Origin of the sequence: Alkalibaculum bacchi (genome assembly GCF_003317055.1) — a bacterium.
Lineage (GTDB): Bacteria > Bacillota > Clostridia > Eubacteriales > Alkalibacteraceae > Alkalibaculum > Alkalibaculum bacchi.
Window position 1 is genome coordinate 115344 of record NZ_QNRX01000007.1, and the last position, 44910, is coordinate 160253.

Below are 44910 nucleotides of genomic sequence, written 5' to 3' on the forward strand. Positions count from 1 at the left end.
AATGGTTACAATGCCTTCAGGAATCAATCTTTGAATTAATCTACTGATCTTTTGCCTCGATAAGGACATCCTCTTAGCGATTTCCTCTTGAGTTAGCCCGTCATTGTAATAGTATTTTGCTATTTTAATTAATTGTCTTTTTACATCGTCTTTCAATACAACACCTCTGTCGAGCATATGCCCATTAATTGAGATTTTGTGCACATTTATAATATCATTATTATTTTTCCATTTCAATAAATTTATGAGAATAATTTCATGTTATATAAGAAAAGCTCCTAGAGCGTTCTAGAAGCCTCGACATTTAAATTAACCGATGATTGTCTCTTGTAATTCTCTTAATTTGTAGATTAAGGTAGATTTATCTAATTCGATGTCGTCATAAGTAATTACTTCGCCTGGTTTTTTTGGTGTCAATAATTTTGTCTTCTTTGTGATTAACCCTAGTGGTACAGCTTTTTCTGCTTTTGCTATATCATATTTTTCAAAGGAACCATATACTGTGTATCCACCAATGCCGTCTAGCATATCTCCAGCTTGTAAGTCTTTTTTAGCTAATGTGATTGTTTCAGCACTTGGCGCTCCTGGTAATGGAACAATACTTGGTTCATTGTAAATTACTGCTCTTGCGGCAGTTAAAGGAGTTTCTAAACTGCATAAGTGATATGGTCTAAACAATACGTAATTTGGTCCTGAACCCATGCTTAAGTATTGCATTTCGTGGTGAATTTGTGGAAGATCAGTAGTGATGATTACGAATACGCCTGGTGCAACCCCGTTTACGTAATCGACGATCTTAGTGTTATTTAGGATTCCACCATTTTCTTTTAATTGGAAAAGACCAGGTAATTCATTTACAGAAGCACAAACCGCATGTCCTCCCCTTACATCAGGTAAAAAACCAGTTGCATTTGCCATTGCAGTCATTTCTACCATTGTCTTTGTTCCGTCTTTAAATGCTGTTAACATTTTTGGGCTAACGCCTGATTTTATAGCTTGTTCATAAACTGTATCTGGATTGCATCCTAATACTACTGGATTATTTTTTCCTTTACCAATAGCTACAATATCCATTCCCATTGCATCTGCAAAATCGTAAATTTCTTTTACAGCGCCTGGTTCATCACCTGCAGAACCTGAGTAAATAACGCCTGCATTGTCTGCTAATTTCTTAAGGATTGGTCCAATAACTACGTCCGTTTCTACGTTTAACATGACGATGTGCTTTTTATTCATAATAGAATCGATTGCTACTTTTGCTCCAACATCAGGTACACCTGTTGCATCAACCACTACATCTACTAAGTTACATTGTGCAGGAATATCAGAATCAGGGCATGCTACGAATTTTCCTTGCTCTATAGCTACATTGATTTCAGATAGTGTAGAGGATACGACAATATCTTCTTTTCTTATTCCAGCTAATGTATAAGCTTCTACTGCGTTGTCTACGTTAACGTCAACTACTATGGCTGGTGTCATACCTTTCATGCTCATTACTTGGCTTACCATACCTTTTCCCATTTGACCTGCACCAACAAGACCTAATTTAATGATTTTTCCGTTTTCTTGTAATTGTTTTAATTTTGTGTTTAAGTTTAACATTGTGCGCCTCCGTTTATATTAAAATTTTAAAATTGGGCATTTGCTCATGTGTTGTTATTTTGCTCATACTTATATTAACACGACCGTTTCTTTTTTGCAATGGTTTACTTCTATTATTTAAAATTTAACAGGATCAGGTGGTCAGGTGGTCAGGTGGTCAGGTGGTCAGGAAAACCAAACTCGCCTTAAGGCGAGGGGGTTTTCCTTTCAGCTTTCAGCTTTTAAGATTTCCCCGTCCTACCGTCCAACCTTTCCGTAGATAGAAAAACCCCCCTAAAATCTCTATTTCGATTTCAGAGGGTTTTTCTAGCTTAGAAACTTATGCATTTCTGTATTTATTTTCGATTTCGATCATTTTCTCTACTTTTGGAGTGGAGCTACCATCTACGAATTGAGATTCTAACCAAGCGTTGATTACTGTTTTTGCGCTTTCTGGTCCAATTACTCTTTGACCCATAGTGATGATTTGGCAATTATTGCTCTTTATCGATCTTTCTGCTGAAAACACATCATGAGCTACTGTAGCACGGATGCCTGGGATTTTGTTTGCTGTAATAGCCATACCAATTCCAGTACCACAAACGATGATTCCTCTTTCGTTTTTACCTTCTGCTATAGAATTCGCTACTTTTTCTGCAATCAAAGGATACAGTACGCTTTCTCCTTTTTCTAGACCAAAGTCTTCTACTTCGTGTCCTTTGGATTGTACAAATTCCTTTAATATATTTTTTAATTCAACTCCTGCTTCATCGCAACCAATTGCTATTTTCATAATATATCCTCCTAATTTTATTCTTACTTTTATCTCTTAATAAACAATTACATATTAAAATGATTTAAGACATAATCTGCTGCTTCGTCTAATAGGTTTAGACGATCTAAAAGCATAAATACCGTGTAGCGTTGTCTAATATAACCAGCCTTAAGGACAATCTCTCTAAGTAAATCTCCATCTAAATCATAATCTCTAGGATCCGTTGATAATTTAATTGTCTTAAGCAGTCCTTCTACTTCTTCAATGGTTGGCAAATACCTTCTAACATCTTTTTCTACTTCTTTGTAATTTTCAACTTGTTTAAAAGCATCATGTTTAAATAAAAATTCATATAATACTGTAGCAATTAATGTACCGATTGCAACGGTCCTTCCATGAGATGGAGGTAATTCACCTTTCTCAATTGCTCTCATAACCATGTAGTGAGATACTAAATGTTCTGAACCAGATGCTGGTCTTGTATCATCTACAAGAGACATACACACACCTGAGAGCACTAGTGCATCTACAAGATTTTTAATAGCTTCTGTATCTCTTTCTGCGATTTTTTCTGCGTTTTCAATACAAATATTAGTAGATTCTTCTACTAACGCTACTGTTTTGTCACACCAGTATTCATCGTTAATGTGTTTTGATAAAATCCAATCTGCTAAAGCTGTTTTTTTTCCGATGCTATCTCCAAAACCTGCTTGGATTAAATCGTATGGAGCTTCTTTGATGACGTCAACTTTTCCGTATATTGCTGTTACTGTTCCATTTTTTATTGTCTTTTTAACGCCATTATATACCATGGATGAACCAGACGCTGCGTATCCATCCATCGAAGGTGCTGTGGCAATTGTAATCACAGGAATTTTCACTCTATTGGCTACAAGGCGGTTAATATCGTTGATGGTACCTGAACCTACAGAGATAATACCTGCAATATCTCGATCTGTAGTCATTAGAACTTTACCTACTGCTTTTTCATCTGGAATTAACTTTTTATCTTCAAATTCTAAAAGAGAAACATCGTAGTCTGTTGCCTGCATAATTTCGTAAATTCTTTGGTTTAAATCATGAGTATGTTTATCTGCAACGATTAAGATATTTTTTCCTTGAATATGTTTTTTACTAATTTCTAAAATATCTTCTTCCTTAAAATCAAAACTTATATCTTTGATTGGAACCCTATGTGTTCTTCCACAAGCGCACTCTATATCCTTATTTAATAATTCACTGTAATCCGTCATCTTTTCGTCTCCTTTATAATTGATTTATAATGTACTTTACAGAATCAAATATATGATTTGCATTGATCGGTGATTTTTCATAGTCTTCCATAGAGGTTTCTCCTGATAATACTAAAATCGATTGAATTCCTAAGTCTTCACCCATTTTTATATCCGTATATAGACGATCACCAACCATAGCTAATTCACTTTTATCAAAATTGTATATATCTACAATGGAATCTAGCATAGGTTGATTTGGTTTTCCAATAACGATAGGCTCTTTTCCAGTAGACGCTTTAATAAACGCAATCATTGCTCCTACATCAGGCATTACTTTCTCATCTGCAAGAGGACAATTAAAATCAGGATGAGTTGCAAAATAAGGTACTTCTCTTACATAATCACATGCTGCCCATAATTTATCATAGGTTAATGTCGTATCAAAGCCTAATACAACACAGTCTACCTCTGCATTTTTCTCGGATACTACTTCAAATCCTGCCTTTACAAAAGAGCGAATAAGGGCTTCTGTACCAAGTAAAAAGATTTTCTTAAAATTTGTATTCTTCTTCAAGTAATAAATCGTAGCATCTCCGGAAGAGAAAACATCGTCTTCTTCAGCGGATATCCCTAGCCCATTTAATTTATCTACATAAGCTTGCTTATCCTTAGAAGAGTTATTTGTCAAAAATAAATACTTCTTTCCATTATCCCTTAATGCTTGTAAAAACTCTTTTGCTCCATCAATCAATTGATCTCCTAAATAAATAGTACCATCCATGTCGAGCAAATAACAATTAATGTCCTTAATAGAATTCATATATCCTCCTAAAATGTGTGTATTTAATATGTGGTTTTATTCTGGGATAAAATAAAACAAAGCACAAATAGCAATTCATTGTGATGAATTTACTACTGTGCTTTCTCCCATTCTCTGCAACTATTAACTTAAGCTTATTTTAGCATGTATAAATAATAGAGTCAATAGATTTGAAAGAAAATTCATCATATGAAATAAATTTAACTTTTAATTAATATTGTTTATAAGATTGTGTTTGTGTAATGAAAAAGGCACCTTATTCAATAGCAATAGAAAATAGTTATATCAATGAATTTTTGAAAAAACTATTTTAATTATATGTAATGAACGAAAGTACCCCATCTATTCTGTAATTAGTATTTACATTTTATTGAATTGTTATATATTTACCTACTTCAAATGTAGGATTTTTTTCGCCTTTTAAGTGTATGGTTCCTGGTAATGATGGAGTATCTGCGCCATCAAATTTTAAACTGCAATGTCCCATTTTTTTTAGTGTATGGAGAGCTTCGTCTCCTACTGCTGTTACTACGTATTCTTCATCACATATTGTCACTTGATCTCCTACTGCCACGTCCCCTGTCAATTCACTAATTTCGTGTAATACTGAAATTTCTGCTAATTCTGCTGGTGCATTGTCATTAAATAATATGATCATGTTCTCACTTAAAAAATCTAAAGCGATATCACCTATGCCCGTAATTTTTACATTGTATTTCATTTTTTCCTCCTAGATATTTGCTATATTAATTAATAATAAGGCTATAGAGCTCCCTTTAAAAGAAACTCTATAGCTAATTTAAAATGAACTATGCTTAGAATAATCCAAAACTTGCAAAGTAAGCAATTACTACTGCCAATGGTCCTGTGATTACTCTAGAGAATAATATTGCAGGAACACCAATTTCAACTGTTTCTGGCTCAGCATCCCCAAGACTTAAACCTACTGGTATAAAGTCACAACCTACTTGTGGGTTGATAGCAAACAATGCTGGTAATGCGTAGCTTGGTGGGATATTTCCTTTACCGATTTCAACACCAACAAATACTCCTACTACTTGAGCAATTACCGCACCAGGTCCTAGTATTGGTGACAAGAAAGGCAATGCACAGACAATACATATTATTAGTAATCCTGGTAATGAACTAGCAATTGGTGCTAAGAAATTTGCGATTACATTTCCTAAGCCTGAAGCATTGATAATACCTACAAGCATGGATACAAAAGCCATAAATGGCAAGATATTATTCATAACCATTTGAATTGTTTGACGACCTGCAGCAAAGAACTTACCTGTTACACCACCAATAGCTTTACCCATTCTTGCAATAGCATTTCCTTTTTTCTCTGATTGATCATTTTTTGGTGCTGCTTTTGGCTCTTCTTTTGAAGCAGGAGTCTTTTGTGCCACTACAGCATCTCCATCAGCTAAAGCTACATTTTCTACTTTTACCCCTGATACATAAATTTCTGGTTGAATATATTGAGCAAGAGGACCAGATTGACCTACTGGAGTAAGGTTCACAGTGAAAACACCTTTTTTAGGATATACTCCACATCGAGCTGTACCGCCACAATCTACTACGGCTACAAAAATCTCTTCGTCTGGCACGCTAGTAGCGAAGCCATCGACGGTTGTACAACCTGATAACTCAGCAATTTTTTTAGATACTGGATCAATTCCACCACCTGTTACAGATACTACCTTGTTTTTCTTTTCATCTGGTTTAATAATTAAGGGACCTCCCCAGCCACCTTTACCTTTTTCTATTTTAATAGCGTTATAAGTCATATTATTCAACCCCTTTTTTAGACATCATATTGAAGATTCTCTCAGTAACCATTCCACGGATAAAGATGACCACTACACCTACTAAAAAGTACCGAACTGCTAGTTCAGTAGTAGACAGACCTAATTGTTCAACACCTTGAGATATTCCTAACCAAACGAATAATTCTGCACCATTAGCATGTGGGAATAATCCTGTTATCGGATGACAAAATGAAATACATGCATCAAAGAAAGGTACTTTTAATTTTTCAGGTAAGAATTTTCCGAATGAATATGCCATTGGGTTTGTTAAGAAAAACATAGCAAGTATTGGGAATATGGTGTATCTTGTGATTGAATATTTTGTAAACTTCAATGCAAAATTTTGCACCTTGTCTTCACCAATAAGCATAATAAGTGAATTTACGAATGTTATAAGTACAATAAGTGTAGGAAGGATGCCTGTTACCATTCCCATGAAACTTTCCCCACCAGCGTTAAATAACCCGATGAAGCCTTCTGCTGCTCTAGATAAAAACTCCATAAAACTCTCCCCTTTGTTTTTTAATATATATACAAAGAATAAAATAAATCTATTCTTTATTATATCTATATGAAGATTTTTTTTATTCAGAATCCTTGTCTTCATAATCTTGTGAAATGCTCTTATTCATAGCTTCTATTCCCTTACTTATAGCCTTGACCATTTGCTTATCTTTCACTGCATGAAGCCATTGATCGCTTTCAAAGATATTTTTGCCTATTAAATCATCAACTCTTCTAAATCGATGAAATACAGTAATACCTGTCATAGATTTCGCTTCATTGATGAATCCATCGTCATCAACTGCCATTAAGACAATACTGCCAGCCTTAATTTTTCCTCTTGTCTGACCTATAAAGAGTCTTCCCTTCTTTCGAATTTCAGACACATTATTTCGATAGTCTTTTACTTGAAAGTAAGTTAAAAGTCCTTGAATAACAATTGCTCCTACAATAATCAATCCATATTTAAAATACATATCGTCACCCTTCTATGAGAAGTTTTGCTGTCTCAATATCAGTAACCAACACATCAGCTAAACGGGCCTTGAGTACACTTTTAATAGCCTTTACCTTGCCTTCATATCCAGCTACGACAACTTTTAGCGGTGTGTTACGCAAATCTTCAAGCTCAATGCCTATAACTCTCTTATTTGATTCAAAAACATCTCCAGAACCAGACTCATCGATGAAGATATTGCAAATGTCAGCTACAGCTCCTAAACTTTCCATATCTACCATCTCGTTTTCAGAGAGATACTCTGCTGTGATGGAAACCGTTGATTTTGAATTAGATGAGCCTACGCCAAAGATAGCTACATCTAATTTTTTGGTCAAAGATAAAACGGATTTAATACCTGGATCTTCTATAAATGTGTTCCTACTTTCTGCTTTTTCAACCATTGCTGGTGCATATAATATCTTATAATTCCCTTTAAAGGCTTTTGCCATATGTAGTGCTACATTGTTTGAATGAATTTCGGCATTGATCTGACCATTGCCGCCTGCCATGGGAACAAAGGTTAAATTATTGTTGCGATTGATTTCAACATAATTTGGTATTGCCGCTAGTGTAGTCCCATTACTTACTCCAATTATGGAGTTCGGTGTCAAAACCCTTTGTAGATACTTTGCTGCTTCTCGAGCGATGCTTTTCTTGATTTCCATCTCAGATTCGCTATTAGAATCGCAAATAATTACTTCTAGTAAATCGTATTCATCTTCAAGATCTTTTTCAATATTGATCAATTTCTTTGAATATTGATCTCTTACAGTAATTTGGACAATACCCATTTCAACAGCTATCTTTAATAGTCTTGAAACCGTCGCTTTTGATATACCAAGTTTTTGACCAATTTCGTCTTGTTTCATATTTTCTTCATGATACATTTTTGCGCATCTGACAATTAGTCTTACATCTTTATTAGAGGACATATAAACCATCCTTGAAATTTATTTCTTGCTTCGATTTTTATTTCGTGAACTCATTATATTTACAATGTAATCGTTTGTCAATGAATTTTTCGACAAATTTCACAGAATTTTTTTTAATCTATACGAAGCTCAAAAATGAATTTTTTATAATTCTATGCACTCTGAAATTTATTTCATAGTTTAATATTCATTTCATGAACTCATTATATTCTGAGTGTAATCGTTTGTCAATGATTATTTTTCTAAAAAGTTTAAACTTTGACATTTTTATAACTTTTCATTTCTAGATGTCGTTTGACAATAGTTGAACATTAATCAAGAAAGTGCCTGTGGTGCTTTAATCGCTAGTCATTAGTCTTTAGTCACTAGCATTTGGGTATTCCTTTTGGGTCAAGATCTTTCGCTTGCGCTCAAGATAATCAGGTGAAAAGAATTGTTACCACCAGCCATTAGAGCTCTAGCACCTTCGGTGGCTTTTAGGTTTTGCTTACCACCTTTATGCTGATCATCTTAATAAAAAAACCTATAGCCAGATACAATATCTAAGCTACAGGTTTCATTGTTATTATATTCTCATATCACCGAGGAAAATCTTCGTTTAAAACGAGTTTCTTTTTTCTGGATTCATCAGTTGCTTCATTTGTTACATTCTCTTCTTTTAGTGCATTTTTCTTATCTAGATTTCTAAAGGCAACAGATAACATTAATTTAATTCTATTTAATTGATTCACTTCACTTGCACCTGGGTCATAGTCGATAGCTGCAATATTGGCTATAGGGTACTTTTCTCTAATAGGCTTAATCATGCCTTTACCCATTACGTGATTTGGTAAACAGGCAAATGGCTGTACGCATACGATGTTTTCTACGCCATCTTCGATTAATTCCATCATTTCTGCAGTTAAGAACCAACCTTCTCCGCCTTGGTTTCCAAGAGAAATCAGTTCTTCAGCTTTCCGAGCTTTTTTATCGATAGTTGATGGTGGATTAAATCTACTACTGTCTTTTAGAGCTTCCTTCATGGATTTTCGGTACCATTCTATGAGTTTAATGCCCTTCAAACTATTACCCATTGATTTTTTTGTACCTGCTAGTTTCTCATATTTAAACACATTATTATAAGCACAGTATAATATAAAGTCTATAATATCAGGAACGACTACTTGAGCGCCTTCATCTTCTAAAACTTGAACGAGATTATTGTTCGCTGTTGGATGATATTTTACGAGGATCTCCCCTACTACAGCAACTTTTGGCTTTTCTATATTTAATAAAGGTAACGCATCAAAATCCTCAACAATCTTCTTTATATTGCGCTTAAATGCAAATAGATTTCCTGATCGGGTATTCTCTTTTGCTTTAGTTCTCCAAGAGTCGTACAATCTTTCTGCAGAGCCCTTTTCTTTTTCATAAGGCCTTGTAGCATATAAAACTCTTTGGAACAAATCTCCATACACTGCTGCCATCATTCCACGATTGATTAAGGGAAGGGTAATCTTAAATCCAGGATTGCTCTCTAAGCCAACTAGATTAGCAGATATAACAGGAATGTGTTCCATATCCATATCCTTTAAGGCCTTTCGGATAAAGGCTACATAGTTTGAAGCTCTACAAGGACCTCCCGTTTGACTCATGACAAAACTAATATTATTTACATCATATTTGCCTGATTTTACAGCAGCAATTAATTGACCCACTGCTATAATGGAAGGATAACAAGCATCGTTGTTGACATATTTTAAGCCTTCATCAATAGCATTATAATCTACACTTGGCAACACTTCTACACGATATCCTGAAGGTTCCATAGCATCGTTAATAAAGTCAAAATGAATAGGTGACATTTGAGGAACCAATAAAGTATGGGTTTTTTTCATTTCCTTTGTAAAGGAAACTCTCTTATATTCCACATCTGTACTAGATTTTGGATATTGTAACTCCTCTTTATCCTCTAAGGCAGCTTTTAAAGATCTCAAGCGAATCTTAACAGCACCTAAATTGCTTACCTCGTCAATCTTAATAAGAGTGTAAATTTTTCCTGCTTCATTTAAAATCTCGTGAACTTGATCTGTCGTTACAGCGTCTAATCCACAGCCAAAAGAGGTAAGCTGCACTAACTCAATATTTGATTGTTTTGCCACAAAGTTTGCCGCAGTATACAATCTAGAGTGATATTTCCATTGATCAAGAACCCGAAGAGGTCGTTTTACTTCTCCTAAATGAGATACGCCTTCTTCACATAAGACTGCCATGCCTAATTCTGTAATGACATTTGGCAAACCATGGTTAATTTCAGGATCAATATGATAAGGTCTACCACTTAAGACAATACCCGTCATGTCATTCTCTTCAATATAAGTTAGTATTTCCTCAGATTTTTTACGGACATCTTCTTTATAGACATCTTTTTCTTTCCACCCTAAATCACAGGCCTTTCGGATTTCTTCCTCGCCTATACCCAAAGGCGCAAACTCTTCTATAAGCCTTTCTACTAATCGATTGTAATCATTTAGCGGCAAAAATGGATTCATGTAATTGATATTCTTTTCCTTAAGAGCATCTACATTGTACTTAATGGTCTCAGGATAAGACATGACGATTGGACAATTGTAACAATTATCTGCTCCATTAATATCGTCTTCTTCGTAGGAGATGCAAGGGTAAAAGATAAAATCAATATCCTTTTCAAGTAAACTCATAATATGCCCGTGTACGATTTTAGCAGGGTAACAAACGGATTCTGATGGTATGGACTCCATCCCCTTGTCATAGAGCTTTTTACTTGAACGAGGAGATAAAACCACCCTATATTTTAACTCTGTAAAAAAGCGATACCAGAAAGGATAGTTTTCATATACATTTAAAACCCTAGGAATTCCTACTTCTCCTCGAATGGCTTCACTCTTATCTAAAGGATTGTAATTAAACAGTCTCTTGTATTTATAGTCGTACATATTGGGAACCTTTTTTGTAGTTTGCTCTTGCTCGATGCCTACACCTCTTTCACAGCGATTTCCAGAGACAAAGCGCCTTCCATCAGAGAAATTATTAATGGTAAGAAGGCAATTATTACCACACTTTCCACATCTCTCTAATGTTGCATCCGTTTCAAAAGCTTGTAACTGGGCTTCATCTAAAATAGTACTTTCTATACCTTCTACGTATTTTTCCTTAGCGATTAAGGCGGCTCCAAAAGCTCCCATTATACCTGAAATATCTGGGCGAATTACGTCTCTTCCTAAAATCTTTTCAAAAGCTCGAAGTACAGCATTGGAATAAAAAGTACCGCCTTGCACTACAATACTTTTTCCTAGTTCTTCTGGATTACGAACTTTTATTACTTTTTGTATGGCATTTTTAATGACCGAGTAAGATAATCCTGCTGAAATATCTCCTACATCTGCGCCCTCTTTTTGTGCTTGCTTTACCCTAGAATTCATAAAAACAGTACAGCGAGTACCTAAATCCACAGGAGCCTTTGCCATTAATGCCTCCTGGGCAAATTCTTCTACAGATAATTTTAAGGAATGAGCAAAAGTCTCTAAGAAAGACCCACATCCCGAAGAACAGGCTTCATTTAATATAATATCGTCTATGACCCCATCTTTAATTTTCATGGCTTTCATATCCTGACCGCCAATGTCTAAGATAAAATCTACTTGTGGTAAGAAGTGCTGAGCTCCTTTAAAATGAGCCATAGTCTCAATTTCGCCTAAATCGATTCTAAGGGCTGATTTAATAAGTCCCTCACCGTAACCTGTAACAGTACTCTTGCTGATTTTAAGGTCTTTTGGCAATACCTCATACACATCTTTTAATATTACAATAGCTTGGTTTAAAGGGCTTCCTAAATTACTACTATAATAGGTGTACAAAAGCTCCCCATTATCGCCAATTAATGCCGCCTTTGATGTAGTTGAACCTGCATCAATCCCCAAAAACACATTGCCTTTATAACTACTTAAATCTGCTCTTTGCACTTTGTACTTATTGTGTTTCTCATAAAATTCTTCTAATTCTTTAGAATCCTTAAATAAAGGCTCTAGTCTTTGAACTTCTTCATGTTGAAATTCATCAATATGCTCTAATTTGCTATTTATAGTGGAGAAGGAAATCTCCTTACCTTCATCTTTAGATGATAAAGCTGCACCCATCGCAACATATAATTGGGCATTCTCTGGGTATATGACCTGTTCTTCTCTTAATTGTAAGGTTTCGATAAATCTCTCCCTAAGTTCAGATAAGAAATGTAAAGGTCCTCCCAAAAAGGCAATGTTTCCCCTAATAGGTTTGCCACATGCTAAACCACCTATTGTTTGATTAACTACTGCCTGTAGTACAGATGCAGCAATATCTTCTTTAGCTGCCCCCTCATTTAATAGAGGCTGCACATCTGTTTTTGCAAAAACACCACATCGAGATGCAATAGGATAAATCACCTTATGGTTTTTAGAAAGTTCATTTAGTCCAGATGCATCTGTTTGAAGCAACGTAGCCATTTGATCGATAAATGCACCTGTTCCACCTGCACAAGTTCCATTCATCCGCTGCTCTAAGGATTGATCAAAGTAAGTGATTTTAGCATCCTCTCCACCTAGTTCAATAGCTACATCCGTCTTGGGTATTAGCGTTTCTACAGTCTTTGTAGACGCAATAACTTCTTGTACAAAACTTATCTGCAACCAATTAGAGATAGAAAGTCCTGCAGAACCAGTTACGGCTGCAGTAACATTAATGTTTCCTAACTCTTCATAGGCCTCGTTAATGATTCCTTTAAAGGTTGTTTGTATATTGGATAAATGTCTCTTGTATTTGCTATAGACAATATTTAATTCTTCATCAAAAATCACTAGTTTTATAGTAGTTGAGCCAACGTCTAAACCTAGATGATAACATCTATTTTTATTTATCAAAAAATGATTCTCCTTTCGCCGAACTAGCTATGTATTATATCATAAATAAGTCGCAGATTGCCTCAGCTGCTTCGCAGCTTCGGTCGTTGGCACTTGCTCATAGAAATCATCCCATTTTTTCGTGCAAGCACGAAAAATGTCCTGATTTCTGCGAGCCAATCTGCTGATTCGAATATTATATCATATTTCTTTCCCCTTAAAAAATATAGTGATATAATAGTACTCTATGAATTCTATTTGAAAAGGTATTAATTTAAATATAATACCTTTCTATAAAGAAAAATCAAAGGAGGTTTCTATGAATCGTTCTGACACACATACTATTTCTTTCAAAAATTTACTCATAGAGAGTTTACATATTTTTAAAAGAAATCTATATGAGCTATTATCATTAGCTACTATTCCCTTTATGGCATTTAGTTTATTATACTTATACATTGGGGAGTCTACAATAGAATCTTTGCAGCAAGTCCCTCCTGGTATCATAATAATACTAGGAATCCTTTTCTTTATTACGAACCTATTCATTTTTCCTATAATAGTTTATATGGTCAAAGAGGATCAATTGGGTAAATCCATTACTGCAAAGATGAGTTTTACTGCTATTAAAGGAAAATTTGGCAGACTCTTTTTCGGTCTTATGGCGTACACTGGCATTATGATTTTTCTAGGGTTCATGAGTGTATTTATCTATACTATAACTGAATTTCCTACCATCTTAGTAAGCCTTATGAGTATTTTCCTTTCCATTTTTATGCTAAAACTCCTTATTGATCTATTGTTTTATCAACAGGCTATCGTTTTAAAAGACCAGAAAACAATTCAATCTTTTGCATATAGCCACACTACTATAAAAAAAGTCTGGTGGAAAGTATTCCATTCTTACTTTCTCCTAGACATAAGTTTGTTTTTGGCATTAAACCTTATATTCTCTTTTCTAATGCCACTAGAAAATCACTTGATTATAAGCGTTCTTCAAGGATTCGCCCAAGGAGTAGTCCGTGTGTATATACAGATTTTTGTTACATTGATGTTTATTAAAATTAAGATTAAAGACGAATCATAATAATTCATCCTGAGTTTTTCTATTTGTTCAAAGTTTTATTTCATAGCGGAAAGCGGAGAAAGCCATCAGCAACCAGCTGTCAGGGTTTAGGTATTCCTTTGGATCCTTAGATGCTTGGACGGAATATACTATTGCTGACGATGTTTTCGGCTCGTAGTTTGTTTGTAGAGATCCTTCGTCGCTACGCTCCTCAGGATGACTGGTAGGTGACGGCTGGCCCTAGAGGAGTACTTAGGCTTTTACTTACAACTTAGAACTAAAAAAGCTGATGCTTGCGCATCAGCTTTTTTATGCGTCTCTCAATTTTGCTTCTAATTTTTCTTCTATTTCCTCAATAATCTTCGTGAAAATTTCATTTACTTCTCCATCTGTCAAAGTACGGTCTTTTGCTCTAAAGACTAAAGAATAAGCCATGCTCTTGTGGCCTTCTGGGATTTGTTCTCCACGGTAGATGTCAAATATTTTTACATCTTGTAATAGATCTTTTCCATTTGCTTTAATAATATCTTCTATTTCTTTTGCTGTTACTTGTTCTTTTACAAGTAAAGCCATATCCCTAGTCATTTCTGGGTATTTTGGAAGTTCTGTAAATGTGATTTCTTCTTTAGATAAAGCAAAGAGCTTATCAATATTTAGTTCACATACATAGACTCTTTGTGGTAAGTCGTAATTTTCTACAACTATTGGGTGAAGTTCTCCAAGAACGCCCACCTCTTCATTTCCAATAAGTAGTCTAGCAGCTCTACCTGGATGGAAACTTGGGTGACTTAATCTATTGTATTCAAGCTCTTCACTTATTCTTAATTTTTCTAATAAAAGCTGTACATATCCTTTTAAAGTAAAGAAATCTTTATCGCCATACATCCCTAAACAAAGCTTTTTCTCTTCAAGAGGCAATGTTTTTCCTAAATCTTCTACATTGCTATATACCGTTGCAATTTCAAATAACATTGCCTCGCTAGCGTTTCTATGGTAATTATGAGAAAGCACTTGAAGCATAGCTGGTAAAAGAGTAGGTCTCATAATGCTATTTTCTTCTCCTAAAGGATTGATTATTTTTACGCTATTAAACAATGGATCTTCTTGTGTAATATTTAAAGCAGTTAATCGGCTCATTCCTGTAAATGAAGTCGTTAAAATCTCATAAAATCCTTTAAAGCGAAGTGTATTTCGAATATCTAGTTCAAGAACTTGTTTTTTATTTCGGCCGCCTTTTGTAGTTACACCCTTCATAATAGTGTTTGGAATATTGTTATAGCCATATAATCGAGCGATTTCCTCTGCAATATCTTCTTTGATTTCTAAATCTTGGCGGTAGGTTGGGGTTTCTACTAAAAGCTTATTTCCATTTACTTCTACGTTTAAGAATAAGCGCTCTAAATACTCCTTCATTTCATCAACAGATATTTCAATTCCTATAAGCTTGTTGATCCAGTCAGCATCTACTTCTATTGTGACTGGCTCTACCTTTTTAGGGTAAACATCTACCATTCCTTGTAAAACCGTGCCAGCACCCATTTCCTCAAGCAATTGAGCAGCTCGGTCTGCTGCCATAGCTGCAAGATTAGGGTCTACACCCTTTTCAAAGCGATTAGCAGCTTCACTCCTAAGACCTAATTTCCTTCCAGTTAATCGGACACTCTTCTTGTTAAAGGCAGCTGCCTCTATAACTACCATTGTTGTATTATCATCAATATCAGAATTAGCTCCACCCATAACTCCTGCTATAGCTACTGGCTCTTTGCCATTGGTTATGACAATCATATCTTCTGTTAGTTCTCTATCTATATCATCTAGCGTAGTTAATTTTTCTGATTTATGAGCTCTTCGAACTAAAATCTCTCCAGTATTTAACTTATTGTAGTCAAAAGCGTGAAGAGGCTGCCCCATTTCTAGCATGACATAGTTGGTCACATCTACAATATTGCTAATTGGGCGAATGCCACTGTTTAAAAGCCTTCTTTGCATCCAGTCAGGAGATGGCTCAATTTTATTTACCTTTACCATTCTCGCTGCATAACGAGGGCAAAGCTCTTCATCTTCGATAGCGATTTTTAGATAATCCTCAATCTTTTCTTGTATCTCATTTACTTCCACAATTGGAAAGACAAGATGGCGATCAAAAGTTGCTGAAACCTCTCTTGCTATTCCCATAAGGGATAAGCAATCGGATCTGTTTGCAGTTAGTTCAAATTCGACAATTTTGTCATCTAAACCTAAAATAGGTTTTACGTCAGAGCCAAGGGCATATTCCTCTTTCAAAATATAAATTCCTTCTGTATCCTCTTTATGGAGTAGAGAGGTATTCATACCTAGCTCTCCAGCAGAACACATCATGCCACAGGATTCTATGCCTCTAAGCTTTGACTTTTTAATTTTTAAATCTTTTAATTTTGCACCAATTTTAGCTACTGGAATATAGTCTCCTTGGCGAATATTGTTTGCACCTGTTACGATTTGAATTACTTCTTCTCCAACATCCACCTTTGTTACTACTAGTTTATCCGCATCAGGGTGCTTTTCAATAGAGAGAATTTTACCTACAACTACATTTGTGACCTCTTTTCCTAATTCTTCGATTCCCTCGACCTTTGTGCCAGACATGGTCATCTTTTCTTCAAATTCTTTCGTTTGTATATCATCTATTTCAACAAAGTCATTTAACCAATTTAACGATGTAAACATAAAAAACCTCTCCTTATTTAAACTGTTTTAAGAATCGAATGTCATTTTCAAACATCAATCTTAAATCTGAAATTCCGTACTTAATCATGGCAATCCGATCTAAGCCCATACCAAAGGCAAATCCGCTGTACTCTTCTGGATCAATATTGCAATCCTTAAGTACATTAGGGTGAACCATACCACAACCTAGTATTTCAATCCAACCTGTATTAGAACAAACGCGACATCCTTCGCCGCCGCACATAAAACAAGTTACATCCATTTCTGCACTTGGCTCAGTAAAATAAAATTGATGAGGTCTAAATTTTGTCTTGGTCTCTGGTCCAAATAAAATCTTAGCAAACATATCTAAGGTTCCCTTTAAATCGCTCATGGTAATCCCCTTATCAATTACTAAGCCTTCTACCTGATGGAAAACTGGAGAATGAGTAGCGTCAATTTCATCGCTTCGGTACACTCTGCCTGGTGCAATCATCTTAATAGGTAGCTTTTGTGATAACATGGTGCGAACTTGAATGGGTGATGTTTGGGTACGAAGAACCACTTCATCCGCTACATAAAAAGTGTCTTGTAAATCTCTAGCAGAATGGTCTTTTGGCACGTTTAGCATATCAAAATTATACTTTGACCATTCAATTTCAGGTCCTTCTTCAATTGTAAAACCCATCCCTATAAAGACATCGGATAATTCTTCAATGACCCTATTTAAAGGATGAAATCCACCTAATTCCTCTTTTTTGCTAGGTAAAGTAATATCTATTGATTCTTGATCAAATTTTCTATTTTGTTCGATGGATTTCATAGCTAGTTTTTGTTCTTCTATTTTACCTTCAATAGCTTCTCGAACTTCATTTGCAACTTTTCCTATGACAGGTCTTTCTTCTTTGCTCAAACTGCCCATACCCTTTAAGATATTTGTCAATTCTCCTTTTTTTCCCAAATACTTTACTCGAATTTCTTCTAACTCTTTTAAAGTATTTACAGATTGGATATCACCCAAGGCAACTGCCTGAATGTTTTCTAATTTTTCTTTCACTTTTTTACTCCTCTCCCTGTTCAATGATTATTGTAGAGTAAACCTTAGAATCTCCTTCGCCGATTCTGCGGTCGCGCCATTCGCTAAATGAAACCTAAAGCTTTCATTTACGTAAATATCTAACTCATCAATCAAATTAGCAAGCTATTTGATTGTTTCGTCAGATATTTACTACGAAAGCTTCGCTTTCGCTTAGCTCATTAGTTCGCGTAAAAAAAATCGTCTCTTGCTATAAGCAAGGGACGATTTTTATAAACCGCGGTACCACCCTAATTGATGTGAATCCTCTTTAAATGTATCGGTTTTAACCGTTAAGGTATACTGTTATTTCCACCTTAAAGCTTAAGAGCGAACTTCAATGGCCTGTTATTGTAAGTACTTCCAGCTAATGTACCTACTCTCTTTAATAAAAGATTACCCATTTACTTTTCTCCTTCATTGCCTTATTATTCTGTTTTTATCAAAGATAAACTTAAGAAACGCTTTGCAAGTTTCTCGCATTCATGCGATAGATATTATATCCATAATTTAAAAATATGTCAAATCCATCCTACAAAGTAGCTATATGATACATAATGATTGCAGCTGCTATAGATGCATTTAAAGACTCTGCCTTACCATAAATAGGAATTTTGACATGTAAATCACATGCATCTAATACTTCCTTTGAAATTCCATTTGCTTCATTTCCAATGACTAAAGCATACTTTTTCTTTGCTTCTATATTCGTATAGAAGTAATCTGTGTTCAATTGAGTGCCTACTATAGTATATCCTTTTTTTCGAATAGAGTCTATTTCCTGTAAAATATCTGCGTCCTTTTTTATATTGACATGAAATAAAGACCCCATTGTTCCACGAATGGTCTTGTCATTGTAAATATCCACACAGCCCTTGCTACAAATAATATTGTGAAACCCAGCAGCATCCCCAGTTCGAATAATGGTACCTAAATTTCCCGGGTCTTGCAAACGATCAAGAATAAGTACACTAGAATCCCTAAAGTCCATTATCTGAGGAAAGGAATTAATAGCAATGATTCCCTCTGAATGCTCCATAGAAGTAAGCTTTTCAAAGAGATGATCTTCTACCTCATATATTGGCAGGTCTTCTCTTACTAATTCACGTATATTCCTATACTTTTTTGTACTTTTAGCAGATATAAAAATCGATTTAAGTTTTTCGCCACTTTCTATTGCATCTTCGATAACTTTATAGCCTTCTAAGATATACTCTTTTGAGCTCTCTCGGTATTTTTTCATCTTCAGCTTTTGTAGGTGTTTTATAGCTTTGTTTTCATGACTTTCTATATACTGCATAGAATCACCTTAGCTTTGCAAGGAATAGAGAGTTTTATTGTCACCTATACAAACTAAAATATCGTCTTTCCAGATTTTATCTGTTGGTTTAGGAGAGATATTTAAGTGATCTCCTCTTTTTACTGCAATGACATTAATACCGTGCTTAGCCCGCAAGTCCAACTCTGCAAGACTCTTACCTCCCCATTCTTCTAGGGCGTTAATTTCCATAACACTATGGTTTGGGTCTAATTCAATTAAATCTAAGATATTGTTTGAGACGATATTGTGAGCAACTTTTCTTCCCATATCCCGTTCGGGTAAAAATACCTTGTGCACCCCAATTTTATAAAGGACTTTGGCTTGTTGTTCATTTAAGGCTTTGGCATAAACTTTTTTAATGCCAAGCTCTAGGGCATTCAAAGCAGCTAAAATGCTCTTATTAACATCTGTTCCAATAGACACAATTGCAACTTCTACATTTCTTAGACCAAGTTCCTCTAAAGTATCCATATTGGTGGCATCTGCCTGAACAGCGTACGTAACTTTATCTGATATATTTCTAATGATATCTTCTCTTACATCAATAGCTATTACATCGTAGCCTAAATTGTATAGAGAAGTGGCCAAACTGTACCCAAACCTTCCTATACCTATTACTGCAAATTGATTTTTCATCATTCACACCTACCCTACTAAAATATCTCCATCTGGATATCTATATTTTCCTTTGTGACTTGACGACTGTAATTGGGCTACGGCCAAGGCAATAGTAAGCGGCCCTAATCGTCCAATAAACATAGTTAAAATAATTACCAATCTTCCTACAGTAGTTAACTCTTGCGTAATACCCATTGTCAAACCTACTGTAGCAAATCCTGACACTACTTCATAACAGATTTCTAGAAAACTTGCATCTTCTGTAAAACTTAGAATCGCTATTGCCACGATGACAACGAAGAGTGCTATGCATACAACAGACAGGGCCCTTTTTACTACGTTGATGACAATAGTTTTTTTAAATACTTCTATCTCATCTTTACCTTTTAATACAGATACTACGGTAAGTAGTATGGTAGCAAAAGTAGTGGTTTTAACTCCACCACCGGTAGAACCAGGAGAAGCACCAATAAACATGAGTATTATAGTCAAAAATGAAGACGCTGTGGTCATAGCTCCTAGATCTAAAGAATTATAACCCGCTGTTCTAGGTGTTACGGATTGAAACCACGAGGCCAATATTTTGACATCTAATGGCAAATCTTTCATTGTTCCAGGATTATTGTATTCAAAAAGGAAAAACAAAATCATCCCCACCACAAGCAAAGCGATATTGATGATAAGTACTAATTTTGTATGGACAACTAGCTTCTTAAAACTTCGCTTTTTAAATATATCACTGGCTACAAAAAATCCCAATCCTCCTATTACGATCAGCATTCCAATTGTAATAGTTATAATATAGTTGTCTACATAACCTGTTATACTTCGGTAATTTCCAATCAAATCAAATCCAGCATTACAAAATGAGGATATAGAATGAAATACCCCCATAACAATACCCCTACCCAAACCGTAATCTGGTGTAAACCCAATGGTAAGGAGTACTGCACCTATTAGCTCTACAGTAAAGGTATACAGTAAGACGTACTTCGTATATTTTACAATACCCCCGAGATTATAGGCATTAAATCCCTCTTGGAGCACAAGTCGCTCTTTTAGCCCAATTCTCTTTCTTGCAATAAAAAAGGCTAAAGTCGTAAAGGTCATAAAGCCCAATCCACCGATTTGAATCAATGCGATAATAACAAATTGCCCAAACCCGGACCAATATGTACCAGTATCGACAACGATTAATCCTGTTACACATACTGCTGAAGTAGCAGTGAAAAGTGCAGAAACAAAATCTGTCCACTCTCCTGAAGCAGAGGAGAAAGGAGTCATGAGTATAAGAGCTCCAATTAATATCATGATTGCAAAACCGACGACTAATATTTGAGTTGGATTAAACCATTTTCTGCTATACATTTGGCGATCTTTCAAATAATTTATAAATCTCTTTAAAAGGCTATACCTTTCCACTTTGCACATCTCCATTAAATAATCTAAATCATGAGAACACAGCGTATTGTAAATGAATTAAGACCTCAATAAGAGGTCTTAATTGTTGTGTTATGCTAACTTACTTTTTGCAATATCAACTAATTGTTTGAATCCATCTGGATCGTTAACAGCTAATTGAGCAAGGATTTTTCTGTCAATTTGCACTTCCGCTTTTTTAAGACCATTCATAAATCTAGAGTAACTCAAATCGTGCATTCTTGTTGCTGCATTGATTCTAGTGATCCATAAGCTTCTGTAATCTCTCTTCTTTTGTTTTCTACCTACATAAGAAGAACGAAGCGCTCTCATTACCGCTTCATTAGCTGGTCTATATTGTTTGCTTTTCGCACCGTAATATCCTTTTGCTAATTTTAATATTTTTTTATGTTTTTTCTTAGCATTTACTGCTTTTTTTACTCTTGCCACTTGCTTAACCTCCTATCAGTCTTTATATTAATAAGGTAATATTTTCTTTATATTTTCAGCATCTGCGCCCATTAAATAACCAGTTTGTCTTAAGTTTCTCTTTCTCTTAGCACTCTTTTTTGTTAAGATATGACTTTTGAAAGCTTTAGCTCTTTTTACTCTACCTGATTTTGTTACAGTAAATCTCTTTGCTGCTCCTCTATGACTTTTCATTTTTGGCATTTTACTTCCTCCTTCGTCTACATTGCTATTATTTATATCATCAAACGAAAGTTTGACATTAGCATTTAATTGTTTTCTTTTAAAGGCACAAGGTTGATAACCATACTTCTACCTTCTAATCTAGGTGGTTTCTCCATTTTACCAACATCAGAGACTTTTTCAGCAAACTTTAATAGCAAATCTTTTCCCACGTTTGTATAAGACATCTCTCTGCCTCTAAAGCGCACAGAAGCCTTTACTCGATCTCCATTTTCTAAGAATTTGCGACAATTTTTTGCCTTTACATCTAAGTCATGTTCTTGAACATTTGCAGACATTCTAATTTCTTTAATATTAATTACTTTTTGTTTCTTTTTAGCTTCTTTCTCTTTGCGGCTTTGCTCATATCGAAACTTTCCATAATCTAATATTCTGCAAACAGGTGGTTTTGCATTAGGGGATATTTTAACTAAATCTAATTCCCTTTCATCTGCTAATCTCTGAGCTTCTCTGCCACTCATAACTCCTAGCTGATTGTCATCCTGGTCAATTACTCTTACTTCCTTATCTCTGATTTGTTCGTTGATTTGGAATTCCTTGCTAATATTAACACACCTCCATATAATTAAATGAGAAAAATCATTTCCCCAATTTATAAACAATATTTCTTTTGTTTGCTATAACGTCTTTTCTAAACAATATACTCAAGTTTCTTTTTTCCGCTTTCCACATTCAGCTTATTAAGTATCCATACCACATAAAAATAGAAACAGCATTTTAAAAAGAAAACTCTTTACAAAAGAAAAAAAGCAGATAGACAAAGTTCTACCTGCTCATAAATATACACGTTTATACATGTTCGTAATTTCACGTAATATTTACCTTTGCTCCCAAGAACCTAAGGTGAGAAGTGAACTTCTACTTTGTTTTCTAATAGAGTATATCATCTTATGTAATCATAGTCAAATATTTTTTAATAATTTGTCCATAATATTTTCGTAACACTTTTTTAACCTAGTTTAAGTACTTGAGGAAAAACTTACTATCTTTTTATTCAATTTTGATTCATTATATTTTACTATTTGCACAAGATATTATCAAGAAAAAAGGAGAGTGAAAAAGATGCTAAAGTACAAAGAGAAAATTTTGACTACAACTGCAGTAACCTTATTAGCTTTGTCACTCCTAAATATTCAAGCCTTAGGTTTACTAAACACACCATGGATTAGGCTTTCTCTATTATTTATCTTAGTTGGCAACTTAGTTTATAAGAAGAAATCAGCCTATATCCCACAATTTATAACAAACACTTCTATTAAGGAAGAGAAAAAGGATATAACAGAAAAAAGCAATATCACCTTTAACGATGTAGCAGGTCTCGATGAAATTAAAGATGAAATGAATGAGCTCTGCGATTTTTTAGTAAATCCTAATAAGTACTTGAAAATTGGAGCTAAAATCCCTAAAGGCGTTTTGTTTTACGGACCTCCGGGAACAGGGAAGACATTACTTGCAAAAGCTTTAGCAGGAGAGACAAAAGCCACATTCTTATACGCTAGCGGTTCTGAATTCGTGGAAAAATTTGTAGGTATTGGCGCAAGCCGAATTCGTTCTCTATTTGAAAAAGCCAAAAAAAACGCACCTTGCATCATATTTATTGATGAATTAGATGCAATAGGGATCTCAAGAAGCGTGGATAATAATAGTGAGAGAGATCAGACCCTCAACCAACTATTAGTGGAATTAGATGGTTTTAACGAATATGATAATGTCATAGTAATTGCAGCAACAAACCGAATGGACATCTTGGATAAAGCACTCTTAAGACCGGGCAGATTTGATCGACACGTATATGTAGGTAATCCTAGTGTAAAAGCTAGAGAAGCAATTTTGAAGGTTCACTTTAAAAACAAACCTGTAAAAAATGATGTAGACATTGCTTCTCTAGCCAAAAAAACCCATGGCATGTCTGGTGCTCATTTAGCAAATGTAATAAATGAAGCCGCCTTATTAGCTGTAAAACATAATTTAAACGAAATTGGTAATGAGGAACTTAATCAAGCTTTAATTAAAACAGTTGCTGGTATTAAAAACAAAACCACCGTATTGACAGATAAGGAAAAGCATATTGTCGCCTTCCATGAAGGTGGTCATGCTTTAGTAGGTAGCGTGCTTAATAATGATAATATTGAAAAAATTTCTATTATCCCTCACGGTAAAGCCTTAGGTTTTGTACTAAACACATCAAGTGAAGATAAATTTATTTTGACGAAAGAAGAGCTCAAAAACAAGATCACCATACTACTAGCAGGAAGAGCAGCAGAAGAAATCATCTTTAAGGAAATTTCTTCGGGGGCTCAAAATGATTTGGTAAAAGCCAATGAAATTGCATCTGCTATGGTTTGTGAATACGGTATGAGCCATTACAAAAATAAAACCTTTAATAAACGAGAAGATTTTTCAAGTTCAGATATTATCAACGAAGAAATAAACACCATATTAGATGATTGTTATAATATGGCCAATAGCGTAATTTATGAAAACATAAACAAATTGCACAAAATAGCTGAAATCTTATTAGCTAAAGAAACGATTAATGGGGATGAATTAGACACCATCTTAAAATCAGCATAAAAAAAGCCCTTGTGGGCTTTTTTTATGCTGTAAGTTCTACGTTGTAAGTTCTAAGTAAATACCTGGGGTATTCCTTTGGTGCAAGAGTTCAGTAATCAATAATTTGCATCCGCCTATAGCCACTATAAGCTTAAGGTCACTAAAAGTGACCTTGTGCTTTTACATAGAACTTAGAACTTACCACTTAAATCTGTTTCGTATTTATTTCTTCTAAAATCTCATTCAAGAATTCATTGTAATCTTTAGAGCCTTGGTCTCCGTCTTTTCTGGATCTTACAGATACGGTATTATTCTCTACTTCTTTATCTCCTACTACAAGCATATAAGGAGTCTTTTGCAATTGAGCTTCTCTAATCTTATAGCCGATTTTTTCATCTCTAAAGTCTACATCTACTCTTATACCATTATCTCGATATAGCTTTTTGATTTTATCACAATATTCGTGATGAATTGGAGCGATTGGCAAGATGATTACTTGTTGAGGTGTCAACCATAATGGGAATGCACCTGCAAAGTGCTCAACTAAGATTCCTATGAATCTCTCAATACTTCCAAGTACGGTACGATGTACCATTACAGGTCTATGTTTTTCTCCATCTGAGCCTACATAAGTCAAATCAAATCTCTCAGGCAATTGAAAATCTAATTGTATCGTACCGCATTGCCATGTTCTTCCTAGAGAGTCCTCTAAGTGGAAGTCGATTTTAGGACCATAGAAAGCCCCATCTCCTTCATTTACTTGATACTCTTTTCCCAAAAATTCTAAAGCCTCTCTAAGAACATCTGTAGCTCTATCCCACTGTTCTTGAGACCCAATAGATTTTTCGGGCCTTGTAGATAATTCTATATGATAGTTAAAGCCAAAGACATTGTATATATAATCTGTCAACTCAATTACTCCAACCAGCTCATCTTTCATCTGCTCAGGAGTCATATAAATATGAGCATCATCTTGGGTAAAGTTACGAACTCTCATAAGCCCATGTAATGCACCTGATAGCTCGTGACGATGAACAGATCCTAGTTCACCCATTCTCACAGGAAGATCTCTGTAAGAATGCATATGATTTTCATAAATCATCATAGAGCCAGGACAGTTCATAGGCTTAATAGCGAATTGCTTTTCGTCTATTTCTGTTGTATACATGTTTTCACTGTAATTGTCCCAGTGTCCCGACTTCTTCCAAAGCTCTACATCTAATATGGTTGGCGTTTTGATTTCGCTATAACCTCTTTTTGTATGCTCTTCTCTCCAGAAGTTTTCTAATTGATTTCGTAGAACCATACCCTTTGGATGAAAAAATGGAAATCCAGGGCCTTCTTCATGTAAAGAGAACAAGTCCAGTTCTTTTCCTAATTTTCTGTGGTCTCTCTTCTTTGCCTCTTCTATTTTCTCTACGTATTCCTCTACTTGACTCTTCTTCGGGAATGAAATCCCATAAATTCTTTGGAGCATTTTGTTCTTTTCGTCCCCTCGCCAATAAGCTCCAGCTATACTCAATAGCTTATAGGCTTTTACACTACCTGTATTCATCAAATGGGGTCCTGCACAAAGATCTATAAAATCTCCTTGTGAATAAAAGCTTATAATAGCGTCTTCTGGCAAGTTTTCAATAAGCTCTACCTTGTAATCTTCTCCCATAGCGATCATTTTTTCTAGAGCTTCTTTTCTCGGTAAAGTAAATCTTACGATTTCATTTTTTTCTTTGATGATTTTTTTCATTTCTGCTTCAATCTTCTCTAAATCTTCTGGTGTAAATGTTTTTTCTACATCAAAATCATAATAAAAACCATTGTCAATAGCTGGTCCTATTGCTAGCTTTGCCTTTGGAAATAACCTTTTGACAGCTTGCGCCATAATGTGAGTACTAGTATGCCAGTATGCGTGCTTTCCTCCCTCACTATCAAAAGTCAAAATATTTAATTGTGAATCTTCTGTAATTTCTGTTCGTAAGTCTACTAATTCACCATTTAATTCGCCAGCACAAGCCACTCTTGCTAAACCGTCGCTTAAGCTTTTAGCCACTTCGTAAATAGTAATATTATCTTTGTATTCATGAACAATGCCATCTTTTAATGTAACTTTTATCATATTGATCCTCCTGTGTTTGTTTAAATTATCGTATTTTCGCATAAAAAAATCCTTCGCTTGTTATTGCAAAGGACGAAAAAATTCCGCGGTTCCACCTTAATTGATATAAATCCACTTTCATACATGATAACGGTATGTACCGATAAGACTTACTTATTTCAGCCCATGACTCCAAGGTGGTATTCAGATAGCCTAATTAAGAAATACTTCCAGCAAATGTATCTCCTCTCTTGTAACCGGTCTAACCTACTCGTCCTCTTCACAGTCTTTCTTTCATTTTATATAAAAATATAATACTTTTATCTCAAAATGTCAACTCTATGATGAATAATTTTATATCTTTACTGATGAAATCAAAGCCTCCCTGCCACATTGTAATATATAGCTGGCGGACATAGTCGTCCACCACTACACACTTTAATAGCTAGATGTAAGTCTATACCACCAGCGGTGGTGTCATGGTTTTGCTTACCACCTTACCACCTGACCACCTGACCACCTAGAATCACCACCTTAAAGCGTTTCCACATTAGACGGTATCTTATAAATCACGTCTTTTCTCTCCACAATAAATTCTGCCTTATCCATAAGTTCTTGATCCTTTTGAACTCTATCAACAAGTTTTTTTATAGGGTTAATCAGCACTGGATGCCCTACGATTTTCAACATATCATAATCGCCATTGGTGTCACCATAAGAATAACTCTTTTCTAAATCAATATTGTATTTACGGACAAATTCATCTATGGCTACCATTTTGCTCTCCGATTCCCACATAGGAATGAGCTCACCAGTAAATTTATTTTCTTCATCTACTAAGTACTCTGTGCCTTTGTATAATTTTACGTCGTATTTTTCAGCCATCTTTTCAAGTATAAAAGAGGGGCTTCCAGATACAAAGATTACCATATGACCTTGCTTCTTATGCCAATTAATTCGGTCTCTTGTAAATCGGTATACCCTATCGCCTTTTAAACTGACTACTTGCTCTGTTATAAAATTGATGTAATCCTTATCTATTCCTTTTAAGTGGCTTATATGAATATTTGCAATTTCTAATAGGAAGTCTTCGTAATCTCCATGTCTCTTTGCCCAATTTTCAAACTTCTTTTTAGCACTTCCATGCCATATAGCTGGATCTAGTACTTCATATTTTATTAATTTTTTAAAGTGTTCAACCATAAGAGAATCTCTGTACAATGTACCATCTACATCAAAAAAAGCTGCTATACACATGCCTTTACCCCCTAAATAGGTTATTGTTATATATTATACCAGTCTTACCCAAGTGTAACCATAAAAAACAAATTTTATGATTTTTTTATAATTATGATGTTTTTTTTCTTTATAAATTTACCATTTCACATATAACTCTTTTATATAGGATTTTTTTTAAAATAACGTTAATACTAATAGCTGAGATTACTTATGAGGTGATATCTTTTGCATATTATTTTTATTCGAACAGTCATTTTGTATTTAGCCGTCTTTTTAGTCATCCGCTTAATGGGAAAAAGGCAAGTTGGCGAAATGCAACCTTCCGAATTAATCGTCACCATTATGACAGCAGATATTGCTACTGGTCCCTTAGAAAGCATTGATACGCCATTATTTAATGGCCTAGTTCCTTTAATTGCCATGCTATTCATAGATTCCTTTATGATTTTCGGAATACTAAAAACTCGTATTGGCAGGAGATTTATTACAGGAAAACCTTCTTTTCTTATGAAAGATGGCGTTTTACAGGAAAAAGAAATGAAGGCTCAACGAATTAGTTTAAGTGATCTTCATGAGGAGCTGCGCTCGCAAGGACATCCCTTATTACATGAAATCAACACTATTATACTTGAAACGAATGGGCAAATGAGCATTATCTGTAAGGATAATTCTTCCTTACCTGTTAACGTGATCGCAGATGGACTAAGGCTGCATGAAAATCTAAAAGAAGGAAATATTGCAGAAAAATGGCTTGACACAGAACTTAAGAAGAACGGAATAGTCTCCGATAAGGAAGTATTTCTAGCATATGTAAGTGATGGAAGTCTATATTTCCACAGAAAGGAGCAATAATATGAAACCTTTATTCATCTCTATTGCCCTTGTTGCGGTTTATTTATTCGGTGCTACTTATTTATACAGCGAGATTGAAGAAACTTCGAACATCTTATCAAAAGATCTTGTTGAAATACAAACCCTAGTAAAGGAAGAGGACTGGGAAGAATCCCAAAAGATCTACGATTCTTTTAAAAGAAAGTGGAAACCAACCTCTACTTTATGGATGACCTATGTTGGCCATGATGAAATTGACAATATTGAAGAAGCCATAAGAGAAGCCGATGCCTACTTTGAAGTACAAGATGTAGGTGGAGCTCTAGAAAATCTCTCAAAGCTCAGTTATTATCTTAAGCATATATATGAGAAAGAGAGAATCAGCTGGTATAACATTCTCTAAGGGAGAAAGAAAATACTTCCTACATCAGTTAAAGGCCCATGATTTAGGCACTTATAGTCATATCCTTTCGCCTTTAACAAAGAGCAAATCTTTATATAATCTGGATGAAGGGCGATATCTCCGTTAAATAAAACAATGCCCTTCTCCTGGATTACTCCACAAGCTCCACCTATAAAACCTGTATTAAAGCCAGGTAGATCAATATGTCCACCTTGTATTAAAAGTACATCGATACTGTTTTCCCTAATTTCTTTCGCAATTCCTTCATCTGCTGTTATAATACTATGATTCCCTAAAGAGAGTACAGAGCACCTTGTATAGCCTTGTTTTACATTAATAAAATTGTATTTTCTAGATTCTAACTCCATTTTTACAATAGGATCCATATATTCTATATAGTGCAAAACATTTTTGCCAATTCTTGCCACATTATAAGGTATATCCTTAGGGTATTTTTTTTCTAACTTTGTCTTTCCATATAAAAAGTCTATACCCATAGTTTTTGCTTCCTCAATTGTTTTAGGGTGAATTTCAGGATGCACTACCACCACATTATCTTCTAGAGGAAAGCACTGCAAATCTGCATGACTATCAATCCCTCTATATAAATTCTCATATTTTCGAATAAACATAAAGTCTTTAGAAAATTGTAAGAGGCTATAATAAGATTCTTGGCTGATATCTTCAGAAACAATGCATTTCATTAATTCGCCTCAAAGTTCTCTAAGTACTCCCTCATGAGTTCTTCATATTGATTTTTTAAGGTAATAATTGTCTTATCTATTTCCTTAAAGGATCTATTATTGACTTTTATGATAGGAGTTACATCTACTGTAGTCCCTGTCAAAAAAGCCCCATCCATTTCGTAGACTTCTTCTTCTGAAATATCTCGATATTCTACTTCAATTTGATTTTTTTCACAAAGCTCTAATATATACTTACGAGTCACGCCTAATAAAACATTTTGAGCTGGAGTAGTGATAACTTTTTTATTTTTCACAAAAAAAACATTAGATCTGCTTCCCTCTGTAATATATCCTTCTTTGTTTACTAATAGAATTTCGAAAGTATCTTCATATTTAGATTGAGCTTTAATTTGTCCTTTATAGGAAGATCCAACGGTCTTAATAGCAGGATTATGCCTTTCTATAATCACTGTTTCTACGCCAACACCTTGATTTTTCTGCTCATCTGTTGCAGACAAACCGTCCGTAAAAGATACCATAAAGTCAAAGCCATCACTATTTTCTACAGGAATGTAAACGATTTGAACATTTGTATTTTTATTGAGATTTACTCTTGTTAGGAGGATCATCTCCGTTAATACCTCTTCATTGGACAAGGTCATAGTATAACCTAATTTCTTTGTAGAATTCACGAAACGTTCCATATGATCTTCAAAAAACAAAGGCTTAGCCTGCACCATCTTCATTACTTCATAAACTGCATTTTTGGGAATTGCTCTTTTTTCTAAAGTTTCCTCATCTTCTAAATTACCATTATATGAATAATATATTTTTCCCTCTTCCATTTATAACATCCTTTCTATACATAATGAATCCTCATTTAAATAATATTGCTTTTGATTCATCACTATTCTTTATTAGAATATGGTATTGACAAAGGAATTAACAATATCTACACCGCTTATTATTGTTCCAAATACACTTCCTAAATTAGCAAACATAACAACTAATAATACCCTAGTCACCTTATTCTTCCATAGCCCTTTAATTGTGCTTAAGTCTTTTGCTAAGTCCTCAAAGTCCTCTACCTTAGGCTTTCTATAATGTGCCTCTACTATTCCTGAAAACCAGCCTACGGCTATTAATGGATGCAATGCACTCATCGGAGCTAACAAAAAGGATACAAGGACAGCTAAAGGATGCCCTAATGCTATAATAGTTCCTAAAGCAGCCATACTAGAGTTCCATATAAGCCAACTTTTTAGCTGTTCTATACCTGCAACAGAATCCACTGAAAAAGTAAATAAAATCAAAGCCACGATTAATACCGGAACAAACCATTGTGCAATCTTTGACAGAGAAGATTTAGGAGGTATTTCTGTGATTTTCTCCATATCTTGTTCTTTATAAATCTCCTCTTTGACGCCTAATACATGGGCAGCCCCTAATACAGCAACGATTTTTTTGCCTGGGGCATTTTTTATCTTATTGGCTAGATACTGATCTCTTTCATCTACTAGATAGGTCTTTAAACCAGGAAAAGCTTTTCCCATTTCAGACATAGCAGAAGTGAGCATATCCTCGCCTTTCATCTGCTCTAAATCCTCTTCTGTAATTTCCTCATCATCTATTAAGCTGTACACAATACTTGTAAGGAGCTTCATCTTACCCCAAAAAGATACTCCTCGCCATACTCGGATAAAGGTAGTCTGGATATTTCGATCGGCAAGAACTAAATGAGCACCAGTCTCCTCACTACATTTAATGCCTTGAATCATCTCTTGACCTGCGCTAATATTAAACTGTTCTGCAATTTTTCTCTGATAATTGCTGAGTAAGATATTGGCAAACATATAGCCTACTTTTTTATCCTTTATCACTTGAATTAGATCCGTATTTCTCCATTTATCCTTCTCTTTGAGGGACTTATAACGACCTTCATCTAGTTCAATACAAATAGAATCAGGTTTTTCTTCCTCTATAACTCTTCTCACTTCTTCTACGCTATGCCTTGATACATGTGCCGTTGCAATAAGGAGTATTTCCTTCTCCCCATATTGCAAACGGTGCACGTGTTCATCTTTCGTCTTATCTTCCAAAATATCACCTTACTCATTTATTTTTTACTTTCTCTTTATAACTAGTAAATTCTATTTTACTACAATTGTCTTGTAAAGTGAAATTTTTCGTTTATTAGTTGGTCGGACGGTTGGGCGGGAAAAACCTATTAGCGGAAAGCGGAATGCTGAAAACTCGCCTATAGGCGAGATGTGTTTTTTGAGCTAAACAAGAAAGCGCCTGCGGCGCATTAGCTACCAGCGGCCAGTCTTCAGTCATCAGTGCCAGGGTCATGTCTTACGGGTCAAAAGTAGGACTTTCCCACGAAAATAAATGACCTAATTTTCATCATACCTTGTGTATACATTCCATGAAGGTTTCCTAGTACATAAAAAAAGTGAATGCTAATATTTTGCATTCACCTTTTTCAGCTACCTCAAAGCCACCATCGGTGGCTAATGTTTTTGCTGACCACCTTAAAGCTGACCACCTGACCACCTTAATTTAAATAGCATCCATACTTCTTGATACAACTACATTTACTCCTGAACCTAATAAGTCCTTAATAACTACTTGATTGCTTTTAACTGGAGCTTCTAATTCGATTTTATTTAAAATCTGCATAGCATCTTCTAAGGATTCTTTTAGGATTTCACCTTCTGTTACTACTGGGATTCTGTTTAATATACCGTTTTTTATTTTAACAGTGGTCGTCAGAACTCTTGTTGGTTCTGTCAGTTCTTTTTGAGCGTATACAGGCCCTCTTTTACATTGATTACCAGTTACATTAAAACCTTCATTTTCTTGAGCAACTTCTAAATGACATCCTTTTGGACAAACAATACAGATTAGTTCTTTTTTTTCCATATTATTCACTCTCCTTAACAACTTCTACTTTTAATATTTTATAGTCTTTATTTTCTAACAGAGATTTTTCAATGGTGATATTTTCCATTTCACCAGGTGCCATGTGTTTTTTCTTAGCCGTTTTGATAATTTCATCGTCTGCTATAACGATTAATTTTACATTTTCATACACATTTCTTGGGCGCATGAATAATTTTACTTTTTCATCAATATTTTCAATAGCAATACTATGTGGAATGGTATAACTAATACCGTTCCCAGCTTTTGTATGAATTACACTTTCTCTTTTATGAATTCCTTCTAATACATATTTTGCTGCATTTCTCCCTGCTCTTTGACTCTCTTCTGTTACAAAGTCTACTAAATCGTGAACATGTAGTACATTACCGCAAGCAAAGACGCCTTCTACAGTTGTCTCCATAGATTCATTCACTAAGGGACCTTTTGTTACGCCATCCATACCTACACCTAGATCTTCAGATATTTCATTTTCAGGAATTAATCCTACAGATAGTAGTACTGTATCACAATCATAATTGATTTCCGTTCCAGGTATAGGTTGCCTGTTCTCATCTACTTTAGAAACAGTTACTCCTTCTACTCGATCTTTCCCCCTTATATCTGTAATGGTATGACTCAGTAAAAGAGGGATATCATAGTCATGTAAACACTGGACGATATTTCGATTTAAGCCACCAGAGAATGGCATAACTTCAACTACTGCTTCAACTTTAGCTCCTTCAAGAGTCATACGCCTCGCCATAATCAGTCCAATATCTCCTGAACCTAAAATAACGACTTTTTTGCCTACCATATATCCTTCCATATTGATGTATCTTTGAGCTGCACCTGCTGTCATAACACCGGCAGGTCTTTTTCCAGGAATGCTGATTGCGCCCCTAGTCCTCTCCCTGCAACCCATTGCTAATACTACAGCTTTTGCATTGTATATTTGATAGCCATCTTTTTTGTTTATGGCATGCACTTGTTTATCTTCTGTAATCTCTAATACCATGGTATTAAGTTTGTATTCAATATTTAATCCTTTTAGCTCATCAATAAATCGTTGAGCGTATTGTGGACCTGTCAACTGCTCTTTAAATTGATGTAAACCAAAACCATTGTGAATACACTGTTGTAAAATTCCACCTAACTCTCGATCTCTTTCGAGGACTAAAACTTTTCCCACACCTTTTTTATGGGCTTCTATAGCTGCTGCTAAACCTGCAGGACCTCCACCTACTACTATCACATCATACTGTGACATTTCTACACCTCCACAATTTAAATGACTACTGTATAATCCTTATTTTTTGGTTCGACCAATAAGAATTCTTGATTCTGGACCATCGTATACGATCTCATCCATATTTTTACCTAATTCTCTAGCTAAGATTTCTACTACTCTTGGTTCACAGAAGCCACCCTGACATCTTCCCGTTCCTGGTCGCACTCTTTTCTTAACACCTTTTACAGTTGTAGCCCCACCTTTTCTATGAATACAATCTACAATTTCACCTTCTGTGATTTTTTCACATCTGCAGATAATATTGCCATATTGAGGATTTTCTTTAATAATTTCGCCTTTTTCTTCAACAGGTAATTCTTCAAAGTGGATGACCCTGTTTCGATATGGGTTAAAGTTTTTATTTGGTTTTAAGTCATTTAATATGCCTTTTACTAAGCCCTCTACCTCTAGTGCTATCGCTGGTGCAGCAGTTAAGCCTGGGGATTCAATTCCTGCTACATTAATAAAACCAGGACATTTTTTTGATTCTTCAATTATGAAATCTCCTCTATCTGCAGTAGCTCTTAAACCAGTAAAGGAGCGTATCACATTACCAAATGGAATGTTTTCAACCATTCTGCCAACTTGATCTCGAACATAATCAAGACCTTCTTTCGTCGTTTCGTTTCCTTCTTTATCTTCAATTGGCGTAGAGGTCGGCCCTAATAAGGTATTTCCATGTACCGTTGGAATTACTAATACTCCTTTGCTCTTCTTCGCTGGACAAGGGAAAATTACAGAGTTAACGATATTACCTGAACGCTTATCTAATACGAAATACTCTCCTGATTTTGGCTTAATAGCAAATTCTTCGCCATGAACTTTAGCATTTAATTCGTCTGCATAAACCCCTGCACAGTTGATTACTACTTTTGCTTCATATATACCCTCATTTGTAGTAATTCTAAAACCTGTTTCAGTCTTTTCAATTTCTTCTACTTTATTGTTAAGGACAAGTTCTACACCATTTTCCATAGCATTTTCCATGCAGGCAATAGCTAATTCCCATGGACCAACAATACCAGCTGTTGGTGCAAGAAGACCTGCTTTTACCTCTTTGTTTACATTTGGTTCTCTTTCTAATATTTCTTCTCTAGTCAATCTTTGTACTGGTACACCATTTATCTTAGATCGTTCTTCTAATTCATTTAGCGTTTCCACATCTTCATCCGTCAATGCGATAGTGATGGAACCAATACTCTTAAATGGTACATCCAATTCCTTACAGATTTGAGGGTACATAAGATTACCCTTTACATTAAATTCAGCTTTCTTTGTTCCTGGCACTGGATCGTATCCTGAATGTACAATGGCGCTATTGGCCATAGTAGTGCCATTTGCTATATCATTTGCTTTTTCAAGCACAAGGACTTTTGCTTCATATTTGGATAGTTCTCTAGCAATTGAGGTACCAATAATACCAGCACCGATAACCACTACATCATACATTGTAATTCCTCCAAATTTATATTTTTCAGAGCTATGAAAGACTAATTCTTTTATTTCTAGATAAATAAAAAGCACATTAAACCGATTTTAATTAAAAAATCGACTAATGTGCTTTCTCCCATTCTCTGCAACTATTAACTTAACTATATTGTAGCACGATAGAAACAGTACGTCAACATTATTTGAGAAATAATTCATAGCATGAAAAACAGCTCGTCTTATTTATTCTCTATCATTTAACTTCCATAATTCCCTATTAGATGTGGTCACTGCTACAGCGCCTGCTTTAATTGCCTCTTCAATATCTTCAGCAGTAGTAATCAATCCACCTGTTATAATAGGAATCTTTATATTCTCTTTTACTGTAGAAATCATCCTTGGCATTAAGCCAGGTAGAACCTCTACATAATCTGGTTTTGAGTTTTCAATCAGTCTATAGCTCTTTTCTAGAGATTGACCATCAATTAAGAAGATTCTCTGAATCGCTATTTTATTTTTCTTCTTAGCCGTTTGTATGACACTAGAATGAGTAGAAATCAATCCTGCTAGTTTTATATTCTGGCATAAGTATATGGCTGCATATTCATCCCTACTTAATCCCTTAATCAAGTCCACATGAATAATGATGCTCTTTCTAGCCCTTTCAGCCATAGTAGAAATAGCATTTAATTGTCCAATGTGAAAATCCATAACGATACAAAATTCATAAGAGCTTTCTAAAAATTTTTCAAAATCCTTCATAGTTGAAATAGCCGGCAATACTTTTTGATTGATTCCTTCCATATTTCTTCTCCTATTATCTTTTTACTTTAGTCCTTGGGAATGGACTCGTCGATTTATTTGGCGAGCGGACTCACGTCAGCTACATCCTGTCGTCGTTCCACAATCCAAACACACTTTGCACGTTCCGTTCTTTACCATACGGGCTCCACCACAGCTAGAACATGTCTCTCCGTAGATTCTTTCACCTTCAACTTCAGTTGATTCTTTTGATTTGTTTTCTTGAACTACATCTACTTCTTGGCTCATTTGATTTACAAAAGTAAAGGTCTGTGGCTTGACTTGACATCTGCTAAAATCTCCAAGTTCAATGTCGATAATCTTGCTCAATAAATCAGAAATGGAGCTTGCAAATTTAATATATGGGTGTCTTGCCACAAAACCAGATGGTTCGTATTGTTGTCCTCTAAGCATTCTGGATATTTCTTTTGGAGGAATATTGTATTGCAACATATTAGACAAAGATTTCGATAAGGATGCTAAAAGACCTTTTACAACGGTTCCTTCTTTATCCGTAGATACAAAGACTTCTGCCATTTTTCCATCCTCATAAAAACCAAGGGTAATATATAATTCAATATCTCCGATTTTTGCAGCATGGGTACGACTAAGTCTCATGCCACCAGGTTTTTTTCTATTTGGAACATTCTTTATACAATTGCGGCTATACCCTAATAATTCCAAATATGAGTATTCTTCTAATTGTTTTTCTTTTTCATGGCTGGTGCGACTCGTTAGTGGCTGACTTACTTTACATCCATCCCTATAAATTGCAATAGCTTTAGCACCTGTTTGCCAAGCTAATTTGTGAATATTGGCCACATCTTCTACTGTAGCATCATTTGGAAGATTTACGGTTTTTGATACAGATCCACTAATTAGTGGAGTAATAGTAGATACCATAAGTACATGACCCTCTGGCCTTATCTGGTTTGCCGTATCGAAAATCTTATAATGCTCTTCTTTTAAATGAGGAGCACCTACTACGCTATCATGTTTAACTAAACCGTCTCCATCCTTTTCTAATATATAATCCATAATTTCATTGATTTCATTTTCTTTATAGCCTAAATTTTCTAAACAAATGTTTAGCACTGGATTAACCATTTCAAGGCTGCCACCACCAATTAATTGTTTAAAAACAATATGGCTGTAGAAAGGTTCAATTGAAGTTGCACCACAATCCATAGCTAGTGAAATGGTACCTGTTGGTGCAATAACACTGACTTGTGCATTGCGGTAACCATAATTTTCACCATTATTCAGGGCGTCTTTCCATGATTGTTTTAATGTATGGCTAATATCGTCTAAATCCATTTTTCTAAGTAGAGAGTGATTGATTTCTATTGGTTTATAATGGAGTTCTTCGTAATCACCTTCTAAAACACCTGCAACCCGACTGTGATTTCTTATAACTCTTAACATGTATTCTTTGTTGATTTCATATTTTTCAAATGCGCCAACTTTTTTAGCTATGAGGGCAGAAACTGCGTAAGAAGTACCTGTCATAATTCCTGATAGAGCTCCTACTAAATTCCTGCTTTCTTCAGAATCATAGGGTAAGCCAAAAGCTAATAGTAGAGATGATGTATTAGCAATGCCTAGACCTGTGGTTCTAAACATATAGGTTTTACGTGCAATGTCTTTTGTAGGAAATTGTCCCCAATGAATGGACGCCTCTAATACAAATTGTATTAGGCCTATTATATGTACAAAGCCCTCTACATCAAATGTTTTTTCTTTGTCCTTATAAAATTTAAAAACATTAATAGATGCTAGATTACAAGAAGTATCATCTAAAAAGGCGTATTCTGAGCAAGGATTCGTAGCATTAATGCGGTTGTACTTAGCTCCTACATTCCCATCTTCTCCAGCTGGGCAAGTATGCCAACTGTTAAACAAATCATCAAATTGCAAGCCAGGATCTGCGCATTCCCAGGCAGCCTTATTGATTAAATCCCAAAGATAACTTACCTTTAAAGTCTTATTAACAGAGGAATCTATTCGTCCTGTAAGCTCAATTTCTGCATCTGGATTTTTAGCCAAGTTAAAGACACTTTCCATAAACTCCTTGTTTAGTCGAACAGAGTTGTTGCTGTTTTGACCCCCTACAGTAGCATAGGCTTCGCCTTCCATAGATGTGTCATAACCCATCTTGCCTAAGTCTCTAACTTTCTTTTCTTCTTTAGCCTTCCAAGTAATAAAACTTTCTATTTCTGGATGATCGATATCGTTAATCACCATTTTTGCAGCTCTTCTAGTAGTTCCACCAGATTTTATTGCCCCTGCATTTCGATCTAAGCCTTGCAAAAAGCTCATCATACCTGATGAATATCCACCATTAGATAATCGCTCATTTAATCCCCTTATAGTAGAAAAGTTCGTTCCTACTCCAGAGCCCCCTTTAAATAATTTTGTCTCGCTAACGTATTGATCCGATATAGAGTGTTCTCCTAAGAGTTTATCTTCCACAGAAAGAATAAAACACGCAGAAGCTTGAGTTCGAGAGTATCTGTCAGGACTTTCCACTACTTTCTTTTCTTTTTCATCATAATAATAAAGCTCGTCTTTTTCACCTTTAATGCCATAACTATTATATAAACCTGTATTAAACCATTGAGGAGAATTGGGTGCCCACATCTGATTTAATAAACCGTAAACTAATTCATCATATAGTATGCTATATTCATTCTCTGTTGAGATTACGCCTTCATTTTTTAATGCATCAACCCAAAAGCAAACTAGCCTATGTGCAACTTCTTTCATACTTCTCTCGTATCCAAACTCGTTACTGACGCCTGTTTTTCTGAAATATTTTGTTGCAATAATATTGCATGCTGTCTGGCTATAGTGTTCCGGGAACTCTAAATTTTTCATATCTGCAATAACTTTACCCGTCTTCCAATTCTTCATTAGTACATCAATCGTCTTCCAGTCAAACAAATCATAAACTGTCAGCGAGCTATTTTGTTCTAATTGTTTCGTAAATATTCTTTTAATTACTGTATCCATATTTGAAACATCTACCTCCTCTATATATTGTACATCGAATACCCATTATACCATATATATGGTATTTCTCCACATAAAAAATTGATTTAGAATAAATATTCTAAATCAATTTTTCTTTGCCTAACCTATTATATACTATAAAGATTTCATAATCAATCTTCTACTCATATAGGTTTTTTCTTTTTTTATATTTACTTAAGTTCGCTTTCAAAGCTATGGCAATCTGTTTCTTGTTGATTTCTTGCCTGAGCTGCATTTTTTGTGACTTGAATTTTATCAAGTGAGCAATAATCTTGGTTTTTAGCATGATATTTACATTCTTCAACTGTACATCCTATACTGTTGTTTATTTTCATCATAGTCACCTCCAATTCTCAATTGTAGTATGACTATTTTCTATGTAAATTATTCAATGCAATCATTACAATTTTAGTTTGTTTTCAGTACCTTTTATAAGCCGCCCAATATTTGCTCTGTGCTTATAGATGGCAATAACAGAGATAATAAATGCAAAAATGAAATTTTGAATCCCCCTTGAAAAGACTAGATTAACCAAAGGAAAAATTGCCATACCACAAATGGATCCAAGAGAAACGTATTTGCTCACTGCTATAATAATAATTCCAATAGCAATACAAATTAACGCTATTATAGGGTCATATACTAAGAACACGCCAATAGAAGTTGCAATGCCTTTTCCTCCTCTAAAACCCATTAGTGCGGGCCAATTATGACCAATGACAACAGCTAATCCACATAAAATCGTCACTACCTGGCTAGAGCCAAACAATCGCCCAATGAGCACAGCTACAACACCTTTTAATACATCTCCCATTAAAACCATAACTGCGTATTTTTTACCTAGTACTCTTAATACATTGGTTGTTCCCGCATTTCCACTGCCGAATTCACGTATGTCTTTTTTAAGTTTTAATTTTGTGAGCAAAAAGGAAAATGAAATATTTCCAATAAGATAACAAATGATTACGATTATAATGTCCTTCATACCATCATCCTTTATTTATTATTCTTGATAATTCAATTATAGCAAAATATACTTTACTATATCTATAAAAACTCAAAATAGCACTCTTTTTATTTTAGTAAACATTAACATAATTTAGCCAATTTGAATATACTGTTAAAAAATAAGGGGAAGTGATTTTTTGCAAATTCATGTTGTTCGACCAGGAGATACTCTATATAAATTATCTCAATCATATAATCTACCAGTAGAAACGATTGCTAGTGATAATGCCATCTCCGACCCTAGTAGATTAGTCGTAGGTCAAGCATTAGTTATAGCAATTACAGGGAGCTATTATTGGGTTTCACCAGGAGATTCTCTCTACATAATTAGCCAGCGTGTAAATGTACCTGTAGATGTCCTCATGCAAGTAAACAATATTCAAAATCCAAATCAACTACCAGTAGGATTGAGATTATACATTCCACCTCGTCCTAGACCTACAAAAGAGGTGGCCGCATATATTGATACCCAAACAACAAGGGAGCGCACTGGTGAAGAAGTTAGGGCTGTAGGGGATCAACTGACTTATTTAAATATTTTTAGTTATGCTGTAGATGCAAATGGCAATTTGACCGCACCAGATGATGAACCTGCCATCATCGCGGCTTATGAACACAATGTAGCTCCTTTAATGGTTCTTACAAATTTTGCAGATGGAACCTTTAGCCAAGATATTGCTACCGCCATTCTCAATAATCCCGCTATTCAAGACACTCTTTTTGCAAATGCGCTCTCTATCATGGAAGAAAAAGGATATAGAGGTATTGATTTTGATTTTGAATACGTGGGCGGTGAAAATCGAGAAGCTTATAATGCCTTTGTTGCAAAAGCAGCTAATTTCTTCCAACCAAATTATTTTGTATCTTCTGCATTAGCGCCAAAATTATCTACAGATCAAGTAGGTACCCTATATGAAGGTCATGATTATGCTGCACATGGTCGAGTTCTAGATTTTGTATTTCTCATGACATATGAATGGGGTTGGTCTGGGGGCCCACCTATGGCTGTTAGCCCTATTAATGAAGTGAGAAGAGTTTTAGAATATGCCATCACCCAAATACCTAGAGATAAAATCATGATGGGCATTCCTCTTTATGGATACGATTGGACACTCCCCTATGTCCCTGGCGGACAATGGGCTAGAGTTGTCAGCCCAGTAAGAGCAGTAGAACTTGCTCTTCAGTATAATGCTAGAATCGAATACGACTACGTTGCTCAAGCTCCTTATTTTAACTATTGGGATGAACAGGGTCGACAACATGTAGTATGGTTTGAAGATGCTCGAAGCATTCAAGCAAAATTCAATCTCGTAAAAAGCTTAGGCATACGCGGATTCTTTTATTGGGCGCTTGGACCTGATTTTCCACAAAACTGGCTACTTGTTGAGGACAATTTTACAGTTGTTAAACAAGTCTAACGAAAGCGCTTTAGCCATCAGCAACCAGCGGACAGCACTCTAAGATTAGAATTTGCGTGTCAAAGATACGATCCTGTACTCAGAATAAGCAGGCAGTAGTTAGGGTTAAAAGGAAAACTATATTACTATAGAACTTGGCAGATAATCTTGTTTTGATTATCTGCTTTTTTATGTATTATGAAAGTTCAACTTTTGGATTTAGCTACTATATAAGCAATCTATACATGTAATTGAAATTTTTGATCTGTTAGACTTGACCTTAGCACTGATGGCTAGTAGCTGATGGCTAAAGTGCGAAAGGCACTTTCTTACAACTGTTAACAATCGTTAACCCTGCTCTTTATTACATTTTTCCCATATTGTTCACGAAACCGCCATCTTACTAGAACAAATATAAAGACAAATCCAAGATAACCAATGAGCGGATAAAGAATAGAAACTAAGTCTGTAAAACCAACAAAGCTCAAGAAATACGCTATAACAACAAAAATACACAAAATCTTTTTAAATTTACGAGAACCTTGTTTTGCGAAACGAGCGGAAAATGCATAAAACATACCTACAGCTGTATTAAAGATCATTCCAAACAAAATAATTGCCATAACAAAACCTAATTTAGTTGATATGGACGAAACCAGCTCTAATAATGGCATATCATACCCAGCAATATAAATTATTTTACCAAACATGGCTAAATGACTTAAAAAAATCAAAATCCCTACAATCATTCCTCCTAAAAGTCCTCCAGCAGATGCCGTTTTTTCATATTTTTCTGCTCCTCCAATAACCAAGGCCATAGGCGCGCCTAATGCAGTATTAAATGACACATAATTAATTGCAGAGATAAACCAGTTCGAAAAATTTTTCTGTTGTATTAATGCCACTTCCTGCAATTGGTTAAACGTCTGATCTATTGTGTTAATAGAATAAAGACAGGTGATCACAATAAACATAATTAAAAAAGGCGTGATAGAACCTATGATAGAAATAACACGGTCTGTATCCATCATACTTACGATTACAATCAACAAGACGATTAATGTGCTTCCTACAATAATAGGAAGATCAAACTGTTGTTTTAAATTAGCACCTGCTCCAGCAATCATTACTACGCCAACACAGAATAAAGTAAAAGTCATGATTATATCTAACATTTTTCCAAGGCGATTTCCACCAATTTTATAAATTACTTCTTTATGAGAATTAGCCTTCATAATACATCCAGTTTGGACAAGCAGCTTACCGCAAATACCAAAAAGTATTATTGATACTATTGTGCCTGCAGTACCTATGATCCCATAAGAAGTAAAATACTGCAATATTTCCTGCCCTGAAGCGAATCCAGCACCTACAATAACGCCTATATAAGCAAGGGCAATTTTAAAAGATTTCATCATATGGTATCCTCCTAATATACTATCTTTAATTGTACGCGTTTGAAGTTCGCTTTATTCATAAGTAGTGATTTTAGACTTTGTTAATCATTCGTTGTTATTTATTAATAAATTTGGGTAATATTAAATGGTACAACAATTTATAAGGAGGAACTTTCATGACAAAAATAGGTATTATAATAGGAAGTACTAGACCAGGAAGAAACGGCGAAGCAGTGGCAAAATGGGTATATGAGCACGCAAAAAAAAGAGACGATGCAGAATTTGAACTAATAGATATAGCACATTACAATTTACCTTTATTAGATGAACCCTATCCAGCTGCAATGGCTCAGTATACAAAAGAACATACAAAAAAATGGGCTGCTAAAATTGCCGAATTTGATGGATATATTTTCGTTACTCCTGAATACAATCACTCTACTTCAGGAGCACTAAAAAACGCTATCGATTACTTAGCCTCAGAATGGAATAATAAAGCTTGTGGTTTTGTAAGCTACGGCAGTGCCAGTGGAGTGCGAGCAGTTGAGACCCTTCGATTAATAGCAGGCGAACTTCAGATGGCTGATGTCCGTGCACAAGTAATGTTCAATTTGTTTACTGATTTTGAAGATATGAGCGTATTTAAACCAAATGATCGCAGTGAAGACTCCCTAAACGGATTATTAGATCAGTTGATTCCTTGGAGTAAAGCCTTGAAGACTTTAAGGAAATAGGTGGTCGAGTGGTCAGCAAAAACATTAACCACCAATGATGGCTTTGAGTCAGCTAAAAGAGGTGAATGTGAAATATTGGCATTCACTTTTTTTATTTAGCCAAAAGTTTTTCCCGTTCAACCGATAAAAGAAAAGACTGCCCACAGAAAAAGAAGGCTATATAAAATATATTAAGTTTCATGGTACTGATGGAGAAGATTATAAAATAGAATTTATTGAACTCACAAATAGAACAGATATTGAAATAACTCAGTATAAGAAAGATAAAAATAGAGATTACGTCCAAATATATTCAGATCTAAGAAATGCTTGTCGAACGATAGTTAAACGATTATTATAAATAAAAAAACGACTCTGAATTTTTATTCAAAATCGTTGTTATTACTATTTAAAAAAATGGTGATCCATCCGCGACTCGAACGCGGGACACCCTGATTAAAAGTCAGGTGCTCTGCCAACTGAGCTAATGGATCACAATAATAGGTATATCTCTAGAACTCTTTTGTTCTCTTTAGTTAGTATGACTAAGCGATTCACGAAAAATCCTTCGGATTTTGGTTCTCTGCTTATGCCAACTGAGCTAATGGATCACAATATTTAAATTGTTCAATGTTCACTTTTCCGTGTTCATTGATACTTGGTGGTGGGAGATGGATTCGAACCATCGAAGGCTGAGCCGACAGATTTACAGTCTGTTCCCTTTGGCCACTCGGGAACCCCACCACAATATTTTTTTACTTTTAAAAAAATGGAGCTGGCAATAGGAATCGAACCTACAACCTGCTGATTACAAGTCAGCTGCTCTACCGTTGAGCCATGCCAGCGTGTTAGTTCTAAGTTTTATGTTCTATGTTTTAAGTAAAACCCTAGTCATCTTCGATGACTTTTGCTTTTACATAGAACTTACAACTTATATCTTATAACTTATTTAAATGGCTCCTCAGGTTGGATTCGAACCAACAACCTCCCGGTTAACAGCCGATTGCTCCACCATTGAGCTACTGAGGAATGAATCCGCGACGTCCTATTCTCCCAGGGCGTTACCACCCAAGTACCTTCGGCGCTGGAGGACTTTACTTCTGTATTCGGTATGGGAACAGGTGTAGCCCCTCCGCTATTGCCGCGGAATGTGTTAGTTCTAAGTT

38 protein-coding genes, 4 tRNA genes, 1 rRNA gene and 3 other annotated features (1 of these 46 cut by a window edge) are annotated in these 44910 nt (G+C 35.1%); of the genes, 6 read left to right on the top strand and 37 right to left on the bottom strand.

Annotated elements, in window-relative coordinates:
- The 11 genes from DES36_RS06910 to DES36_RS06960 form a co-directional block, all read right to left on the bottom strand.
- A protein-coding gene (locus tag DES36_RS06910) for a sugar-binding transcriptional regulator (RefSeq protein WP_148581879.1) crosses the window boundary here: on the bottom strand, nucleotides 1–237 show its beginning. Its footprint begins 804 nt before the window's first position; only the first 237 of its 1041 coding nucleotides appear in the window; its start codon is at nucleotides 235–237; the stop codon falls past the left edge of the window.
- Nucleotides 238–309: 72 nt separating this feature from the next.
- Nucleotides 310–1605 (bottom strand): NAD(P)H-dependent oxidoreductase, encoded by a 1296-nt coding sequence (locus DES36_RS06915; RefSeq protein WP_113920497.1) that lies wholly within the window; start codon nucleotides 1603–1605, stop codon nucleotides 310–312.
- A 319-nt stretch (nucleotides 1606–1924) separates the two neighbouring features.
- Nucleotides 1925–2377, bottom strand: a complete 453-nt coding sequence (gene rpiB / locus DES36_RS06920; protein WP_113920498.1) for a ribose 5-phosphate isomerase B — start codon at nucleotides 2375–2377, stop codon at nucleotides 1925–1927.
- A gap of 47 nt (nucleotides 2378–2424) precedes the next feature.
- Nucleotides 2425–3612, bottom strand: coding sequence for a sn-glycerol-1-phosphate dehydrogenase (locus DES36_RS06925; RefSeq protein WP_113920499.1), 1188 nt, complete (start codon nucleotides 3610–3612; stop codon nucleotides 2425–2427).
- A 13-nt stretch (nucleotides 3613–3625) separates the two neighbouring features.
- Nucleotides 3626–4414 (bottom strand): HAD-IIA family hydrolase, encoded by a 789-nt coding sequence (locus tag DES36_RS06930; RefSeq protein WP_113920500.1) that lies wholly within the window; start codon nucleotides 4412–4414, stop codon nucleotides 3626–3628.
- A gap of 367 nt (nucleotides 4415–4781) precedes the next feature.
- Nucleotides 4782–5135, bottom strand: coding sequence for a PTS glucitol/sorbitol transporter subunit IIA (locus DES36_RS06935; protein ID WP_113920501.1), 354 nt, complete (start codon nucleotides 5133–5135; stop codon nucleotides 4782–4784).
- Between the two features lie 94 nt (nucleotides 5136–5229).
- Entirely contained in the window at nucleotides 5230–6207 is a 978-nt protein-coding gene (gene srlE / locus DES36_RS06940) for a PTS glucitol/sorbitol transporter subunit IIB (protein ID WP_113920502.1), read from the bottom strand.
- Nucleotide 6208: 1 nt separating this feature from the next.
- On the bottom strand, nucleotides 6209–6730 hold the full coding sequence (srlA, locus tag DES36_RS06945; protein ID WP_113920503.1) for a PTS glucitol/sorbitol transporter subunit IIC: 522 nt from the start codon (nucleotides 6728–6730) through the stop codon (nucleotides 6209–6211).
- 82 nt (nucleotides 6731–6812) lie between these two features.
- Nucleotides 6813–7208: a transcriptional regulator GutM gene (locus DES36_RS06950; RefSeq protein ID WP_113920504.1), complete on the bottom strand. Its 396-nt coding sequence runs from the start codon at nucleotides 7206–7208 to the stop codon at nucleotides 6813–6815.
- A 4-nt stretch (nucleotides 7209–7212) separates the two neighbouring features.
- Complete coding sequence (locus DES36_RS06955) at nucleotides 7213–8163, bottom strand: sugar-binding transcriptional regulator (protein ID WP_170128220.1); 951 nt, start codon at nucleotides 8161–8163, stop codon at nucleotides 7213–7215.
- Between the two features lie 578 nt (nucleotides 8164–8741).
- Nucleotides 8742–13076: a 2-hydroxyacyl-CoA dehydratase gene (locus tag DES36_RS06960; RefSeq protein WP_242981726.1), complete on the bottom strand. Its 4335-nt coding sequence runs from the start codon at nucleotides 13074–13076 to the stop codon at nucleotides 8742–8744.
- 298 nt (nucleotides 13077–13374) lie between these two features.
- Here DES36_RS06960 and DES36_RS06965 point away from each other — a divergent pair, with 298 nt between their 5' ends.
- Nucleotides 13375–14142, top strand: coding sequence for a hypothetical protein (locus tag DES36_RS06965; RefSeq protein WP_113920506.1), 768 nt, complete (start codon nucleotides 13375–13377; stop codon nucleotides 14140–14142).
- Between the two features lie 288 nt (nucleotides 14143–14430).
- On the opposite strand, the gene pheT is transcribed toward DES36_RS06965, so the two are convergent.
- The 8 genes from pheT to infC all read right to left on the bottom strand — a co-directional run bounded on the left by pheT (nucleotide 14431) and on the right by infC (nucleotide 22546).
- The gene (pheT, locus tag DES36_RS06970) at nucleotides 14431–16827 is read right to left on the bottom strand and encodes a phenylalanine--tRNA ligase subunit beta (protein WP_113920507.1); all 2397 of its coding nucleotides are present in this window, start codon (nucleotides 16825–16827) and stop codon (nucleotides 14431–14433) included.
- Between the two features lie 13 nt (nucleotides 16828–16840).
- Nucleotides 16841–17863, bottom strand: a complete 1023-nt coding sequence (gene pheS / locus DES36_RS06975) for a phenylalanine--tRNA ligase subunit alpha (protein ID WP_113920508.1) — start codon at nucleotides 17861–17863, stop codon at nucleotides 16841–16843.
- A gap of 235 nt (nucleotides 17864–18098) precedes the next feature.
- Nucleotides 18099–18311, bottom strand: a binding site (T-box leader).
- A gap of 102 nt (nucleotides 18312–18413) precedes the next feature.
- Entirely contained in the window at nucleotides 18414–19181 is a 768-nt protein-coding gene (locus DES36_RS06980; RefSeq protein ID WP_113920509.1) for a TrmH family RNA methyltransferase, read from the bottom strand.
- Nucleotides 19182–19190: 9 nt separating this feature from the next.
- Nucleotides 19191–19841, bottom strand: a complete 651-nt coding sequence (locus tag DES36_RS06985; protein WP_113920510.1) for a potassium channel family protein — start codon at nucleotides 19839–19841, stop codon at nucleotides 19191–19193.
- Between the two features lie 6 nt (nucleotides 19842–19847).
- A complete protein-coding gene (locus DES36_RS06990) occupies nucleotides 19848–21242 on the bottom strand; it encodes a TrkH family potassium uptake protein (protein ID WP_278278700.1) in 1395 nt (464 codons plus the stop codon).
- Nucleotides 21243–21332: 90 nt separating this feature from the next.
- The gene (gene rplT / locus DES36_RS06995) at nucleotides 21333–21689 is read right to left on the bottom strand and encodes a 50S ribosomal protein L20 (protein ID WP_113920511.1); all 357 of its coding nucleotides are present in this window, start codon (nucleotides 21687–21689) and stop codon (nucleotides 21333–21335) included.
- Nucleotides 21690–21716: 27 nt separating this feature from the next.
- The gene (gene rpmI / locus DES36_RS07000; protein ID WP_113920512.1) at nucleotides 21717–21911 is read right to left on the bottom strand and encodes a 50S ribosomal protein L35; all 195 of its coding nucleotides are present in this window, start codon (nucleotides 21909–21911) and stop codon (nucleotides 21717–21719) included.
- A 65-nt stretch (nucleotides 21912–21976) separates the two neighbouring features.
- Complete coding sequence (gene infC, locus DES36_RS07005) at nucleotides 21977–22546, bottom strand: translation initiation factor IF-3 (RefSeq protein ID WP_187387052.1); 570 nt, start codon at nucleotides 22544–22546, stop codon at nucleotides 21977–21979.
- Between the two features lie 139 nt (nucleotides 22547–22685).
- Nucleotides 22686–22820: a sequence feature (ribosomal protein L20 leader region), on the bottom strand.
- 192 nt (nucleotides 22821–23012) lie between these two features.
- Here infC and ftsH point away from each other — a divergent pair.
- The gene (gene ftsH, locus DES36_RS07010; protein ID WP_113920513.1) at nucleotides 23013–24524 is read left to right on the top strand and encodes an ATP-dependent zinc metalloprotease FtsH; all 1512 of its coding nucleotides are present in this window, start codon (nucleotides 23013–23015) and stop codon (nucleotides 24522–24524) included.
- 184 nt (nucleotides 24525–24708) lie between these two features.
- Here the strand turns inward: ftsH and thrS are convergent, their stop codons facing one another.
- Together thrS and DES36_RS07020 are read right to left on the bottom strand one after the other, a co-directional pair.
- Complete coding sequence (gene thrS / locus DES36_RS07015) at nucleotides 24709–26616, bottom strand: threonine--tRNA ligase (protein ID WP_113920514.1); 1908 nt, start codon at nucleotides 26614–26616, stop codon at nucleotides 24709–24711.
- A 65-nt stretch (nucleotides 26617–26681) separates the two neighbouring features.
- Nucleotides 26682–26888: a binding site (T-box leader), on the bottom strand.
- A 241-nt stretch (nucleotides 26889–27129) separates the two neighbouring features.
- Complete coding sequence (locus DES36_RS07020; protein ID WP_113920515.1) at nucleotides 27130–27852, bottom strand: HAD-IB family hydrolase; 723 nt, start codon at nucleotides 27850–27852, stop codon at nucleotides 27130–27132.
- Between the two features lie 207 nt (nucleotides 27853–28059).
- Here DES36_RS07020 and DES36_RS07025 point away from each other — a divergent pair, with 207 nt between their 5' ends.
- Nucleotides 28060–28686 carry a DUF421 domain-containing protein gene (locus DES36_RS07025; protein WP_113920516.1) on the top strand — a complete coding sequence of 209 codons (627 nt, stop codon included), beginning with the start codon at nucleotides 28060–28062 and terminating at the stop codon, nucleotides 28684–28686.
- A gap of 1 nt (nucleotide 28687) precedes the next feature.
- Complete coding sequence (locus tag DES36_RS07030) at nucleotides 28688–29068, top strand: DUF4363 family protein (protein ID WP_170128221.1); 381 nt, start codon at nucleotides 28688–28690, stop codon at nucleotides 29066–29068.
- On the opposite strand, the gene DES36_RS07035 is transcribed toward DES36_RS07030, so the two are convergent.
- The 10 genes from DES36_RS07035 to plsY form a co-directional block, all read right to left on the bottom strand.
- Entirely contained in the window at nucleotides 29065–29772 is a 708-nt protein-coding gene (locus tag DES36_RS07035; protein ID WP_113920518.1) for a DUF6873 family GME fold protein, read from the bottom strand. The two genes, DES36_RS07030 and DES36_RS07035, sit on opposite strands and share 4 nt — an antisense overlap.
- Nucleotides 29772–30599, bottom strand: a complete 828-nt coding sequence (locus DES36_RS07040; RefSeq protein WP_113920519.1) for an aminotransferase class IV — start codon at nucleotides 30597–30599, stop codon at nucleotides 29772–29774. The genes DES36_RS07035 and DES36_RS07040 overlap by 1 nt, the downstream gene beginning before the upstream one ends.
- 72 nt (nucleotides 30600–30671) lie before the next feature.
- Nucleotides 30672–31853 (bottom strand): TraB/GumN family protein, encoded by a 1182-nt coding sequence (locus DES36_RS07045; RefSeq protein WP_113920520.1) that lies wholly within the window; start codon nucleotides 31851–31853, stop codon nucleotides 30672–30674.
- Nucleotides 31854–32316: 463 nt separating this feature from the next.
- A complete protein-coding gene (locus DES36_RS07050; RefSeq protein WP_113920521.1) occupies nucleotides 32317–32679 on the bottom strand; it encodes a DUF1667 domain-containing protein in 363 nt (120 codons plus the stop codon).
- A gap of 1 nt (nucleotide 32680) precedes the next feature.
- Nucleotides 32681–33946 (bottom strand): NAD(P)/FAD-dependent oxidoreductase, encoded by a 1266-nt coding sequence (locus DES36_RS07055; RefSeq protein ID WP_113920522.1) that lies wholly within the window; start codon nucleotides 33944–33946, stop codon nucleotides 32681–32683.
- 39 nt (nucleotides 33947–33985) lie between these two features.
- On the bottom strand, nucleotides 33986–35416 hold the full coding sequence (locus DES36_RS07060) for an NAD(P)/FAD-dependent oxidoreductase (RefSeq protein ID WP_113920523.1): 1431 nt from the start codon (nucleotides 35414–35416) through the stop codon (nucleotides 33986–33988).
- Between the two features lie 222 nt (nucleotides 35417–35638).
- On the bottom strand, nucleotides 35639–36199 hold the full coding sequence (locus DES36_RS07065) for a glycerol-3-phosphate responsive antiterminator (protein ID WP_113920524.1): 561 nt from the start codon (nucleotides 36197–36199) through the stop codon (nucleotides 35639–35641).
- Between the two features lie 75 nt (nucleotides 36200–36274).
- A complete protein-coding gene (locus DES36_RS07070; protein WP_113920525.1) occupies nucleotides 36275–39208 on the bottom strand; it encodes a vitamin B12-dependent ribonucleotide reductase in 2934 nt (977 codons plus the stop codon).
- 191 nt (nucleotides 39209–39399) lie between these two features.
- On the bottom strand, nucleotides 39400–39564 hold the full coding sequence (locus DES36_RS07075; RefSeq protein ID WP_113920526.1) for a DUF1540 domain-containing protein: 165 nt from the start codon (nucleotides 39562–39564) through the stop codon (nucleotides 39400–39402).
- Nucleotides 39565–39629: 65 nt separating this feature from the next.
- On the bottom strand, nucleotides 39630–40214 hold the full coding sequence (gene plsY, locus DES36_RS07080) for a glycerol-3-phosphate 1-O-acyltransferase PlsY (RefSeq protein WP_113920527.1): 585 nt from the start codon (nucleotides 40212–40214) through the stop codon (nucleotides 39630–39632).
- A gap of 160 nt (nucleotides 40215–40374) precedes the next feature.
- Between plsY and DES36_RS07085 the strand changes: the two genes are divergently transcribed.
- Nucleotides 40375–41655 (top strand): glycosyl hydrolase family 18 protein, encoded by a 1281-nt coding sequence (locus DES36_RS07085; RefSeq protein WP_113920528.1) that lies wholly within the window; start codon nucleotides 40375–40377, stop codon nucleotides 41653–41655.
- A gap of 317 nt (nucleotides 41656–41972) precedes the next feature.
- Here the strand turns inward: DES36_RS07085 and DES36_RS07090 are convergent, their stop codons facing one another.
- Nucleotides 41973–43052, bottom strand: coding sequence for a YkvI family membrane protein (locus DES36_RS07090; RefSeq protein ID WP_113920529.1), 1080 nt, complete (start codon nucleotides 43050–43052; stop codon nucleotides 41973–41975).
- Between the two features lie 155 nt (nucleotides 43053–43207).
- Between DES36_RS07090 and DES36_RS07095 the strand changes: the two genes are divergently transcribed.
- On the top strand, nucleotides 43208–43765 hold the full coding sequence (locus DES36_RS07095) for an NADPH-dependent FMN reductase (RefSeq protein WP_113920530.1): 558 nt from the start codon (nucleotides 43208–43210) through the stop codon (nucleotides 43763–43765).
- Nucleotides 43766–44162: 397 nt separating this feature from the next.
- On the opposite strand, the gene DES36_RS07100 is transcribed toward DES36_RS07095, so the two are convergent.
- From DES36_RS07100 to rrf, 5 genes are all read right to left on the bottom strand, one after another.
- A tRNA-Lys gene (locus tag DES36_RS07100) sits at nucleotides 44163–44238 on the bottom strand.
- Between the two features lie 165 nt (nucleotides 44239–44403).
- Nucleotides 44404–44488 (bottom strand) — tRNA-Tyr (locus DES36_RS07105).
- Nucleotides 44489–44514: 26 nt separating this feature from the next.
- Nucleotides 44515–44589 (bottom strand) — tRNA-Thr (locus tag DES36_RS07110).
- A 109-nt stretch (nucleotides 44590–44698) separates the two neighbouring features.
- Nucleotides 44699–44773, bottom strand: a tRNA-Asn gene (locus DES36_RS07115).
- Nucleotides 44774–44776: 3 nt separating this feature from the next.
- Nucleotides 44777–44893, bottom strand: a 5S ribosomal RNA gene (gene rrf / locus DES36_RS07120).
- Between the last annotated feature and the right edge of the window lie 17 nt (nucleotides 44894–44910).

Coding starts and splice junctions, on each gene's coding strand:
- DES36_RS06915 (WP_113920497.1), bottom strand. CDS start 1,605: ATGTTAAACTTAAACACAAAATTAAAACAATTACAAGAAAACGGAAAA.
- rpiB (WP_113920498.1), bottom strand. CDS start 2,377: ATGAAAATAGCAATTGGTTGCGATGAAGCAGGAGTTGAATTAAAAAAT.
- DES36_RS06925 (WP_113920499.1), bottom strand. CDS start 3,612: ATGACGGATTACAGTGAATTATTAAATAAGGATATAGAGTGCGCTTGT.
- DES36_RS06930 (WP_113920500.1), bottom strand. CDS start 4,414: ATGAATTCTATTAAGGACATTAATTGTTATTTGCTCGACATGGATGGT.
- DES36_RS06935 (WP_113920501.1), bottom strand. CDS start 5,135: ATGAAATACAATGTAAAAATTACGGGCATAGGTGATATCGCTTTAGAT.
- srlE (WP_113920502.1), bottom strand. CDS start 6,207: ATGACTTATAACGCTATTAAAATAGAAAAAGGTAAAGGTGGCTGGGGA.
- srlA (WP_113920503.1), bottom strand. CDS start 6,730: ATGGAGTTTTTATCTAGAGCAGCAGAAGGCTTCATCGGGTTATTTAAC.
- DES36_RS06950 (WP_113920504.1), bottom strand. CDS start 7,208: ATGTATTTTAAATATGGATTGATTATTGTAGGAGCAATTGTTATTCAA.
- DES36_RS06955 (WP_170128220.1), bottom strand. CDS start 8,163: ATGTCCTCTAATAAAGATGTAAGACTAATTGTCAGATGCGCAAAAATG.
- DES36_RS06965 (WP_113920506.1), top strand. CDS start 13,375: ATGAATCGTTCTGACACACATACTATTTCTTTCAAAAATTTACTCATA.
- pheT (WP_113920507.1), bottom strand. CDS start 16,827: ATGTTTACATCGTTAAATTGGTTAAATGACTTTGTTGAAATAGATGAT.
- DES36_RS06980 (WP_113920509.1), bottom strand. CDS start 19,181: ATGCAGTATATAGAAAGTCATGAAAACAAAGCTATAAAACACCTACAA.
- DES36_RS06985 (WP_113920510.1), bottom strand. CDS start 19,841: ATGATGAAAAATCAATTTGCAGTAATAGGTATAGGAAGGTTTGGGTAC.
- rpmI (WP_113920512.1), bottom strand. CDS start 21,911: ATGCCAAAAATGAAAAGTCATAGAGGAGCAGCAAAGAGATTTACTGTA.
- ftsH (WP_113920513.1), top strand. CDS start 23,013: ATGCTAAAGTACAAAGAGAAAATTTTGACTACAACTGCAGTAACCTTA.
- thrS (WP_113920514.1), bottom strand. CDS start 26,616: ATGATAAAAGTTACATTAAAAGATGGCATTGTTCATGAATACAAAGAT.
- DES36_RS07020 (WP_113920515.1), bottom strand. CDS start 27,852: ATGTGTATAGCAGCTTTTTTTGATGTAGATGGTACATTGTACAGAGAT.
- DES36_RS07030 (WP_170128221.1), top strand. CDS start 28,688: ATGAAACCTTTATTCATCTCTATTGCCCTTGTTGCGGTTTATTTATTC.
- DES36_RS07035 (WP_113920518.1), bottom strand. CDS start 29,772: ATGAAATGCATTGTTTCTGAAGATATCAGCCAAGAATCTTATTATAGC.
- DES36_RS07040 (WP_113920519.1), bottom strand. CDS start 30,599: ATGGAAGAGGGAAAAATATATTATTCATATAATGGTAATTTAGAAGAT.
- DES36_RS07050 (WP_113920521.1), bottom strand. CDS start 32,679: ATGGAAAAAAAAGAACTAATCTGTATTGTTTGTCCAAAAGGATGTCAT.
- DES36_RS07055 (WP_113920522.1), bottom strand. CDS start 33,946: ATGTCACAGTATGATGTGATAGTAGTAGGTGGAGGTCCTGCAGGTTTA.
- DES36_RS07060 (WP_113920523.1), bottom strand. CDS start 35,416: ATGTATGATGTAGTGGTTATCGGTGCTGGTATTATTGGTACCTCAATT.
- DES36_RS07065 (WP_113920524.1), bottom strand. CDS start 36,199: ATGGAAGGAATCAATCAAAAAGTATTGCCGGCTATTTCAACTATGAAG.
- DES36_RS07070 (WP_113920525.1), bottom strand. CDS start 39,208: ATGGATACAGTAATTAAAAGAATATTTACGAAACAATTAGAACAAAAT.
- DES36_RS07075 (WP_113920526.1), bottom strand. CDS start 39,564: ATGAAAATAAACAACAGTATAGGATGTACAGTTGAAGAATGTAAATAT.
- plsY (WP_113920527.1), bottom strand. CDS start 40,214: ATGAAGGACATTATAATCGTAATCATTTGTTATCTTATTGGAAATATT.
- DES36_RS07090 (WP_113920529.1), bottom strand. CDS start 43,052: ATGATGAAATCTTTTAAAATTGCCCTTGCTTATATAGGCGTTATTGTA.
- DES36_RS07095 (WP_113920530.1), top strand. CDS start 43,208: ATGACAAAAATAGGTATTATAATAGGAAGTACTAGACCAGGAAGAAAC.